The organism is Citrobacter sp. Cpo037 (genome assembly GCF_030332945.1).
GTDB classification, from domain to species: domain Bacteria; phylum Pseudomonadota; class Gammaproteobacteria; order Enterobacterales; family Enterobacteriaceae; genus Citrobacter; species Citrobacter portucalensis.
Genome location: NZ_JAOWGW010000046.1, coordinates 1 through 57,671, shown reverse-complemented (window position 1 = coordinate 57,671; position 57,671 = coordinate 1). Strand labels below are relative to the sequence as shown.

Here is a 57,671-nt window from a genome sequence, read left to right as displayed (position 1 = left end):
CAAACAATTTTGGTGTGAAATCCAGGTATTTCTCCGTTGACCACAACTGCTCTTCCGGCCATTGCCCTTTGGTGGCGGGTTCGTAGGCCAGTCCTTTGCCTTTAGACATACCGTAAGTGGTTTTCATACCCGGCACGCCGCACTGCACGCGAATAGCTTTAAAGCCCATTTCTTTATGACGCGCATAATCTTCGAGTACGTCATCAACGGTATGGCCTGTGGTGTGACAGTAGACCATAACCCCTTCACGAGAAGCACCGCCGAGCAACTGGTACAACGGCATATTCGCCGCTTTCGCTTTAATGTCCCAGAGAGCCATATCCACCGCAGAAATCGCCGACATGGTGACCGGACCACGACGCCAGTACGCACCTTTGTAGAAAAACTGCCAGATGTCCTCAATACGATGCGCATCGCGACCAATAAGCTGCGGACACACGTGATCTTTCAGATACGACGCCACGGACAACTCGCGTCCATTTAACGTGGCATCTCCCAGCCCGGTGATCCCATCTTCTGTCGTAATTTTCAACGTTACAAAATTACGCCCAGGACAGGTGACAAACACTTCAGCCCCAACAATCTTCATTTCTTATTCCCTACATCTGTTCTTGTGATGCAGTAAATTTACTCAGCTGAGCTACTACCATACAAGTATAAAGATCAAAAAAAAGCTGTTTGATCACAAAAAAGGCGCTATGCGCGCCCCCATCCAGCCACAATGATCAACATGCCGCACAATGCCACCAGCGCGCCAGACCAGTCATATAAACTGAGTTTTACACCATCGACAATGCGTAGCCATAGCAGCGCGGTCACCACGTAAACACCGCCATAGGCTGCGTATACACGCCCGCTGGCTGCCGGATGCAGCGTCAGCAACCAAACGAATACAGCCAGTGATACCCCGGCGGGTATCAGCAACCAGGCTGTAGCCCCTCGCTTAAGCCAGAGCCAGGGTAAAAAGCAGCCAATGATTTCGCATAACGCGGTGACGAAAAAAAGAAATGTGGTCTTAAGCATTGATGTTATTCAGTTACCTTCGGTTTAACCATGATACGACAGAATCTCGTTAACGTATCCATATCTACCGGGTGGGTATGCCCGCAAACTGGAATAGTGTAGAATTTAACCCTGTTTTATCGTTTTTACCCTTTCCCATAAAAGGAATTCACCATGAAAATTACACTGACCAAACGCCTGTGCCTGACGGCTATGCTGACGCTGGCTGCGGCTGTGTACACCTCTTCCGCATTTGCTGAAACCAGTAAACTGGTCATTGAATCCGGAGACAGTGCGCAAAGTCGTCAACAAGCCGCAATGGAAAAGGAACAATGGAACGATACGCGCCAGCTTCGCCAGAAAGTCAATAAACGTGCAGAGAAAGAATGGGACAAAGCCGATACGGCCTTTGATAGCCGTGATAAGTGCGAGCAGAGCGCTAATATTAATGCATACTGGGAACCTAACACCCTGCGCTGCCTCGACCGCCGTACTGGCCGCACCGTTGCCCCATAATCATTGCACTTTGAAGGATATTTAAAGGATACGATATGACTAGCGCCCTCAGTGTTAAGTTGCGCCCGCTGGAGCGTGAAGATTTACGATTCGTCCATCAGCTTGATAATAATGCCAGCGTAATGCGCTACTGGTTCGAAGAGCCTTACGAAGCGTTTGTTGAGCTGTCAGACCTGTATGACAAACACATCCACGACCAAAGCGAACGCCGCTTCGTGGTGGAGTGCGACGGTGAAAAAGCCGGGCTGGTGGAGTTGGTTGAAATTAACCACGTGCACCGCCGGGCCGAATTCCAGATTATTATTTCGCCGGAATATCAGGGGAAGGGTCTGGCCTCACGGGCGGCTAAGCTTGCGATGGATTACGGCTTTACCGTGCTCAACCTCTATAAGCTGTATCTGATCGTCGATAAAGAGAACGAAAAGGCTATCCACATTTACCGTAAACTCGGTTTTATGGTGGAAGGCGAGCTGATTCATGAATTCTTTATCAACGGCCAATACCGCAACACTATCCGCATGTGCATCTTCCAGCAGCAGTATCTGGCAGAACACAAAACGGCAGGCCCTAACCTGTTGCAACCTACCGCTCAGTAAAGGCGATTAGTAGTAATCGATAGTGTTTTCAATCGAGTAATGATGTTCAACTGCCGGCTTCACGCTCTCGTCAACGATAACGAGCTGGCAGTTGACCGGATTTGCGTATTCATCGTATTTGCACGTTTGTTTGACATTGCCTAACGGATGATTGTTGAGCAGGCTCACCGCGGTGTAATCCAGCTTCTTCAACGGGTCGACCGACGGTTTGGCATCAACCTGTAAGGTATTGTCCTTACTGACGGTTGTTTTACCCAGCGGGTAGCCTTCGGCATCATATCGATACTGCACCTTCATCTCTTTCCCCGTTGCAGAAACGACAAAACCGTTATCGTCGGTATCCCACACCACACCTGCAGCAGGCAGTTCCGCCAGTTGGCATTTGCCCTGTAAACGGATCCGTTTTTCCAGCGTTTCGGCATCCCGATAGTAGTTAGCATCCAGGACCAGCGCCATACCGGTATTGTTTTCGATATCGTGCAGTTCAAGTGTATCGAAACACCCTTCCTGTGACAGGGTACCAGCGACGCGCTTGGTGACCTCACCTTTGTCGTTGAGCAGCGTCTGACTGAAATCTTTCACCGGCCCGCGCAGCGGATCGAAATCAAATTCATTGGAAAAACTGGCCATTTCCGGCGTAAAGGAAACCAGCCCTTTGGCATTATCACACCCAACCAGCACGACACACAGGAAACCTAACAGGGTCTGTTTCTTCACATTTTTCACCGGGATAAGAAGATAATTCTCAATCATATTAGCAAATACAGTTATTTACACCAGAAATGCTAATCTTAGTCTATGTCGATCATAACAGGCGATACAACCGGCTGAAGAGAAAGTGGTTTGGGGTGCTTGTTCCGTGAACTGCGGAAGTCGTTGTGCCCTGCAACTCCACGTCAAAGATGACGAAGTCGTATGGGTGGAGTCTGATACGACCGGAGACGATATTTATGGTCAGCACCAGGTGCGCGCCTGTTTGCGTGGACGCTCAATCCGTCGACGGATCAATCATCCGGATCGCCTCAATTATCCTATGAAGCGCGTGGGCAAACGCGGTGAGGGTAAATTCGAACGCATAACCTGGCAGGAAGCACTGGATACCATCAGCACCAGTTTAAAAAATACCGTACAGAAATACGGTAATGAGGCCGTGTATATCAACTACACCTCTGGCATTGTCGGCGGCAATATTACTCGCTCCTCCCCTTATGCCTCGCTGGTCGCTCGATTGATGAACTGCTATGGCGGATTCCTGAGCCATTACGGCACATACAGTACCGCACAAATCGCGGCGGCAATGCCTTACACCTACGGCTCAAATGACGGCAACAGTACATCCGACATTGAAAACACGAAGCTGGTGGTGATGTTCGGCAATAACCCTGCCGAAACGCGCATGAGCGGCGGTGGCATAACATACTTCCTTGAGCAGGCCCGGGAGCGTTCTAACGCCCGCATGATCGTCATCGACCCGCGTTATACCGATACCGCTGCGGGTCGTGAAGATGAGTGGATCCCTATCCGTCCGGGAACCGATGCCGCACTGGTGGCGGGAATCGCCTGGGTCCTGATTAACGAAGATCTCGTCGACCAGGCGTTCCTCGACACATATTGCGTCGGTTATGACGAGAAAACCCTACCCGCTGACGCTCCCGCTAACGGACATTACAAGGCCTATATACTTGGCAATGGCGATGACGGTGTCGCTAAAACGCCCCAATGGGCCTCGCATGTCACAGGGATCCCGGCCGAGCGCATCATTAAACTGGCACGGGAAATCGGTAGTACAAAACCGGCGTATATTTGTCAGGGTTGGGGTCCACAACGTCAGGCTAACGGCGAACTGACTTCGCGCGCGATCGCAATGCTGCCAATCCTGACCGGCAACGTTGGCATCAACGGCGGCAATAGCGGTGCGCGAGAATCAACCTACACCATCACGATTGAACGCATGCCGCTGCCGGATAATCCCATCAAGACCCAGATATCCTGCTTTAGCTGGACCGACGCCATCGCCCGCGGTCCGGAAATGACCGCAACCCGCGATGGCGTGCGCGGTAAAGATAAGCTTGATGTACCGATTAAATTTATCTGGAACTACGCGGGCAACACCATTACTAATCAGCACTCAGATATCAATAAAACGCATGAGATCCTTCAGGATGATACGAAATGCGAAATGATAGTGGTCATCGAAAATTTCATGACATCTTCGGCGAAATATGCCGATATTCTGCTGCCGGACCTAATGACCGTCGAACAGGAAGACATCATTCCTAACGACTATGCAGGCAACATGGGATACCTCATTTTTATTCAACCCGCGACGTCACCGAAGTTCGAACGCAAACCGATCTACTGGATAATGAGCGAAGTCGCCAAACGCCTTGGCAATGATATCTATCAACGGTTTACGGAAGGCCGTACTCAGGAACAGTGGCTCCAGTATCTGTATGCAAAAATGCTGGCCAAGGACCCCGCGCTCCCTTCTTATGACGAGCTAAAAAAAATGGGGATCTATAAACGCAAAGATCCTAACGGGCATTTTGTCGCTTATAAAAAATTCCGCGACGATCCGCAGGCCAATCCGCTCAAAACACCCTCTGGAAAGATTGAAATTTACTCCAGCCGACTGGCGAAAATTGCCAACACCTGGGAGTTGCAGAAGGATGAAGTAATTAGCCCGCTTCCCGTCTACGCCTCCACGTTTGAAGGGTGGGACGATCCCAAACGCAGCGCATTTCCGCTGCAGTTGTTTGGCTTTCATTACAAATCCCGTACGCACTCCAGCTACGGCAATATCGATGTTCTGCAGGCGTCCTGTCGTCAGGAAGTGTGGATCAATCCCGTCGATGCCCAAAAGCGTGGTATTGCAAATGGCGATATGGTGCGGGTCTTTAACGATCGCGGGGAAGTACGTATTCCGGCCAAAGTGACGCCACGGATCCTGCCTGGCGTCAGCGCAATGGGCCAGGGTGCATGGCACGATGCAGATATGGCCGGCGACAAGATTGACCATGGCGCCTGCGTCAATACGCTGACAACACAGCGCCCTTCACCGCTGGCAAAAGGTAACCCACAGCATACTAATCTGGTCGAGATCGAGAAGGTTTAAGGACTAACCCATGACAACTCAGTATGGATTTTTTATTGATTCCAGTCGTTGCACCGGGTGCAAAACCTGCGAGCTGGCCTGCAAAGACTACAAAGACCTCACTCCTGACGTCAGTTTCCGGCGGATTTACGAATACGCAGGTGGTGACTGGCAGGAAGACAACGGCGTCTGGCACCAGAACGTTTTTGCCTACTATCTCTCCATCTCATGTAACCACTGCGAGGATCCGGCCTGCACCAAGGTTTGTCCAAGTGGTGCGATGCATAAGCGTGAGGATGGTTTTGTGGTGGTCGATGAAGACGTGTGCATTGGCTGTCGCTACTGTCATATGGCCTGCCCGTACGGTGCGCCACAGTACAATGCTGCGAAAGGACATATGACCAAGTGTGATGGCTGCCATGAACGCGCGGCAGACGGCAAAAAGCCCATCTGCGTCGAGTCCTGTCCGCTGCGTGCGCTGGATTTTGGCCCCATCGACGAACTGCGCAAAAAACATGGTGAACTGGCTGCCGTCGCCCCGCTGCCGGGTGCGCACTTCACCAAACCAAATATTGTGATCAAACCAAACGCCAATTGCCGCCCGACCGGGGATACCACGGGTTTTCTGGCTAATCCAAAGGAGGTGTAAAATGGGAAATGGATGGCATGAATGGCCGCTGGTACTGTTCACGGTGCTGGGCCAGTGCGTAGCCGGGGCGCTGATCGTAAGTGGTTACGGCTGGCTGACCGCTAAGGATGGGCTGGTAAAACGACGTATCGTTCGCAGTATGTTTTTTCTCTGGCTGGTGATGGGCATCGCCTTTCTCGCCTCGATCATGCATTTAGGTTCGCCGCTGCGCGCGTTTAACTCACTGAACAGAATTGGCGCATCGGCGCTGAGTAACGAAATCGCCGGTGGTTCACTGTTTTTCGCCGTCGGGGGCTTGTGGTGGCTGGTGGCGTTTCTCGGTAAAATGCCCGCAGCGTTAGGTAAAATCTGGCTGCTGTTGAGCATGCTGCTGGGCCTGGTATTTATCTTTGCGATGACCAACGTCTACCAGATAGACACCGTCCCAACCTGGTATAACGGCTATACTACACTGGCATTTTTCATGACGATGCTGCTCAGTGGACCGTTTTTTGCCGCTCTGCTGCTGCGTGCTGCAGGTGTTTCTTTTAACGCCGCCAGATTCGCCGGTATCAGCGTGCTGGCCCTGCTGGTGACCGTGGCGGTTATTGTGCTGCAGGGACTGTCACTCGGCGAGATCCACAGTTCGGTACAATCCGCCAGCGCGCTGGTTCCCGACTACGGCAGTTTACAGGTCTGGCGAGTCCTGCTGCTGGCTGCGGGTCTGGGTTGCTGGATATGTCCGTTGATCCGTTGCAAAGGACCGTCCGTTGGCGGGTTGGCACTCGGATTAATTCTGGTGCTTGTCGGTGAAATCATTGGCCGCGGATTGTTTTACGGTTTACATATGACAGTCGGAATGACTGTCGCAGGTTAACTTTCGGGTGCGGGGCAACCCGCACTGTTCAGGATTGTTTGCATGACCCATTTTTCACAACGAGACAACTTTTCTACTGCAGCGCGTGTGCTCGGCGCGCTGTTTTACTATGCCCCAGACAGTGCCGAAGCTTCGGCACTGGTCAGTGCGTTAAGAACCGATGGCTGGCAGGCGCAGTGGCCGCTTGAAAAGACAACGCTTTCGCCGTTAGCCGCTCAGTTTCAGGCTGAGGCCGATGAGTCTCTCCCGCAGGCCTGGCAACGTCTGTTTGTTGGTCCTTATGCGCTCCATTCTCCGCCATGGGGATCCGTCTGGCTGGATCGTGAAAACGTGTTGTTTGGCGACTCCACGCTGGCATTACGTCAGTGGATGCGGGACAACGGCATCCAGTTTGCGATGCAGCAAAATGAGCCAGAAGATCACTTTGGTTCGCTGCTGTTGCTGACGGCCTGGCTTGCCGAGAACGAACGCCACACCGAGTGCGAGCAACTGCTGGCCTGGCATCTCTTCCCATGGTCATCACGCTTTCTTAATGTGTTTATCGAAAAAGCCGACCACCCGTTCTACCAGGCGCTGGGTGAGCTGGCGCGTCTGACGCTGGCACAGTGGCAATCACAGTTACTGATCCCGGTAGCCGATAAGCCTTTGTTCCGTTAATTTCGTCACAGGCAGGAATTGTCCTGCCTGTGGTGCATCATCATGTTGCGCACGCTGAGCTTTTGCTTCTGTTGCCTAATAGCCGCAAAATAGAGCGTCTGAATTTTCCAGTCTGGCCACTCATGCATCATTTACATGCTTACCCTGACCTGCGTGCCATGTTCCGCCGCCTGCTGATCGCCGCGTTGATTGGCGTCCTTGCTGCGCTGGCCGTCGCAGGATTTCGTCATGCCATGCTGCTTCTCGAATGGTTGTTTCTGAGCAACAACACGGGAAGTCTGGTCAACGCAGCGACAAACCTTTCGCCTTTAAGGCGTATGCTGACACCTGCACTCGGCGGTCTGGCGGCTGGATTACTACTGTGGGGTTGGCAAAAATTTAACCGTTTACGTCCGCAGGCTCCCACTGATTATATGGAAGCCCTGCAAACCGACGGACAATTTGACGTCAGTGCAAGCCTGGTGAAATCGCTGGCCTCGTTACTGGTCGTCGCCAGCGGGAGTGCCATCGGACGTGAAGGTGCCATGATTTTACTGGCGGCCCTGGCGGCCTCCTGCTTTGCTCAACGCTTTACCCCGCGTACAGAATGGAAGTTATGGATTGCCTGCGGCGCCGCTGCAGGTATGGCTGGAGCCTATCATGCCCCGCTGGCGGGCAGTTTATTTATTGCCGAAGTATTGTTTGGCACGCTGATCCTCGCCTCACTGGGACCGGTAGTGGTATCCGCCGTAGTCGCATTACTCACCACCAATCTGCTTAGCGACAGCAATGCGCTGCTGTATACCGTGCACCTGTCGCGGGAATTACATGCTCTGGAATACGTTATGATTGTCAGCACTGGTCTGGCTGCTGGCATCTGCGGACCGCTCTTCATGTGGTTGATGACTGCCAGCCATAATGTATTTTTGCGCTTAAAACTCTCGCCGCCGTGGCAACTGGCGCTTGGCGGGCTGATCGTTGGCCTGCTTTCATTGCTCACGCCTGCGGTCTGGGGTAATGGCTACAGCGTGGTGCAGTCATATTTACTTTCACCACCGCTGCTGGCCGTGGTTAGCGGGATTTTTATCTGCAAATTACTGGCGGTGCTTGCCAGCAGTGGATCCGGTGCACCAGGTGGCGTGTTTACGCCAACGCTGTTTGTCGGCTTGTCGGTGGGCATGTTGCTGGGTCTGGTATGGGGATTATGGCTTCCAGGCTCGGATGAAATTGCCATTTTGCTGGGATTAACGGGGATGGCCACGCTGCTGGCGGCTACCACGCATGCACCAATAATGTCGACGTTGATGGTTTGTGAAATGACCGGGGAGTATCGCCTGCTCCCCGGATTACTGATCGCCTGTGTCCTGGCGTCGGTGCTGTCGCGTACGTTACGCCACGACTCTATCTACCGACAGAACGCTGCCGAGCATTGACAGGCGGATGTACTGCGACAGTTCACGCTGCTCTGCACGAGGCAGATAAGGCAGTTCACCGATCAGCGGTGCAGGTAATTTTTTACCCAGCACATCAATGATTTCCGCATAATGCGCCAGCCCAGGGTTAATGCGATTCGCAACCCAGCCAATCAACGGCAGTCCGTCGCTGGCTATCGCCTGCGCGGTGAGGATCGCATGATTAATACAGCCTTCCTGGATACCCACTACCATCAGCACCGGCAGTTGTTCCTGCACCACCCACTCCGATAACGGACGCAGATCGTTCATCAAGCTCCGCCAGCCTCCGGTGCCTTCTACGACAACGTGATCGACTTTTTCGCTGAGGCTTGCGAGACCGTTGGATAACAGGGTGTAATTGACCGGGCCACTATGCGCCACGCTACTTTCATCTTCGCTCAACGCAATTGGGTTAATTGCCTCATAGGGCAGCTCGATAGATGACACACTTTGCAGTACCAGTGCATCTTTGTTGCGCAGACCTTCAGGCGTCTCTTTGCTGCCTTTGGCCACAGGTTTGTAACCTGCAACGCTTTTACCCCCTGACGCTAACGCTTGTAGTAATGCGCGGGAAACCACGGTCTTCCCAACAGAAGTGTCTGTACCTGTAATAAAGAAACGCTTCAGCATCACTAACTCCACCGTTATGCTTTGAAAATATAAGTCAGGAAAATAAAACAGTGGAGAAAGTCTAAGGTATGACGACCAGGATCAGCTTGAGATAGCGCAATTTTTCGTACAACAGTTAAAAAATGTTAACCCTGTAATAGACGAATCAACAAAGAACCGTTATACATCGCGTCCTTCACGAGTGCCGCCCCTGCCATCGTCCCCTGATTGGTAAACTGGGTACTTTCAACGACTATATGCTGACTGTAAGCCGGAAGCGCCTGCTGACGAATGCTGTCAGCGATGGTTGAGAACAAGATATCTGCCGCTTTACTGAGCGGAGAGCCAATCAATATCTTTTGCGGGTTGAACAAATTCACCATGATGGCAAGAATTCGACCGACGTGGGTCCCGACGCCGCTAATGATATCTTTCGCCAATAAATCACCCTGCATGGCCGCCAGACACAGCGCGTCTACCGTTAACGGTTGTCCATGTAGAGAAGAACTCATTGACTGCTTCAGCCGCACCTGCGCCAATTCGAGTACGCTGTCGACGCTGGCGATTGTTTCCAGACAACCATGGTTGCCGCAGTAGCAGCGTTTACCGTAGGGATCGACCTGCGTATGGCCAATCTCCACCAGGCTACTGCTGCCTGCATGCAGCAAATGCCCGTCAGTGATCACCCCTGCACCCACGTTATGATCGATCACCACCTGAATGACGTCGCGTGCACCACGCGAAGCGCCAAAAAGCGCCTCGGCCATCGTCCAGGCGCTGATATCGTGCTGAATATACACCGGCACGCCGGTATGGTTCTCAAGCGCTTCGCCCAACGGCATCTCTTTGACATCTTCGTAAAATGGCATGCGATGAACGATACCGTTTTCAGTATCAATAATACCGGGTAAGGTGATGGCGATGGAGGTTAAGCGCTCCAGCTTTTGCTGGTGGCGGATGAAAAACTGATCGACCTGCGTAATCACGCGATCCAGCAACGGCGTTTCACTGACCAGTGGCATGTCCAGGCAATCTTCAACCACCAGCTTGCTGCTCAGGTCGCGTAGCGCCAGAAAAATCTCGCCGCGACTGATACGAATGGATAAGTAGTGCCAGGCCTCCGTTTCGACAACCAGCCCAACGGCCGGACGACCACGGCTACCCGCTTCCTTGATTTCCAGCTCTTGCACCAGATGCGCTTCGAGCATTTCGCGGACAATTTTGGTAATGCTGGCAGGCGCCAATTGTGCCAGGCGAGAGAGATCAATACGCGATACCGGACCCAGCTGATCAATCAGGCGATAAACCGCGCCCGCATTGGTCTGCTTAATTTGATCGATATGCCCAGGCTGACTATCAGCAACCACCACTTACTCCCTTTATTTTCGCGCTCCGAAATAATCTGCGGGCTATGGTGAAGCACTTCAATGGCTTCCGTCAACTTTTTACTTAGCCTTGTGATTTACTGCACATTTTCGCCCATTTTTAAACTAAATTAACCGCCCTGAACGGCCGCCAGCAACTGCTCACGAAAGCGTTGCGCGGCGTGACTTTGCTCATGATGCTTTGGCCACACTAACCACATTTCCGAGACAGCATCTTCTTCCGCTATCGGGATCCAACACATTTCATACAGCTGCACCCGTTTAAAAGAAGCAGGAAGTATAGAAACCCCTAATCCTGCGGCCACCAGCCCAATGATAGTCATCGCCTCGCCAACCTCCTGCGCAATCGTCGGTTTCAGTCCATAGCGACGCATCAGGCCCAGAATATCGTCATACAACCCTGTCCCCACATGGGGGTCAAAAAAGACAAATGGCTCATTCGCCAGTTCGGCCAACGTAACCACGGGTTTTTGCGCCAACGGATGCGCACGTGGGATCATTGCCATCAGTGGTTCATGCAGAATGATTTCACGCTCCAGTGTATCCGGTAGCTGCGTATTGCGCAGAAGTCCCAAATCCAGCGTTCCTTCATTGAGCGGGGCAATTTGCTCACGTGTGTTCATTTCACGGGTTTGCATATGCACTGCCGGGTAGCTTTGGCGAAACAGAGATAACGTATCTGAAACCGCTTTGATAAACGGCGCGGACGACGTAAAGCCAATACGCAATTCCCCTGCTTCTCCCAGATGCAAACGCTCAGCCCTAGCGGCGGCTTCATTAACCAGCCCGAGGATCTGCCGACTGTCCGCCAGAAACTGCTTTCCGGCAGAGGTCAGCGCCACGCTACGGTTAGTTCGGGCAAGTAACCGGGCGCCAACCTGCTGTTCAAGGATCTGGATCTGCTGGCTTAGCGGCGGTTGCGAAATGTTTAACCGCGCCGCCGCCCGACCAAAATGCAGCTCTTCGGCAACGGCCACAAAGTAACGTAAATGACGCAGTTCGATATTCATATTTTTAAAATATTATTTGAGATTATTAATATATTAGACAGAATATTATGATTTTCATACTCTTATGGCTGGTCCTGTAGACGTAATTGAATGAGCAAGGATTTCAAGTGAGCCGTACAACAACTGTCGATACCGCGCCAACAAGCGATGTTGATGAACAGATAGTTACCCCGCCGGATGGTTTTATCAAACGCGGAACATCCCCATTTATGCGCGTCACGCTGGCGCTGTTTTCCGCCGGGCTGGCGACTTTTGCCCTCCTCTATTGCGTACAACCCATACTGCCAGTGCTTTCGCACGAGTTTGGGGTATCTCCCGCCAGCAGCAGTATTTCGCTTTCCATATCAACGGCGATGCTGGCGATAGGGTTGCTGTTTACCGGCCCACTTTCAGATGCTATTGGCCGCAAGCCGGTGATGGTTACCGCGCTGCTGCTCGCCTCTTGTTGTACGCTGCTTTCAACGATGATGACCAGCTGGCACGGTATTTTAATCATGCGTGCTCTGATAGGACTTTCACTGAGCGGCGTCGCGGCGGTAGGGATGACCTATCTGAGTGAAGAAATTCATCCCAGTTTCGTCGCCTTCTCAATGGGCCTGTATATCAGCGGTAACTCAATTGGCGGAATGAGTGGTCGCTTAATTAGCGGCGTGTTTACCGACTTTTTTAACTGGCGTATCGCGCTGGCGGCGATCGGCTGTTTTGCCCTTGCCTCTGCACTGATGTTCTGGAGAATCTTACCGGAATCCCGTCATTTCAGACCTACGTCGCTGCGCCCGAAAACGTTGTTTATCAACTTCCGCTTGCACTGGCGCGACAAAGGTTTGCCGCTGCTGTTTGCGGAAGGTTTTTTGTTGATGGGGTCGTTTGTCACGCTGTTTAATTACATCGGCTACCGCCTGATGCTCTCCCCGTGGGAGCTCAGCCAGGCGGTTGTAGGTTTGTTATCTGTGGCGTATCTGACTGGGACCTGGAGTTCGCCAAAGGCGGGTTCTATGACCACTCGTTATGGCCGTGGCCCGGTAATGCTCTTTTCAACAGGCGTGATGCTGGTTGGACTGTTAATGACCCTGTTCACATCGCTATGGCTGATCTTCGCCGGGATGCTGCTCTTTTCAGCCGGGTTCTTTGCCGCGCACTCCGTAGCAAGCAGTTGGATTGGACCACGAGCAAAACGCGCTAAAGGCCAGGCTTCTTCCCTGTATCTGTTCAGCTATTATCTGGGATCCAGTATTGCCGGTACGCTGGGCGGTGTGTTCTGGCACAGCTATGGCTGGAACGGTGTGGGCGGATTTATCGCCCTGATGCTGGTGTTGGCGTTGCTGGTCGGTGCGCGTTTGCACCATCGTCTGCACGTATAATCCACGATGCCCGGGTTCCGGGCATCACCTTCATCACCCTGGCTGTAACGTCTGAGCCGCCATCTGCAGAGCAACAACCGTCCCGTTCATCACTATATGCAGCAAAATTGGCATCAACAGACCGTTGCTTTTCAGTCTGGCCAGGATCAACACCTGCGACACAAGAAACAACATCAGCAACGTGCGTAGATCCACATACTGCGTATGCATGATGGCAAAAATGACCGATACCACCACTGACGACAGCCAGGTTTTATTATTGAACCAGTACTGGAACGCGTTGAATAAACAGCCTCTGAAAACAATTTCTTCATAAACTGGCGCGATAAATATCAGGGTCAACGTAGATAACCACAACGCATAACTACTTAAGGATATTTGGCTGGTCACCCACGCTTCAGTTTGTCTGAGACCCAAAATCAATGGCAGGATAAGCTGAATAAACAGCAGCGCCGCGAACAAAATGGCAAACCACCTGGCGTTGAAAATGCCTTTGCCCAGTCCCTCTCTTTTTCTAAAGAAGAAATAATACAGCGGAACCAGCACAACAAATTCCAGCGCAAACAGCAGCGGAAAAAGTAACCCTTTGGCAAGCAGGTCCTGACTCGCGGGGAAAAACAACGGGGTAAACGTGAGGCCAAACATCAGTAAAAACATTGAAAAGCAGCCAGCAACTGCTTTGGTCCTGGCGATATACAGGTTGTCGGCATCCTGTGACATACGATCTCCTTGCGCTCATCGAAGATAAGTTGATGAATTATCTATGCATGATAAAAATTCTCATTATCACTGACAACCTACCAACTTTTACGCAATGCCCATGGGTACAACGCCAAAACCCTCTTTACTCCGGAATTTCACCGTCAGCTACTCAGAGGGGAATCCGCCAGCGGCAACGAGAAACGGAAGCAAGCCCCTGCCGTTGAGCTAACCAGATGGATATCCCCTCCATGCAGCTCGAGCATTCTACGCACGATCAGTAAGCCCAGACCGCCGCGCTCAGCCCGCTGCTCACGGGGAATTAACGCGGTCGGGCGCTGAAACAATACTTCTCGCACAGCTTCTTCTACCCCTGGCCCACTGTCCTGCACTTCGGCTAATAAACGGTCTTCATCACGCCAGACTTTTAGCCGTACTTCGCCTCCGTCAGGCGTATGACGGATAGCATTATCCAGCAAATTCGTCACGACTCTTTCTATCATCGATAAATCGGCATTCACCAGCGGTAACGGCCCCGTTACGTCAAGGTGCAACTGCAAATGACGCGTGGCAACAGGGAGATCAAATTTCTGTGCCACGTCCTGGATCAATTCACCAATAGCAAAACGTTCACGCTGCGGTTTTATACCGCCATGCTCCAGCCTTGCCAGCTCAAACAGCTGTTGTGACAGATGGCGAACTTTATGCCCCTGGCGCAGCGCGATGCTAAGATAATGCCGATTTTCCTCAGGCGTCATCGTATCGGCTTTCAGCGACAGCATTTCCAGATACCCCAACAGTGAAGTCAACGGCGTGCGTAAATCGTGCGAAATATTGGCAATAAACTCTCTGCGCTGACGATCGCTGTCTGCTAATAAATCCCACTGCTGGGCAATTTTCTGCGCTAACTCGATAAACGCATTGTTCAGCAGCGCTATTTCATTCTCCGGTACCGGTTCGGGATTTTTTTGCGCCAGCTGTTTGATGACGCTAATGCTGTCCTGTTCCAGTTTGACCACCTGCCCAGTCAGCCTTTTCACTGGATTCGTCACCCATCGCCACACCAGGAATCCAGCGATTGCACCAGCTAATAAAACCAGTATTAACGTCCAGGCCACGGTATTCCAGAGCGTTTTTTGCCAGGCGGTATTCGCCAGCATATTCAGGTCTTCACCCTGCAGAATAATGTACAAATAGCCATGTAGCTCACCGTTATATAAAACCGGCGCTGCGCTGAATACCTTTTGCTGGCTGCTACGCGGATCGTTGCCATAGACGGGCAACGCATCTGAGTTAAGGAAATCCTGGATCGGCTGCACGCTAATTTTCTGCCGCTGGATATGCCCGGGCGGTGCAGCATCAGCAAGTATTTCACCTGATGGTGAAATCAGATACAGCTCCACGCTGGGGTTGAGCGTCATCAGGTGATTAAACAATCCTTTTAAGGTCTGGCGATTAATCTGCCCGCTGGTATCAATAAGCGACTCACTTTTGACAATCTTGCTCGCCAGCTCCATCGAGAGCCTTTGCACCATGGCGTCACCATACTGTTTACTGCTGCGGATCTGGACAACACTGACGGTAACCGCACAAATCAGCATAATGGAGGTAAAGACGAGGGTCAGACGCTGGCTCAGCGACAGGCGATAAATCATGGCTGATGCTCCGCGTTAACCGCAGCAAGCTTATAGCCTCGTCCCCAAACCGTGAGAATAATTTCCGGCTCCGCAGCATCCTTTTCAATTTTGGTCCGCAGGCGATTAATATGACTGTTCACCGTATGCTCATACCCTTCATGCTGGTAGCCCCACACCTGATCTAACAGCGCCTGACGCGAAAAGACCTCGCCTGGATGACGGGCGAAAAAATAGAGCAGATCGAATTCGCGCGGCGTTAAATCGAGCGATTTACCATGCAGCCGGACTTCCCGCGCTAATGGGTCAATTTCTACGCCATGAACGGTGATAATCCCCGCCTCCATACGTAAGTTCTGACTCATCGCTTCCTGACGGCGAAACAACGCCTTTACCCGGGCCATCAACTCCAGCACCGAGAAAGGTTTGGCCAGATAATCATCGGCACCCATTTCCAGCCCCAATACACGGTGCGTTTCGCTGGTGCGGGCGCTGATGATAATGACGGGCAAATAAAAACTCATTTGGCGAATGCGACGACAAATCTCCAGCCCGTCGACACCCGGCAGCATCAGATCGAGGATAACGGCATCCCAGACGTGTTTCTCCAGTTGTTCAAGCGCACGAGCTCCGTCTGCTTCATGAACAATTTCGTAACCCTCATCCTTCAGGCTAAGCTGCAAAAGTGAGGCAATATCGCTGTCATCTTCCACCAAAAATATCTTTTTCGCGCCTGCCATCAGTGTCATCCCCCTCTCGTCGTGCTGAAAGCTTACCTCAGGCAAGGGGCGGAAGTTATCACAAAATTTTTAACTTTTCGTGAGGATCCAGGGATACGCATACGCGCAGTATGTCGTTATAGACACGTCAGACATCAACAGGGAAACGTCGCTTGTTTTCCTTAACATGAAAATAAGAAGGATAAGTCATGCTAAAAAAACGTCCACTTCGGGAAGCAGATGTTACAGCCGAGTCAGTATTTTTTATGCAACGACGACAGATCCTCAAAGCACTTGGGATAGGTGCTGCTGCGGCCACGCTGTCCTCCCCTACACAGGCTAATTTGCTGGATTGGTTTAAAGGCAACGATCGTCCACCGGCCCCCGCAGGCAAAGCGCTTGAGTTCACAAAGCCCGAGCGCTGGCAAAACAGCCTGTCACTGACGCCAGAAGACAAGGTGACGGGCTACAACAATTTCTACGAATTTGGTCTGGATAAAGCCGATCCTGCCGCCAATGCCGGTAGCCTGAAAACCGATCCCTGGACGTTAACCATCAGCGGTGAGGTCAACAAACCTTTAACCTTGGATCATGATGCGCTGACCACACGCTTTCCATTAGAAGAGCGTATTTATCGGATGCGTTGCGTTGAGGCCTGGTCGATGGTTGTGCCGTGGGTGGGTTTTCCGTTGCATAAATTACTGGCGCTGGTTGAGCCAACCAGTCACGCCAAATACGTCGCTTTTGAAACACGCTACGCCCCTGATGAAATGCCGGGTCAGAAAGACCGCTTTATTGGCGGTGGGTTGAAATATCCCTATGTCGAAGGTCTGCGGTTGGATGAGGCTATGCACCCACTCACACTTCTCACCGTAGGCGTATATGGCAAAGCATTGCCGCCGCAAAACGGGGCGCCGATACGCCTGACCGTGCCCTGGAAATACGGCTTCAAGGGCATTAAATCGATAGTCAGTATTAAGCTGACGCGTGAGCAGCCACCGACGACCTGGAATATGTCAGCACCGAATGAATACGGATTTTACGCCAACGTAAATCCGCAGGTCGATCATCCTCGCTGGTCTCAGGCTACTGAGCGTTTTATCGGTTCCGGTGGCATTCTTGATGTACAGAGACAGCCCACGTTACCTTTTAATGGTTATGCCGATGAGGTGGCATCGTTATATCAGGGCATGGATCTTCAGGAGTATTTTTAAGTGAGGTTGACTGCAAAACAGATAACCGGCCTGAAAGTGCTGCTGCATCTCGCCGGTTTTTTACCCCTGCTATGGCTCTTCTGGGCCGCGCAGCATGGCGGGTTGGGTGCCGACCCGGGAAAAGATATCCAGCACTTTACGGGCATTGCCGCGCTGAAGTTTTTGCTGGCTACCCTGCTGGTATCGCCGCTTGCTCGCTATGCAAAGCAGCCTTTGTTGTTTCGTACCCGGCGGTTGTTAGGTTTATGGTGCTTTGCATGGGCCACACTGCATATTACCAGCTATGCTCTGCTGGAACTGGGTATACAAAACCTGGGATTGTTGGGTCGTGAACTGGTTTCACGCCCATGGCTAATGCTGGGTATGTCCGGTTGGATTATCTTATTCCTGTTGACGTTGACCTCGACACAAGCCGCTCAGCGTAAAATGGGCAAACGCTGGCAAACATTGCACAACTACGTCTACCTGGCCGCCATTTTGCTACCGCTGCATTATCTGTGGTCGGTAAAAGTGTTATCACCGCTCCCTATTATCTACGCCATCTGTTTTGTGGTTCTGCTGGCTTTTCGCTATAAAAAGCTGTTACGGAAAACCGGGTACAAAGGTGTGTTTATGAAAAGTGAGTGAATCACGGTAAACTTCTTAACCACACCTAAACAGAACGAGAACAAAAAATGAGTAACAATGATAATTACCATCAGCTCACCCGCACGTTCCAGCGGCTCTCTCGCTTCTCCCATCTCTCGGCAATCGCCAGTTGGGACATGTTTACCATGATGCCGCCAGGAGGCAGTAAAGCCCGAGGCGAAGCGTTGGCCGAGCTGAGCGTGCTTGAACACCAACTGTTAACTGACCCGAAAGTGGCAACGTGGATCGCCGCAGCGCAACGGGAAGATCTCAACGATGTAGAACAGGCGAACCTGCGCGAAATGTCGCGATTGCATCACCAAGCATCCTTGTTGCCCGAATCGTTGGTAGAAGCAAAATCTCTTGCGGGAAGTCGCTGTGAACATGCCTGGCGTAGCCAGCGACCAGCTAATGACTGGGAAGGATTTTCCGATAACCTGAAAGAGGTTGTGAAGTACAGCCGCGAAGAAGCCCGACTGCGCGCAGAAGCTAAAGGTTGTTCGCCGTATGACGCGCTACTGGACATCTTTGAACCAGGAATGACCAGCGCTCAGTTGGATGTCCTTTTCGCAGACGTTAAAAGCTGGCTGCCCGATCTGCTAAACAAGGTGGTGGCAAAGCAGTCTCAGCAGTCGCTCATTGCCCCGGTGGGTCCTTTCCCAACCGCAATCCAGCGGAAGCTGGGCCTTGAAACGATGGCACAACTCGGTTTCGACTTTACCGCTGGTCGGCTGGATATCAGTGCACATCCTTTCTGTGGCGGCGTACCAGAAGATGTTCGCATTACCACCCGCTATGATGAAAACGAATTACTCAGCGCGCTGTTTGGCGTGATCCATGAAACCGGTCACGCGCGCTACGAGCAAAACCTGCCACGCAGCTGGTCTGGGCAACCTATTGCTCTGGCACGCTCAACCGCCATTCATGAGTCCCAGAGTCTGTTCTTTGAGATGCAGCTGGGACGCAGTAAAGCCTTTCTGATGCGGTTGATTCCGACTGTAACGCGCCACTTTGGCGATCAGGCAGCGTTTGAAGAAAGCAATTTCATCGCCTGGAACCAGCAGGTCAAGCCCGGGTTTATCCGTGTTGATGCCGACGAGGTAAGCTATCCCGCTCACGTGATCCTGCGTTATGAAATCGAACGTGCGCTTATTAATGGCGATATTGAAGTGGATGATATCCCGGCATTGTGGAACGAAAAAATGCAGTCCTGGTTGGGGCTGTCAACGATCGGAAACTATCGTAACGGCTGTATGCAGGATATTCACTGGACCGATGGCGGCTTTGGCTACTTCCCTTCCTACACCCTGGGCGCCATGTATGCGGCGCAGTTGTTCAGTGCCGCTAACCGCGCATTGCCTGATTTGAATCAGTCTATTGCACAAGGTGAGTTTGGTCCCCTGTTTGACTGGCTACGTCAGAATATCTGGCAGCATGGCAGCCGTTTTACCACTGAACAGCTTATTACCCAGGCCACCGGCGAACCGCTCAGCAGCCGTTATTTCCGCGCTCATCTGGAAACCCGCTATTTGTAATCTCATACCGTGAGTCATTGTACATATCGTTACACGCCGAAACCAATGACTCACGGAAGCCCTCTGATTACAGCGATATAGTTATTTCAACGGCCCCGCAGTGGGGTTGAATGAAAAACCAAATCGAGGGTATGAGAATGAAAAAAGTATTAGCTCTGGTTGTTGCCGCTGCTATGGGTCTGTCTTCTGCCGCGTTTGCTGCTGAGACAACTGCTACTACCGCTCCGACTGCTGCTGCAACCACCAAAGCAGCGCCGGCAAAAACCACGCATCATAAAAAACAGCACAAAGCAGCGCCGCAGAAAGCGCAGGCTGCCAAGAAACACGCTAAAAAATCCACCACTAAACCGGCTGTAGAACAAAAAGCGCCAGAGCAAAAAGCTCAGGCTGCTAAAAAACACACCAAAAAAGCGGCAACCAAGCCAGCAGCAGAACAAAAAGCACCAGAGCAGAAAGCTCAGGCCGCTAAAAAACACACCAAAAAAGCCGTAAAACACGACACCGCTAAACCAGCAGCTCAACCTGCAGCATAACGCATTTGTAGTCACTATGGCGTCCCCCACGCCATAGCATACGGCGCTAGATCGACCTGATGTAGCGCCGCCTTTCGGAGGGTAAAATGGTGTCACATTACCGCTTTGAGTTCATTCTTATTACTCTGATAATTTGCGCCCTCATCGCCATGCATTTTTATCTTTCCTGAGTGTAGTTATCTGATTTTACTCCCACTTTCTCGCCGTCCCGTCTATAGTATTAACTGAGGGTTTGCTGTTTATAATCATAATTCCCCACCAGAGTGTGATATGCATAAAACCATTGCTGTATTACTGGGCTCAATTTGTTTTTTTCCCGTTGTTGCGCATGCGGATCAGCCAGCAACGACCACCGCTGAAGCAGAAAACATAAAAACGCTGTTTTTTGGTCATGACGATCGCACAAAAGTGACTGATCCAACGCAATCACCATGGGACGCTATTGGGCAACTGGAAACCGCCAGCGGTAATCTGTGTACCGCCACGCTCATTTCACCGCATCTGGCCCTGACTGCAGGACACTGCTTGCTCGCTCCACCGAAAGGCAAACCGGATAAAGCCGTCGCGTTACGCTTTGTGTCGAAAAAGGGTGTCTGGCGCTATGAAATCCATGGAATCGAAGGACGGGTTGATCCCTCACTTGGTAAACGTTTAAAAGCCGATGGAGATGGATGGATTGTGCCGCCATCAGCAGCCCCGTGGGATTTTGGTCTGGTGGTGCTGCGTTACCCGCCTTCCGGAATCACGCCCCTACCATTATTTGAAGGTGATAAAGCGGCGTTAACCGCGGCGTTGAAAACCGCCGATCGCAAAGTCACACAGTCGGGCTATCCGGAAGATCATCTGGACGATTTGTACACCCATCAGGATTGTGTAGTGACCGGCTGGGCGCAGAATACCGTCTTGTCACACCAGTGCGACACGCTCCCGGGCGACAGCGGTTCACCGTTGATGCTGAAGACAGATTCAGGCTGGCAGTTGATTGGCGTACAAAGCTCCGCTCCAGCGGCGAAAGATCGCTGGCGAGCCGATAATCGCGCCATATCCGTGACCGGCTTTCGCGATAAGCTGGAAGCGTTGGCGAAGGAGTAACACATGCTGCCCGCATTAACGGGCAGCACGGATATCAGGCAAGTTTAATCATCACCATTCCGGCCAGCAACAGCGCCACGCCAATCCAGCCTTTGTTATTCAGGCGCTGACCAAACAACACCCAACCAGCCGCTAACGTCGCAGCAATCCCAAACCCGCCCCACAAGGCGTAGGCAACAGAAAGGTCAATACCTTTTACCGCCTGCGACAGCGCGCTAAAGGCCGCTAACACGGCAGCCAGCGACAGCACGCCATAAATCTTGCGGCGAAATCCATCTGAAAACTTCAAAAAGACGTTAGCGACTATTTCCAGCACGATGGCCATGCCAAGCCAAGCACCATGAACCCACTCAAACTGCTGCATGGGTCACCTCTTTGCTCGTTTTGGCAGGTTTTCGAGTACCAGACTTGATCAGCACAATGCCTAATACCAGCGAGACCAGTCCAGCCACTTTCATCGTGGACAAGGTTTCGTCAAATAACAACACACTAAACAGCGTAATAAATAAAATACCGATACCTTCCCACAAGGCATAGGCCACACCAAGGGCAATTTTTTTAACGGCGAAACTGAGAAAAATATACGATAAGGCGATCATTACCAGCATTAAAATAAAGCCCGAATTACCATGACCGACGCTTGCCCATTTCATTGACAGCGTGCCAGTAATTTCAGCCGCGATGGCCAGACCTAATAATATCCAGTAAAACATGATGCTTCTCCTGCTTGAGAATATAGTCCTTTAGGCCTACTGCATGCAGTAAACCAAAAAATAAAATTAGTTAGCTAAGCGCACAGCGCCAGCTCAGGCAGAAGAAGGGACTAAAGCGCGTTGCGCCAGTGTTGCTCACCCGCAAGCAAGAAAGTGGAGGAGGTACGAAGAAGTGTAGGTAAACGCAAAAACATCCTGAACATATTGTCCATAATATTACAATTATCCGCAGTGTTGCTTCTCATCATCGCGGATGATAATTGTCCTCGGTAGTTAAACACAGATGATTTGTATCATAGCTTCAAGACGAACTCAAAGTCTTTTCACTTCTTTACCTGCCCCGTTTGATTTTTGTTATAACGGCTCGACGCAAATCACATTATTATGCAGATTCAAAAATGAAAAATGCGGGAATACACATGGCGAAACCGATCATCACGCTTAACGGTCTAAAAATAGTCATTATGCTGGGCATGCTGGTTATCATCCTGAGCGGTATTCGCTTTGCCGCAGATATCATCGTCCCCTTTATTCTGGCGTTATTTATAGCCGTTGTGCTCAATCCCGTTGTGCAGCGGATGGTCAAGCTTCGCATACCGCGCGTAATTGCGGTGTCATTGCTTATCGTTATTATTGTAATGTTAATGGTGCTGCTGTTGGCGTATTTAGGTACATCCTTAAATGAACTTGCGCGAACGCTACCGCAATATCGCTCTTCACTGGTTATCCCACTGAAAAATCTTGAACCATGGTTACAACGCGCAGGGATCGGCGTTTCCGTGGACGAACTCGTCAAATATATCGATCCGAACGCGGCAATGACGCTGGTGACCAATTTACTGGCGCAGCTTTCAAATGCTATGTCATCGATATTTTTACTGCTACTGACGGTAGTTTTTATGCTGCTGGAAGTACCGCAACTGCCCAACAAACTCAAACAAATGATGAGTCGCCCCATTGAAGGTATGGCGGCGATTCAACGCGCCATCGACAGCGTCTCCCACTATCTGGTGCTTAAAACGGCAATCAGCATTGTGACCGGGTTGGTCGCCTGGGGCATGCTTGCTGCATTGGATGTGCGCTTTGCCTTTGTCTGGGGATTACTGGCCTTCGCCCTGAACTACATCCCTAATATCGGTTCGGTATTGGCGGCCATTCCCCCTATTGCTCAGGTGCTGGCATTCAGCGGCCTTTACGATGCGCTGGTGGTTCTGGCAGGCTATCTGGTCATCAACCTGGTATTCGGAAATATCCTCGAGCCGCGGATCATGGGCCGCGGGCTGGGGCTGTCTACGCTAGTGGTATTTTTGTCGTTGATCTTCTGGGGCTGGTTGCTCGGTCCTGTGGGGATGCTACTTTCTGTGCCGCTGACCATCATCGTGAAAATCGCGCTTGAACAAACCAATGGCGGTCAAAGCATTGCCGTGCTGCTTAGCGATCTGAACAAAGAATGAGTTTTCGCCCCGCCATCGCGGGGCATTTCCTTTATCGTTTCGCGCGAAAAGCCAAAACGGCGCTTAACAGCGTAAATAACGCTATTATCCACGCCATGGTCCAGGGCGTGCCATCACTGAAGGCGGCCAGCAGCAACGATGAGATAATACCGCTGCCATATTGCAACGCGCCAATCAGCGCCGAAGCTGAACCCGCAATGTTCGGTACCGCATCCAACGCCGCAGCAGTCGACGTTGCAGCAATAATGCCATTCATCGAGAAAAACAGAAAAACAGTGATGATAATGGCAACGACGCCACCTGATTCCAGCTTAACCAGCAGCGCAAGCACAACCGCAGCCAGCGCCGCCAGCAGCGTCGCATATTTCAGCAGCTGTTCCAGAGCGTGCCGTTGCACCAGACGGCGGTTAACCACGCTCATCGCCATAACACCGATAATGTTTAGCGCAAACAACCAGCCGTAATGCTGTGGATCAACATGGTAATAGCTAATATAAACAAACGGTGACCCGGTAATAAACGCGTACGCACCGACGTAATAAAACGTCAGGCTCAGGGTATAGCGCATAAAACGCCCATTCGTTAACAACGAACGGTAATTACGAAATGCGCCAGCCAAAGATGCTTTCACCCGTTTATCTTCCGGCAATGTTTCGGGCAGCCAGTTTAGGGAGATAAACATCAGCGCACCAATCACCACCAGCAGCCAAAAAATAGAGTGCCAGGTGCTCAGGCGAATAATTTGCCCGCCAATCAACGGTCCGGCGATTGGCGCAATCGCCATAACCAACACCAGGGTTGAGAGCATTTGCGCCGCACGAGTACGTGCAAAGAGATCGCGGATCATCGCTCGCGCCAGCATAGGCCCGGTACAGGCTCCAAGCGCCTGAAATACCCGCCAGAAAACAATTTGCGTGATGCTTGTAGACAGCGCACACCCTGCGGAACCAATGATAAATAGCACCATGCCGATAAACAGCGGCTTACGCCGCCCCATATGATCGCTAATCGGCCCCCAAATCAACTGTGCGATAGTAAAACCAATTAAGAAACCAGTAATCGTCAGCTCAACATTGCCATGTAAATCCTCGGCCATCGTCGGCATTGCTGGAAGATAAATATCGGTAGAAAGCGATGTAAAGGCCATCAGGCCACTGAGGATCAGAATAAAAGTAAGACCGGTCTGGCTTGCGGTAGTTACCGGTGAGGCATGTTCACGTGTATGCATAGTGCCCTGTCATGTTCTAAAAAGTCAGGTCGCAGTATATAGACAACGTATTGCCGTGATTAGACGGTTAAAACCGCATGAGTTTATGAACTGAAATCATGAATGGTGAAATCATAGGCGTCATATTTGGTGACTGACTTCCAACAATTACCTTTCAGAAATGAATTCTACTCATAGGTCCATGCAAATTTCACAGACTAATCGTATCAACACAGATTTGCTAATCTGCAGCCAATGCAACGATGATGCTCAGGAGAACCCAATGAATACAACAGTTTTGAATAACGGTGTTGAGATGCCCCTGCTCGGATTTGGCGTTTATCAAATGACCGATGCCAGCGAATGTGAGCAAGCCGTACGGGATGCCATTGATACAGGATATCGCCTGATTGATACCGCTGCCTCCTACCAGAATGAAACTCAGGTCGGCAACGCACTTAAGCAAAGCGGAGTCCCCCGCGAGGCGCTTTTTGTGACTACCAAACTGTGGTTACAGGATACCAACTATGCAGGCGCAAAGGCGCAATTCGCACGTTCTCTGCAACGGCTTCAACTGGATTATATTGACCTTTATTTGATTCATCAGCCCTATGGTGATGTGCACGGTGCCTGGCGTGCGATGGAAGAATTATATGAAGAAGGGAAAATCCGCGCGATTGGCGTGAGTAACTTTCATCCGGATCGTCTGGCGGATTTAATCGCTTTCAATCGCATTATCCCAGCCGTTAACCAAATTGAGGTGAATCCTTTTCATCAGCAGCCGCATGCAGTAGCCTGGATGCAGAGCCGGAATATTCAACCGCAAGCCTGGGCACCGTTCGCTGAAGGACGCAATGACCTGTTTCAGAACCCAGTCTTATCGGCTATTGGTGAAAAATATGGCAAAAGCGTTGGTCAAGTCGTGCTGCGCTGGATTTATCAACGTGGGATTATTTCGCTGGCGAAAACCGTGCGTAAAGCGCGGATGGCCGAGAATATTCAGGTGCTGGACTTTGCCCTAACGGCGGAAGAGATGACGCAAATTGCCGCGATGGACAGCGGAACCAGCGCGTTCTTCTCGCATCGCGATCCGGCTCGTGTGGAATGGATCACCCAGCGTAAACTGGATGTTTAAAAAAACGGCCTCCGCAGAGGCCGTCTTACTTTTACTGGCAATTACAGCGCTTTCAGGATCGCATCCACGCTAGCTTTGGCATCACCAAACAGCATATGGGTGTTATCTTTAAAGAACAGCGGGTTCTGCACACCTGCATAGCCGGTGTTCATCGAACGTTTGAACACGATGACGTTCTGCGCTTTCCACACTTCCAGTACCGGCATGCCGGCGATTGGGCTGCGCGGGTCATCCTGCGCCGCCGGGTTTACCGTGTCGTTGGCACCAATGACCAGCACTGTATCGGTATCGGCGAAATCATCGTTGATCTCATCCATTTCCAGCACGATGTCATAAGGTACTTTGGCTTCCGCCAGCAGCACGTTCATATGACCTGGTAAGCGCCCTGCTACCGGGTGAATACCAAAACGCACTTTGATGCCGCGCGCGCGCAGTTTCTCAGTGATTTCCGCGACCGGATACTGTGCCTGAGCCACTGCCATGCCGTAACCCGGGGTGATGATCACGGAGTGCGAGTTCTTCAGCATTTCTGCTGTGTCTTCCGCAGTAATCTCACGATGTTCACCCACTTCTTCATCAGACCCGGTAGAAGAACCGTCAGAACCAAAGCCACCCGCAATAACGCTGAAGAATGAACGGTTCATCGCCTTACACATAATGTAAGACAGGATCGCACCAGAAGAACCGACCAGCGCACCGGTAACGATCAGCAGATCGTTGCTCAGCATGAAGCCCGCTGCCGCCGCCGCCCATCCTGAATAGGAGTTAAGCATTGACACGACAACCGGCATATCCGCACCGCCGATGGAGGCCACCAGATGCCAGCCAAAGGCCAGTGCAATAATGGTCATCACCAACAGTGCCAGAACCTGCAGGCCCACGCTTTCGGTACGAACAAACACCACCAGCAGCAGGAAAGAAACAACCAGCGCCGCCAGGTTCATTTTGTGACGATTCGGCAGCATCAGCGGTTTAGAGGAGATCTTGCCGCGCAGTTTGCCAAACGCCACCACAGAACCGGTAAAGGTCACCGCACCGATGAAGATACCCAGGAACACTTCCGTCAGGTGAATGTTCACCAGAATTGGCTCCAGGCCCGTATCGTGATACAGGTAGCTGTTGAAACCCACCAGTACCGCAGCCAGACCGACGAAGCTGTGCAGAATTGCCACCAGCTCCGGCATCTCGGTCATTTCGACTTTCTTCGCCAGACGAATACCAATCGCGCCGCCAATGATCATCGCCACCAGGATCCACGCAACGTTGCCGGTATCCGGACCAAAAATCGTGGCAATCAGCGCAATCGCCATCCCGGCGATGCCGTAGTTGTTACCCTGCTGAGAGGTTTCGTGTTTCGAAAGCCCCGCCAGACTAAAAATAAACAGGATCGCGGCAACAATGTATGCAGCTGTAACTAATCCTCCAGACATATGTTACCCCTTAGTTTTTCCGGAACATTTTCAGCATGCGCTGAGTCACGGTGAAGCCACCGAAAATATTAATGCTGGCAATAAGCACCGCGATAAAGCTCAGGAAACTCACCCAGCCACCCTGGCCAATTTGCAATAACGCCCCAACCACGATAATCCCCGAGATGGCGTTAGTCACAGACATCAGCGGAGTATGCAACGCATGTGACACATTCCAGACCACGTAGTAACCCACCACGCAGGAAAGCGCGAACACCGTAAAGTGACCAAGGAACTCTTTCGGCGCGACGTCGGCGAGCCAGCCAAACAAAATCACTACCAGCGCCATCAGCGCATATTTGCGCCACGGAGAGACAGGTTTTTTCTCTTCTTTCGGCGCAGGTGCGGCTTTTGGCGCTGCCTGCGGCTGAGCAGAAACCTGGATCGGCGGCGCAGGCCAGGTGATTTCACCCTCGCGAACCACCGTGACACCACGCACAACCACGTCGTCAAAATCGACAGTGATATTGCCGTCTTTCTCTTTGCACAACAGTTTGAGCAGGTTGACGAGGTTCGTGCCGTACAACTGGGAAGATTGCGTTGGCAAACGGCCAGGCAGATCGGTATAGCCGATAACCTTCACCCCGTTCTCGGTGGTGGTCACCTGATTAGGTACGGTATATTCGCAGTTACCGCCGTTTTGCGCGGCAAGATCGACAATTACGCTGCCCGCTTTCATCGAATCGACCATTTCACGGGTGATCAGTTTCGGGGCCGGTTTGCCCGGGATCAGCGCAGTGGTAACGATAATGTCGACGTCTTTCGCCTGCGCGGCGAAGAGTTCCATTTCGGCTTTGATGAACGCTTCGGACATCACTTTGGCATAGCCATCGCCGCTGCCCGCTTCTTCTTTAAAGTCCAGTTCAAGGAACTCTGCGCCCATACTCTGCACTTGTTCCTTCACTTCCGGACGGGTATCAAAAGCACGCACGATAGCGCCCAGGCTGTTTGCCGCACCGATCGCCGCAAGACCTGCCACACCCGCACCAATCACCATGACCTTGGCAGGTGGAACCTTGCCTGCGGCGGTGATCTGGCCGGTGAAGAAGCGACCGAATTCATGCGCAGCTTCAACAATAGCGCGATACCCGGCGATGTTCGCCATCGAGCTTAAGGCATCCAGCGACTGTGCGCGTGAAATACGCGGCACGGAGTCCATCGCCATAACTGTCACGTTGCGCTCTGCAAGTTTTTGCAGCAGCTCAGGGTTTTGCGCGGGCCAAAGAAAACTCACCAACGTCGTGCCCGGATTGAGTAACGGAATTTCCGCCTCCTCCGGCGCATTGACCTTCAGGATAATCTCTGACTTCCAGACTGCATTTTCATCAACAATTTCTGCGCCTGCTTGAACAAACGCCTTATCGTCAAAACTCGCCAGTTGACCTGCGCCGCTTTCAACCGCGACGCTGAAACCTAACTTAAGCAGCTGCTCAACCGTCTTCGGCGTGGCTGCAACGCGGGTTTCATTGGTTAACCGTTCTCTTGGTATGCCAATTCGCATAATGTTCCCTTCCATCTGTAATTATGATGATGGTTTATCAATGTTCGCACGAGGCATGCGCGCACTCTCGAGAGAGGTCAGTGTTACCTCAATAAAATAAAACAGTAACAAACTCTGTATAACCTACTGAAAATGACGCCTGTGATCTAGCGCCAAAAAACAGTATTTATTATGAAATTCGCGAAATAGAGATGAATCGAACCTCAGACAGATAAAATGCCCTAAAAATAGCCCACAAAGGCTGATAATTCGCTCAAGCGAAGCGGCAAAACATGATTACCTACCTGTCAAAAACAATTGATTAACATTAAATTAACTTATGAAATTCAACTGCTTTATCAGTTTTGGTCACCAAACGCCGAAATTTTCGGCATATCACAAAATGTTATCCCTGTTGTTACCTAACGTGACACGATGAGTGAAAAATGACGCAGACACTGACACAATTTAAATGCAATAATCAGCGACGTTTCTAGTCAATAACAATACCAGTACCTGGTTTGCGCAAGGCGAAGGATTATTTTTATGAAGCTTAAGAACACTCTCCTGGCGTCCGCACTAATTTCTGCGACTGCTTTTTCTGTAAATGCAGCGACAGAATTGACGCCGGAGCAAGCGGCTGCCCTGAAACCCTATGACCGCATTGTGGTCACCGGTCGTTTTAATGCTATCGGTGATGCGGTTGCTGCCGTTTCGCGCCGTGCAGATAAAGACGGTGCAGCCTCCTTTTATGTTGTTGATACCTCAGATTTTGGCAGCGGCGGTAACTGGCGCGTTGTTGCCGACGTCTATAAAGCCGACGCTGAAAAAGCGGAAGCGTCAAAAAACCGTGTCATTAACGGCGTTATGGAATTGCCAAAAGATCAAGCCGTTCTGATAGAACCTTACGACACCGTTACAGTGCAAGGTTTCTACCGTAGCCAGCCTGAAGTAAACGATGCCATCACCAAAGCAGCGAAAGAGAAAGGTGCTTACTCCTTCTATATCGTGCGTCAGGTCGATGCCAACCAGGGCGGCAACCAGCGTATTACTGCATTCATCTATAAAGCTGATGCGAAAAAACGCATTGTACAAAGCCCTGATGCGATCCCAGCAGATTCAGATGCTGGTCGTGCCGCATTAGCAGCAGGTGGCGAAGCCGCGAAGAAAGTTGAGATCCCGGGCGTAGCAACTACCGCTTCTCCGAGTGCTGAAGTCGGCCGCTTCTTCGAAACGCAATCCACCAAAGGCGGACGTTACACTGTCACGCTACCGGATGGAACCAAAGTTGAAGAGCTGAACAAAGCGACCGCCGCCATGATGGTACCGTTCGACAGCATCAAGTTCACCGGTAACTACGGCAACATGACGGAAGTCTCTTATCAGGTAGCAAAACGCGCAGCGAAGAAAGGCGCGAAGTACTATCACATTACCCGCCAGTGGTCAGAACGTGGTAACAACGTGACGATCAGCGCCGATCTGTATAAGTAATACCCAATGCCTTATCAGGTCTACAGTCCTTGTAGACCTGATAATTTCGCGCAGTTCTGTTTCCAGACAAAACAAAAACAGCAGTATTAAGACAACTTTTCACACTATTAGTCACAAATCTCTCTATCCCCATTGCATGCGTTCTCTTCTCTCCGTAAAATCCCGCGCCTTAGTGGCTTTCACCATTTTTATGCGGTTTGCCAAAATAATTATTCTCTCACTCTCGTTTTTGTAACTGGATACAAATGGAAAAGAAATTGGGTCTGAGCGCACTGACCGCGCTGGTTTTAAGCTCAATGCTCGGCGCTGGCGTTTTCAGCCTGCCACAAAATATGGCGGCAGTAGCCAGCCCGGCTGCGTTACTGATTGGTTGGGCGATTACCGGTGCGGGTATTCTTTTGCTCGCCTTTGCTATGCTGATCCTGACGCGTATCCGTCCTGAACTGGACGGCGGCATCTTCACCTATGCACGTGAAGGTTTCGGCGAGTTGATTGGCTTCTGCTCTGCGTGGGGATACTGGCTGTGCGCTGTTATCGCTAACGTTTCGTATCTGGTCATCGTCTTCTCTGCGCTCAGTTTCTTTACCGACACACCGGAATCACGTCTGTTCGGCGACGGTAATACCTGGCAGTCGATTGTCGGCGCATCGGTACTGTTATGGATAGTCCATTTTCTAGTGTTGCGGGGAGTACAAACCGCGGCCAGCATTAACCTGGTTGCTACTCTGGCAAAACTACTACCGCTAGGCCTGTTTATCGTGCTGGCGTTCATGCTGTTCAAGCTCGACACCTTTACTCTCGATTTTACCGGCGTCGCGTTGGGCGTGCCTGTCTGGGAGCAGGTCAAAAATACCATGCTCATCACCCTGTGGGTTTTCATCGGTGTGGAAGGCGCGGTGGTGGTATCTGCCCGCGCCAGAAATAAACGCGATGTAGGTCGCGCCACGCTGTTGGCTGTACTCGCCGCACTGGGCGTTTACCTGTTAGTCACCCTGCTATCTCTCGGCGTTGTCGCGCGGCCAGAACTGGCGGAGATCCGCAATCCATCAATGGCCGGTCTGATGGTTAAAATGATGGGGCCATGGGGCGAAATTATTATTGCTGCGGGTCTGATTGTTTCCGTGTGCGGGGCCTATTTAAGCTGGACGATTATGGCGGCGGAAGTGCCGTTCCTCGCCTCCACGCACAAAGCGTTTCCGCGTATTTTTGCGCGACAGAATGCACAGGGTGCGCCATCGGCATCGCTGTGGCTAACCAACATCTGTGTACAAATCTGCCTTGTGCTAATCTGGCTCACAGGCTCAGACTACAATACGTTACTGACTATCGCCTCAGAGATGATTCTGGTGCCCTATTTGCTGGTCGGCGCATTTCTGTTAAAAATTGCCACCCGTCCAATTCATAAGGCTGTCGGTATCGGCGCGAGTATTTATGGCATATGGTTATTGTATGCGTCAGGTCCGATGCATCTGTTGCTGTCTGTGGTGTTGTATGCGCCAGGGCTGTTGGTTTTCCTTTATGCCCGTAAAACGCACACGCATGAAAACGTATTAAAACGCCAGGAGATGGCGCTGATCGGCCTGCTGCTTGTTGCTGCTGTGCCGGCTACCTGGATGCTGATGGGGTAACGTTATACCCGTCGCTGGCATCGGAAAATATCGGACTATGAATATCCTGATAAAGGATTATCGGGATATCATGGTTAACGCTTATTAATCGAAAATAATAGTTCTCACTCTCCCTTCTTACCCCCACATTATTTGTTGCTGCGTGCGAAACGCTTTGCGCGGTTCCTCAAATGATGAATCATCACATGCCGATGATCACCTCTATTGTGTCCGAGTCATTCTTTCTACACTTCACAATCGCAGACTGCTTTACGACATAACGATCAGTCACGATCATCTGTCTTATCTTATTATGAATCACAACATAACACACTGAAACACATCATTACTTTCTCAATTTTTTGTTCACTTTTCATATTTATAAAAGATAAAGGCGAAACACTTAGCGAACACATACAAAGCATAATACATGCATAAGATACGCATAAGGAAAAGAACAATTAATCATCATACAATTAACTATTTGTGCTTTATCTTGTGTTGCATTGATCTTAGCGTTGTGTTGATATTTATGTTTGATGATAATGCAACCCGTGCGCTGGTCCCACCAGCTCCCCCTCCTCGTCAATTATGTCGGAAATTAAATAGGTTTATTAATAGCTGTTACTGCATCGATTAATTATGTAATCGGCAGCATTCAGTCATTGAGGGGCAAACAAAATGATAAATAAAGAATTAATGATGACACCTCCCTATTAATCCTAAACGGAGTATTAAAATGTTTAAGAAATCAGTGGTTGCAGTATTAATGGTTCTTCCAATATCTGCTTTTGCTCATGGTCACGGTGGCCATGGCGGTATGGGCGGTCACAATTTTGGTGGTCATGGTCATGCTGGTAACATTGGTCATGCTTTTAGTGGTCATTCGTTTGGTGGTCACTTTGCGGAGCGCATGAATGCAGGTGGTGGGTTCACAGGATTCTCTAAAGGCTCCATCAATATGAGCGATCACCCCATCGCTGACAACACGACACGTTCCATCAGTGTGAAAGATGGTGTCGTCACTAAAAACATTGCCTATAACGGTGTTAATGAACAATATTCCGCGACAACGACAATCAGCAAGGATGGTGCAATGCGTACCTCCACAGTGAATCGTGATGGAGTGACAAAAGAAGCATCAACTGTTGTGTCTGCTGATATGCGTTCTCATAGCGTAGCTGTAACCAATGGCACCGAAACAGCAATGTCGATTCATAGCTATGATGAAGGTGTTGGTGGTCTGAATGTTCATGCTTACAATGATGGTGTAAACACCTATGGCAGCGTTCATGCTTACAATGACGTAGCTAATGCAGCCTACTCCGCCCACGTCATTCATAATGACGAGCTTACGCGTATTGGCTACAACGTTGTTTCTCCAACCCAACGCTCTCACACTGTAGCTGTGAAAGATGGCGATTATACTCACGTTCACACTGCGGGTTATATTGGTAACGAAGATGTTGGATTTGGTTGGAACAAAGGCATCACTCGAGATGGCCAATACGGTTTTGAGCATTCAGTTAATAGTCTTGGGATTGCAACAATCGGTAACTTTGGACCCACTTATTACGGAGAAAAAGCGGCTAACCTGAAAACAGGTGAAGTGAAAACGATCACCAACTATCAACCAGCACCACAACCCACTCCAGTGGTAATTCATGTTACCCCTGCGGTAGTTGTTCATGTAACCCCAGAAACGCCAATCACACCGGCAACTCCAGTAAATCCACCTGTCGTTGTTCATGTTGTCCCGGCATCAATCGTAACCCCTGTTACACCATCTTCTGATGTAACACCAACGACCACTGTGTACCGCGATGGACACGGCGATAGCGTCATCTTGTATTGGAATGCCTAAGAAAGAGTACAGTTTTGTACCTTTAAAAATAATAAGGCTGGACTAATCCAGCCTTTTTTAGAGGAAATAATTATGTCAGATTTAACAGCAGCAGATTTTTTAGAACTTATTGATCTTGAACCATTTAAGAAGCCTAACAATGAAACAGGTGTTTCGGTTCAACGAAGTATTGAGTTAGAAAAACTACGTTATGCTGTAAAAGAAGGTCATGTAAACCTCCGTTTTTTCCTCAAATGGTTAAATGCTGCAGCTGGTTGCCGCTTACAAGAACGATGGTTAAACAAGTTTTTTACCGATGACCTCAGAGAATTTCCCGTACGATCACAGCAACACACTAGTAAGAGCACAGAGGAAAAGCTAAAGGAAGAAGTTGCTCGTCTTACAGAGCAACTAAGAGCATCACAAGAACAGAATCAGGTTATTGCGTCTATCGCTTCAGAAGACAATCAGAAAGCCATTTTTGCGGGTATCGTCGAACGTATCGAAGAAGAATCACAAGCTGAACTAAAAGCCTTTGCAGAGAAAGCAGCAACACAGGCAAAACAGAAAGCAATAGATATGATGATAGCTATCTTTCCTAATTGGAAGCCATCAGATTGAACACAATAGGCTGTGTGTATTATCATGCTTCCTTAATCATTTAAGGGTAGACAATGAAGAACGTAAATCTGATCTTACTCGGAGACAGCACACAGCCACAAGAACGCCGAATGAAAGAAGCGTTAAAGATAAGCAAGGACGTAAAACCTGCCGCTGTGTTAGATGCTGTGAAAGAGGCGTATGAAGGTACAGGCAAGAAACCTAAGCTGAACTATGCACAACTATCACGATGGAGAAAAGGTTTAACCTTCTATCGTTCACCCCCGCCAGAAGACGCTGTAGATCAGTATTCAGATTTATTTTCCCCACTCTACCAACTATTAGAGAATCCGGTGATTGTTGCTTCCATCGACATAACAGAATTTGAACAGAGATTGAAGATTCAGATCAAAGAACGAGAACAGAGATTGATTGAAGCAAGAAGGATTGAAGCAGAGCGTATTCTGCAAGAAGCAGAAGAAAGAGATCACAGAAAGTTTACAGAAGAATTTAATAAAATAATGGATAAGCTGAGAGAGCTTAGGAAGACCTAGTTAAAATGGGGAGCCTGTTTTCTGGTTCCCTTTTTTATTGACTAATCATTGTTAATCCCTCTCTCTCTATTACTCCTGCGACTAAAGCCCGACTATAAAAGCGGGATTTAACAAGCTCTGCGCTCGCCGCTAAATCAGGATGCTGTAACAAACCCCCAACAACTTTTTTCCTGTGTGCTACTGTGTACAAATGAGTTTGCACCACTCATCAATGTTTCATACACCACTTACACCCTTTATCTTGTAAGATGCTGTTTTTAATGGAGCCTGAGTATAACAATGGGTAAAAAACCTCCTTTGCCAATTCTTATCACCGGAGGTGGTCGTCGTATCGGCCTCGCCGTCGCATGGCACTTTCTGAACCAAAAACAGCCAGTTATCGTCAGCTACCGTACACACTATCCTGCCATTGACGGCCTGCGAGAAGCTGGCGCGATTTGTATCCCTGCTGACTTTTCCACGGATGAAGGCGTGCTGGCCTTTGCTGATGAGGTCAAAGCACAAACCGATGGCTTGCGCGCCATTGTGCATAATGCCAGCGCCTGGCTTGCAGAAAAGCCCGGTACGCCGCTGACTGACGTGCTGTCAGCAATGATGCAGATTCATGTCAATACGCCCTACCTGCTCAACCACGCGCTGGAAGGATTGCTACGCGGTCATGGGCACGCAGCCAGCGACATCATCCATTTTACGGATTATGTTGTGGAGCGCGGCAGCGACAAGCACATTGCTTATGCTGCCAGCAAAGCGGCACTGGACAATATGACCCGCTCGTTCTCGCGCAAACTGGCACCGGAAGTGAAAGTGAACGCGATTGCCCCCTCACTTATCCTGTTTAACGAGGGTGACGATGCAGAGTATCGCCAGCAGGCACTGAACAAATCACTGATGAAAACTGCGCCTGGTGAAAAAGAGGTCATAGATTTAATTGACTACCTACTAACCAGTTGTTTTGTCACCGGACGTAGTTTTGCCCTTGATGGCGGGCGTCATCTGCGTTAGTGCAGTTTGATCCAACAAAAGATCAGCAACCACGCGCTCAGGCTCCAGCACACTACTGCACCGCCGAGCGCGACGGGTAAGCGCATAAACCCGGTGAAATACCACAGTGAAACAAGGTAGACAAAATAGGGAATAATCGACCACATACTGAATACAATGGTTGTACGTAACGCCTCGATCCCACGCTCACTGGCCACGATGTAGTGGGCAATCAACGCAAACGTCGGGAACAGTGGAATTAATCCAGCAATATAGTAATTCTTTGTTTTCGCCAGCAAACCAATCAACACCACCACCAGCGCACCAAGCGCCGCTTTTATAACGAGTCCCATCACTCTGCCTTAACACATCAATAACATCAGCCTCTAGCATAACGGAAGCGTTCTTGTTTAGAAAAGATTAATGGAAGGAATAACCGGGGCGGTGTATGTTGGCGTTTTATATTCAAAATGAATGATATGAACACCATCGTATTTGTTGAAGATGATCCCGAAGTTGGCTCACTGATTGCAGCCTATCTGGCCCGGCATGATATTGAGGTTATCCTTGAACCTCGTGGTGATTTGGCCGAGGAGAAAATCCTGCACGTTCAACCCGATCTGGTGTTATTAGATATCATGCTGCCGGGCAAAGACGGGATGACTATCTGCCGCGATTTACGCGGGCGCTGGCAAGGCCCGATTGTCCTGCTCACCTCGCTGGACAGCGACATGAACCATATCCTTGCGCTGGAAATGGGCGCCTGTGACTACATCCTGAAGACAACGCCGCCAGCTGTGCTGCTGGCTCGCCTGCGCCTGCACCTGCGCCAGAATGAACACTCAGCACAGTCTAAAGGCATTCAGGCGGCAACCATCACACCGCACACAACGCTGCGCTTTGGCACACTCACTATCGATCCCACCAACCGCTCCGTGCTGCTCGGCGGCGAGCAAATCTCTCTTTCCACCGCTGATTTTGAATTACTGTGGGAGTTGGCAACCCATGCCGGGCAGATTATGGACCGTGATGCGTTGCTAAAGAACCTGCGTGGCGTAAGTTATGACGGTATGGATCGCAGCGTCGATGTCGCGATTTCCCGCTTACGCAAAAAACTTCTCGATAACGCGACTGAACCCTATCGAATCAAAACGGTACGCAACAAAGGTTATCTGTTCGCACCGCACGCCTGGGACGACGAGCCGCAGAAGTAATGCCACCGGGCCGATCTCATTGGTCGGCTGGATTATTCGCAATACGTTACACTGTCACGTGCAATCGTCTACAGAACAGGCATATAAACGCCATCCGAAGCCGTTCCACACTTTTTGTGTGGCTGTAGCCCACCCCCCTCCCTATAATCCGTCGCGGTCCTGAACCCTTATGGTTCATAGGTTTTTTCGCACTAACAAAACTCTTTCCGGCATTTCAGGTGCTGAATGAGGCAAGAGGCTACAATATGTTCGTAACGCTTGCGTATATCGCGTTCTTTTTGGTTTGTTCATGGGCAATTTTTAGAATCAACCAAAAAAGTCACTCTCTTTCAAAAAGCGTCTTCATCGCTATTTTTATGGGTGCCGTTATCGGCTTATCCCTGCATCTCATTGCTGCTGACGAAAGTAAAACAGTTATCGACTGGTATAATGTTATCGGCAACGGTTATGTTAATTTACTGAAACTGGTTGCGGTTCCGCTGATTTTCATCTCTATTCTCTCAGCCATTAATAAGCTCGAAAACAGCGCTGGCATTGGGAAAATGTCGTTAACCATTGTCGGATGCATGCTCTGTCTGGTAATGATTGCCGGTTTTATTGGGCTGTTGACTGCGCATGTATTAGGTCTGGACGCCAGTGCGTTTGTTCATATGCAGTCCACACTGACTGCAGACGATGTGAGTAAAACTGCCGCCATTTCACTACCTAAACTGGTTATATCTCTGATCCCCACGAATATCTTCCTCGACCTAACAGGAGCCAGAAGCGTTTCCGTCATTGGCATTGTTATCTTCACCCTGCTTGCCGGCGTGGCATTATTAAAGGTCAAACAAGACGCCCCGCAAGAAGGTGAAAAATTAAGTGCTGGTATTAACGCTATCCAGATTTGGGTGATGAAAATGGTGCGCATCGTTATTGCCCTCACCCCTTATGGTGTGATGGCATTAATGGCAGGCGTATTTTCCGCATATCGATTTGAACAATTTGCCAGTTTGTTAGGCTTTATTGCTGCCTGTTACCTTGCGATTCTGATGATGTTTATCGTCCACGCACTGATACTGGTTCTGAGCGGAAATAATCCCGTTCACTATTTTAAAACTGTCTGGCCAGTATTAACTTTTGCATTTGTTTCACGCAGCAGTGTAGCATCTATTCCACTGGCTATTTCCGCACAGGAAAAATTTGGCGTGCAAAACACCATTGCTAATATTGCGGCTTCATTCGGCTCCAGCATGGGGCAAAACGGCTGCGCCGGGATCTACCCGGCTATTATGGTGGCGATGATTGCTCCAACAATTGGGATTGATCCGCTATCAGTACATTTTTTGCTCGCCATGCTTCCTGCGATTGCGCTGGGTTCTATTGGGGTGGCGGGTGTAGGCGGTGGCGGAACATTTGCTGCACTGATCGTCCTTTCAACGCTGAACTTCCCGGTCGCGCTGGTGGGGATTTTCATTGCTATCGAGCCTGTCGTCGATATGGCCAGAACGGCATTAAACGTGAACGGTTCGATGATGTCTGGCGTGCTGGCTAACCGGATCCTGAAAAAGAGTACTGAAAAACCACAACCCGTGAACGCGAATTAGTCAGTCTTAAAAAGATCAAAGCCTTCCTGTTCCTGGAAGGCTTGCTTTTGTGTCAGCTAAACGTCAGTCCGTCGTATTTTTTCCAACGGTAGTTTACGGCGGAGATAATCCAGCAGCCGATAAAGACGCCAATAATCGCAAAACCGACATTCCCCATATGGTCACTCAAATTGCTGACGGTATCCCACAAACCACCCTGGAGCGAAAACGCGTCAGAGAGAAGTCCCAGCGCCTCCAGCCCGCCAATAAATAGCGCAACAATCACGGAAGTCCCGGTAATGGTCATATTGTAATAGAGCTTACGTTGCGGCTTATTGAACGCCCATCCGTAGGCCTCAACCATCAGAATACTGTCGAGACAATCAATTAACGCCATACCGCAGGTAAACAGTGCCGGGAATACGAGAATTGACCAAACTGACATGCCGCTGGACGCGCTTGAAGCAGAAATTCCCAGCAGAGAAATTTCAGTGGCGGTATCAAAACCCAGACCAAACAGAAAGCCGACAAAATACATATGCCAGTCTTTACCTACCAGCCGAAACGCTGAGCGGAAAAGCCAGTTTAGGGGGCCTGAAACTGTAATGTCTTCCGTGGTGCCATCGTAAGTACCGGTGCGTTTAAGATGGCGGAATGCCTTCCAGACCTGGCAGAAAATAATGAGATTAATGGTAGCCAGAATCAGCAAAAATACGGCAGAAACCGTAGTTCCTATCAGACCGCCGACATTCTGAAACCATGCCATATGTTGCTTAAACACGCTGGTGGTCAGTGCAATGCCAATGCTTGCCAGTACCACAATGGTGGAGTGCCCCAAAGAAAACCAGGCTCCCGTCGTCAAGGCACGTTTTTTCTGCTGCATGAGTTTACGCGTCGCGCTGTCTATCGCGGCGATATGATCGGCATCAACGGCATGGCGCAAACCATAGCACCACGCAATCAGACTCAGTGCCAGTAATGACGTGTTGTTGCTAAACGCGGTGAAAGCCCACAGCCACGCTACGATGTTTGCCCCGATGAGTAAGACCATCAACAAAACAATATTCGGGCGTTTTTTTAATAATGAAAACAATGCGTTCATTGTTTCCGGCCTGTCAAATTTTCGCTCAACAACACACCACACCGCCGTTCATTGATTGATTAATACAACGTTTACCAGGCTAATGATAACTCTTAAGAATTACTAACCCAGTGTCGTAGATCAAAGTTGATTACCACCTGAAGCAAGTTCTGCCATCGCTAGCTCCGCAATACGCAGAGGTACCGTTGCGCTGTCACCCTCTTGCAGAAACCAGACGGACGACAACCCACACCAGGCAACAATCCACATCAGTAAACGCTGCCGTTCAATTCTGGCGATTTCAGACACAATGTTGACTCGTTGCGTGAATCTTTCCGGCTCAATGGCGACAGGTCTGGTAGGTTCGGCAAGATCGGGGTTAGTAAAGATATTGGCGTAATCAAAGCCACGCTCGCCCACCAGCCCTTTGGGATCGATAGCCAGCCATCCCCTCGTTCCGAAATCAAGAATATTGCCGTGGTGTAGATCGCCATGTAATACGACTTCATCATGGGGTGAAGATAGCAGTACGTTTGCCACCGCAGCACAACGCGTCAGGATACCGCCATGCTTTTTCGCGGCAGGAGCCAGATCGCGAAACCAATGGTGCAGAGGTGTTAACGCAGGCGTAGACGCATTTCGGGAGAGATGGAGTCTACTGGCAGCATGGCAAATAATGCGACAGGCCTGCGCATCGTTGCCAGTCCAGGACATGTCCGCTAAAGACTCTGTCCCTGTCGCACGTTCCAGCAGAATCGCCCCTGCTGCATGAGCAAGTACTTTCGCTGCGCCATTTCCGTTCCACCAGACCATGAGTTCACAGCCGATCCGTTCACTGTCATCGTCGGTAATCTTTAGTATGGCTTTCTGCCCGTCCTTGACCACCACCACAGGCAAAAGCTGCGATGTGTGCGTTTCAAACGGTTCACCATCTGGAGTGAGCCCCCAACGGTTGAGCCAGGTGTTGAACAGACGATTTTCCAAACAATATCCTCATTTTTCTCTGGAAGATGGTAATCAACAAGATCCGTGTCGGCATTATTCCTGTTTTCTTTTGGTTGAGCCACAACCCCACTTCGATCATCACTGGCTTATCGGGTAGAGCACTAACAGGCACATCCTTGTGTATCTGTGTGCCATGCTGACTGTGTTCGGTATATGAGGAGGACACGATGATCACGTTATGCAAAACCTGTGGAACATCCTATGAGGTAACTGGCGCCCATCCGGAACATTGCGATATCTGCCTGGATGGACGTCAATATGTCCCCACAAGCGGGCAGAAATGGATCGATTTTGACACCCTGTGTGCATCGCATACAAATAAGTGGAAGCAACACGACAGTACTCTCCTCAGCATCCGCACCGTTCCTGATTTTGCAATTGATCAGCGCGCGTTTCTTGTGCGCACCCCAGAAGGAAATATTCTGTGGGACTGCATTGCCACGCTCGACGATGCCACAAAAACGCTAATAACGTCCCTTGGCGGCCTTAAGGCTATCGCGATTTCGCATCCTCATTACTACACCACCATGCAGGACTGGGCTGCGGAATTTAACGCGCCGATTTACCTTCATGCCAGCGACAGAAGGTGGGTAATGCGCGACAGCCCGTGGATTAAATTCTGGGATGGCGACACCATTGAGTTAACCCGTGACGTCAAGGTGATACGTCTCGGCGGGCACTTTGCTGGCGGCTGCGTCCTGCACTGGGCGCGTGACGAAGGCGTCGTGCTTTCTGGCGACATCGTTCAAGTTACACCAGGTGCCCATGCAGTCTCATTTATGTGGAGCTACCCCAATATGCTACCGTTGCCAGCCGCCACCGTCAGCGACATCATCCAACGCCTGAGAACAGTGAAATTTAAGCAACTTTACGGCGCATTTGAAGGAAAAAATATTACGCAAAATGCCGATGAAATTGTGCGCCGTTCAGGTGAAAAATATATTTCCTGCCTCAAATAAACCGGCAGTTTATTCACCAACCATGCTCAGGAAGGTAAAAATGGATAGAACTTGTAAATCACGCCCATCACAGAAATACTCACTATCACACTGATAATGAAGTAGGTTTTGAAAGGCTGCTTTTGTGTTTTATGGCGAAAGATTTGTTGACCCGCTATCGCGCCGCCCCACCCGCCCACAACGCCAAACACCAGCAATGTGGATTCCGGCACTCTGCGCCAGTCCTTACGTGCCGCCATTTTGTCCACGCCGTATAACAGCAGCGTCAAAACGTTGGCGAGTAGAAACCATATAACAAGAGGATAAGCGGTGAAAATGCAGCCGACCGCTGCGAAAATGAGTAGCGAATAACAACAGCGATTGAGATTCATATTTTCAGTCACAGCACTTTTCAGGAAGTATCGACACGCATTATACGCAAGGTCAGTCATCCCTGCCACGGGTGAGAATATCCCTTTTATTATTATGCCTATATCCCCAAAGATAGCGCAAATTCTCTGGTCTGCGGCGTACCTAACAATTCAAACAAGAGAGCCGTTTTCATTATTCAAAACAAATGGTAATTTATTAAACCCAAATGGAGAAATTGTTCTGGAGTCACAAGGATGAGAAAATACTCATATCCATATTTGTTTTTTGTTACCGTCTCATCTCTCGGCGCAATTTTTCTCTTTTACTGGTGGAGGGTAACGATATACAGAGCGACATTTCTCTACCCGCTCACATCCAAATACCTCATGCTTATTTCTCTGGCAGTGTCATTGTTAATTACCTTATTTCTGGTAGGTAATGGGATAATGAAAAAAAGTCCCTTCCAAACTTATCTAAAATTATTTGGTGGTATCAGCATTGCCATGGTGCTGTTTTCAGTGATCATGGTTATGGCGATAACCTGGTTCATTCCGGGTGTCCCCTCGTCCTATACCACCACATACGTCTATGCTACAGGAAGTTCGAAAAGCTGTTCGGGGGCTGATGTTGACGATCCAGACCTTGGGACTAATATCAGAATTTGCTATCCCGAAGGTAACTACGAATATAACAACACCATCTACGTTGAGAAACGAAGTAACCTTTTAGGTGCGGTCGTGACGTACGCCAGAACAACCCCATCCCGATTTTGATTTACTTACAGCATAGAAAGCAATGCGTGATCCAGCGAAAGGTCATTCTGCGCCCGTAGGGGCCATAAGAATGCAGAAAAGAGATATACAGTGTACTCTGCGTGGACAAGCACGCCGGATGGTGATCGGAGAACCTTTCTGAACCCACGCATCGGCGGATACTGCTGTGCCCACTTTTCCCCTGAGGGACACGTGCACTCGCTAACTTATTGAGCGTTCGGTGATTTTTTATGAAGAAACTGTTTGTGCAGTTTTACCTCCTGCTGTTTGTCTGCTTTTTGGTGATGACCCTGTTGGTCGGTCTGGTATACAAATTCACCGCAGAACGCGCAGGCAGACAGTCGCTCGACGATTTGATGAAAAGCTCGTTGTACCTGATGCGCAGTGAACTACGCGAAATCCCGCCACGCGACTGGGGTAAGACGCTGAAGGAGATGGATTTAAACCTCTCATTTGACCTTCGCGTTGAACCGCTGAATAAGTACACACTGGATGCCCCAACCATGCAGCGTTTGCGCGAAGGCGATATTGTTGCACTTGACGATCAATACACCTTTATTCAACGCATTCCTCGCAGCCATTACGTGCTAGCCGTCGGCCCGGTTCCTTATCTCTATTTTCTTCATCAAATGCGCTTGCTGGACATCGCGCTGATGGCGTTTATTGCTATCTCACTGGCCTTCCCGGTACTGATCTGGATGCGCCCGCACTGGCAGGAAATGCTCAGACTCGAATCCGCCGCACAGCGTTTTGGTGAAGGACATCTGAGTGAACGCCTTCATTTTGACAGTGGTTCCAGCTTTGAGCGCCTGGGCGTAGCGTTTAATCAAATGGCCGACAATATCAATGCGCTGATCGCCAGTAAAAAACAGCTTATCGATGGTATTGCCCATGAGCTTCGTACCCCGCTGGTACGTTTACGTTACCGGCTGGAAATGAGTGATAACCTCACCGAGCAGGAATCTCAGGCTCTGAATCGTGATATCGGCCAACTGGAAGCGTTGATCGAAGAGTTACTGACCTACGCCCGCTTGGATCGCCCGCAAAATGAACTGAAACTCAGCGTACCGGACCTACCTGCTTGGTTAACCACCCATCTGAAGGATGTGCAAAGCGTGAATCCTGACCGTGTGGTGAAATTACGTCATCTCGAAACTGGCGACTACGGCGCGTTGGATATGCGCCTGATGGAGCGGGTCCTGGATAATTTGCTGAACAATGCCCTACGCTATTGCCAGTCTACAGTGCAAGCCAGTCTGCTGCTGAGTGGCAATCAAGCCACGCTGGTAGTGGAAGACGACGGTCCCGGTATTGCACCAGACGCACGTGAACAGGTTTTTGAACCGTTTGTACGCCTTGATCCCAGCCGCGATCGGGCGACCGGGGGTTGTGGGCTTGGGTTAGCCATCGTCCACTCAATAGCGTTGGCTATGGGAGGGACGGTCGTCTGTGGTGAAAGTGAACTTGGCGGTGCCCGTTTTACTTTCCGTTGGCCCGTCTGGCATAACATTCCTGAAATTTCAGCTGCCTGACCTATTCTGCTCGGTGGTCAGGCGATGGATGTTGTGTTATAAAAAAGTATGTTGTAACTAAAATGGTAAACCTATGGCCCGTTACGATCTCGTTGACCGCCTGAACGGCACCTTTCGCCAGATGGAACAAGAACTGGCGCTTCTGAACGAAAACCTGTTGCAGCAGACGTTGCTTATTGCCCGCGTATTCTCGTTACCGGAAGTGGTCAAAGAGGCAGAGCATGCCCCTCTGCAAAACATTGATGTTAAGCAGCACTTAGGCAAAGAGGCTGAAGCGCTGGCATTGCGTCATTACCGTCACCTGTTTATTCAGCAGCAGTCCGAAAACCGCAGCAGCAAAGCGGCCGTCCGCCTACCGGGTGTATTGTGCTACCAGGTTGATAATGCGGCGCAATGTGCTCTGGAAGAACAAATCCAGCGTATAAACCAGTTGAAAACCACCTTCGAGCGCATTGTTACAGTAGAATCAGGGCTGGCGCCGGCAGCACGTTTCGAATGGGTGCATCGCCACCTGCCGGGGCTGATTACACTGAATGCCTATCGCACGCTCACCGTTGTCAGAGATCCTGCCACCCTCCGGTTCGGCTGGGCTAACAAGCACATTATTAAAAACCTGAAACGCGATGAAGTACTGCAGCAACTGGAAAAAAGCCTGACCTCACCGCGCAGCGTACATCCCTGGACTCGTGAAGAATGGCAGCAGAAGCTTGAACGCGAATATCAGGATATCGCCGCCTTACCGCAGCAGGCCCGCCTGAAGATCAAAAGGCCGGTAAAAGTGCAGCCTATTGCCCGCGTCTGGTACAAAGGAGAGCAAAAACAGGTGCAATATGCCTGCCCGACACCACTGATTGCTTTGCTTAATAACGACAACGGTATGACCGTACCGGATATCGGCGAGTTACTGAATTACGATGCCGAAAACGTTCAGCATCGCTTTAAACCTCAGGCTCAGCCGTTGAGATTGATTATTCCCCGGCTGCACCTGTACGTTGCGGATTAACTGCCTGGCCGCATGCTGCCGACCATCAGCTCCGGACGTACCCAGCTGTCGAACTCCGCTTCGGTTAGATATCCCAGCGCCAGTGCGGAGGCTTTTAACGTCAGCCCTTCTTTATGCGCTTTTTTGGCAATTTCAGCCGCTTTATCGTAACCGATATGGGTGTTGAGCGCGGTCACCAACATCAGCGACTCATTGAGCAGTTGATCTATTCGTTCACGGTTGGGCTCGATTCCCGTCGCACAATGTTCATTGAAGCTTTCCATACCGTCCGCCAGCAGGCGTACCGACTGCAGGAAGTTGTAGATGACCATCGGTCGATAGACGTTGAGCTCAAAGTTACCTGACGCCCCGCCCATATTGATGGCGACATCGTTGCCCATCACCTGGCAGCAAAGCATAGTCAGCGCTTCACACTGGGTAGGATTGACTTTACCCGGCATGATCGAGCTGCCCGGTTCGTTTTCCGGAATTGAAATTTCGCCAATACCACAGCGCGGGCCAGATGCCAGCCAGCGTACATCGTTGGCGATTTTCATCAGCGATGCTGCCAGCCCTTTTAGCGCTCCGTGGGCATGAACCAGCGCATCGCAGGTGGCCAGCGCTTCAAATTTATTCGGAGCGGTAACGAACGGCGCGCAGGTAATGACCCGCAGTTCATCCGCGACCCGGCGGGCGTATTCGGGATGAGTGTTCAGTCCTGTACCTACCGCGGTTCCCCCCAACGCCAGTTCTGCCACATGCGGTAAACTGTTTTCAATGTGTCTGAGGTTATGTTCAAGCATTGCTACCCAGCCGGAAATCTCCTGGCCAAGCGTAAGTGGAGTTGCATCTTGCAGATGTGTACGACCAATTTTAACGATATCGGCGAAAGCGTGGGACTTATCACTGAGCGTTTTGGTCAACACATTTAATTGTGGGATCAAAGATTTACGCAGCGCCAGCAGTGCGGCAACGTGCATTGCCGTCGGGAAGACATCGTTCGAGCTTTGGCTTTTATTGACATCATCGTTGGGGTGTACTTTCCGCTCCATTCCCCGCTCACCGCCCAGCAACTCGCTGGCCCGGTTTGCCAGCACCTCGTTCATGTTCATATTGCTTTGCGTGCCGGACCCAGTTTGCCAGATGGCCAGCGGAAACTCATCGCGGTGTTTATCTGCCAACACTTCATCTGCAGCCTGCATAATAGCCCTGGCTTTATCCTCCGCCAGCAGCCCCAGATCCTGGTTAACCTTTGCCGCAGCGCGTTTCGTCAGCGCCAGCGCATGGATCAACGAGACCGGCATTTTCTCCGTTGAGATACGAAAATGCTCCAGTGAACGTTGGGTTTGCGCGCCCCAAAGCTTATCGGCAGGAACATCAATCGCCCCCATTGAATCATTCTCGCGGCGTACCGTTACCATTACCTGCTCCTTACATTAACAGTTGATTAGGTTATGTTTCGACATTGCCCATTTGCATTGGTCTTATGAGTATTAACGAGGTTAAAGCTGTCGTTTGGTGGTTCGTGCGGTAAAAAAAACCGCCCCGAAGGGCGGCTGACGTTACTTAACGCAGCGTGCGCACTGCGACGTCTGAATTTGCTTGAAGAAATCGTTGCCTTTGTCATCCACCAGGATAAACGCCGGGAAATCTTCCACTTCAATTTTCCAGATGGCTTCCATCCCGAGTTCCGGGTATTCCACGCACTCCAGACTCTTGATACTGCCCTGGGCCAGCACCGCGGCGGGGCCGCCAATACTGCCTAAATAGAAGCCGCCATGCTTATGGCAGGCATCGGTCACCTGCTGGCTGCGGTTGCCTTTCGCCAGCATGATCATGCTTCCACCAGCAGCCTGAAGCTGGTCAACATACGAGTCCATACGCCCGGCCGTGGTTGGCCCCAGCGAACCCGAAGCATAGCCTTCCGGCGTTTTTGCCGGACCTGCGTAATAGATCGGGTGATCTTTAACATACTGCGGCAAACTTTCGCCGTTATCCAGACGTTCTTTCAGTTTCGCATGCGCAATATCACGGCCAACGATAATTGTACCGTTGAGCGACAGTCGCGTGGAAACCGGATACTGGGAAAGCTGAGCCAGGATCTCTTTCATCGGACGATTGAGGTCAACGCGTACCGCTTCGCCCTCTCCCGCCTGGCGCAGCTCTTCCGGTATAAATTTGCCAGGATTATGTTCCAGTTTTTCGATCCAGATACCTTCACGGTTGATCTTGGCTTTGATATTTCGATCGGCTGAGCAAGAAACACCCATACCAACCGGACATGACGCGCCGTGACGCGGCAGGCGGATCACGCGGATATCATGCGCGAAATACTTCCCGCCAAACTGCGCGCCCAGTCCCAAATTCTGCGCCTCAATCAGCAGCTCTTTTTCCAGCTCTACATCGCGGAATGCCTGACCATGTTCGTTACCTTCTGTCGGCAGTTCGTCGTAGTATTTTGCAGAAGCCAGTTTGACCGTTTTCAGCGTGGCTTCTGCCGATGTTCCGCCGATTACGAACGCGATGTGATACGGCGGACAAGCCGCAGTGCCCAACGTACGCATCTTCTCAACCAGGTAATTTTTTAATTTGCCCGGCGTGAGCAGCGCTTTGGTTTCCTGGTACAGATAGGTTTTGTTCGCCGAACCACCGCCTTTGGCAATGCACAGGAATTTGTATTCATCGCCGTCGACGGTATACAAATCGATTTGTGCTGGCAGGTTGGTGCCGGTGTTCACCTCTTTATACATATCCAGCGCGGCGTTTTGTGAATAGCGCAGGTTGTCTTCGATATAGGTGTTATACACACCACGAGCCAGCGCCTCCTCATCGCCCCCTCCGGTCCAGACACGCTGACCTTTTTTACCCACAATAATCGCGGTTCCGGTGTCCTGACAGGTCGGCAAAATGCCTTTTGCCGCGATGTCAGAGTTACGCAGAAATTGCAGAGCCACATACTTGTCGTTTTCGCTGGCTTCCGGGTCGCGCAGAATATCGGCTACCTGCTGTTGATGTGCGGGACGCAGCATAAACGACGCATCATGAAAGGCCTGACGAGCCAACAGGGTTAAGGCTTGCGGTGCAACTTTAACAATCTCCTGCCCTTCAAATTCGGCAACAGAGACATAGTCGCTGGTCAGCAGATAGTATTCGGTATCATCCTTTTTGAGGGGGAAAGGATGCTGATAATGAAAGGGTTTGTTTGACATTGTGCTCTCACTTACTGCTCGGTCTGGTTATTCTCTGGGCAGATGTTCCATTGCCCTGCTTCCCTGCCGCAGATCCGGTTGTAGAAGGAAGAGCTTTCTGCAACCGGAATTACTCAGGGTATTAAAAGCGAGTCACCATATCCTACACATTTTTTTAACAAAAACTGAGACAAGTACGACTTTTTACATGTGCAGGTTACTTCGCTCAGGGTTTCTTGGTTTAATAGCCGTAGAAAATTCAACATTGAAACAGGGCTTGATAATGCAAAAACTCATCAATTCAGTGCAGAACTACGCCTGGGGAAGTAAAACGGCGTTAACGGAACTCTATGGCATTGCCAACCCCACTCAGCAACCGATGGCTGAGCTGTGGATGGGGGCGCATCCGAAAAGCAGTTCGCAGGTTCTCGGCGCTGACGGTCAGACGGTTGCTCTGCGCGACGTTATCGAGCACGATAAATCCGCACTGCTGGGCGATGCCGTTGCCCAACGTTTTGGTGAACTGCCCTTCCTGTTTAAAGTGCTCTGCGCTGCTCAACCGCTTTCGATTCAGGTTCATCCTAACAAGCACAACTCTGAAATTGGATTTGCCAAAGAAAACGCCGCAGGGATCCCGATGGATGCGGCCGAGCGCAACTACAAAGATCCTAATCACAAACCAGAACTGGTATTTGCTTTGACGCCTTTCCTGGCGATGAACGCATTCCGCGAGTTCTCTGAAATTGTTGCATTGTTACAACCCGTTTCCGCCGCACATCCGGCTATTGCGCATTTCCTGGAAGAGCCGAGTGCGGAACGTCTGAGCTATCTTTTCGCCAGCTTGCTGAATATGCAGGATGAGGAGAAATCCCATGCGTTGGCGATCCTGAAATCGGCGCTGAACAGCCAGCAGGGTGAACCCTGGCAAACCATCCGTCTGATCGCTGACGTCTACCCGAACGACAGTGGGCTCTTCTCCCCGCTGCTGCTCAATGTGGTGAAACTCAATCCAGGCGAGGCTATGTTCTTATTTGCCGAAACCCCGCACGCTTACCTGCAAGGAGTGGCACTTGAGGTGATGGCTAACTCGGACAACGTGCTGCGTGCCGGACTGACGCCAAAATATATTGATATCCCGGAACTGGTCGCCAACGTGAAGTTTGTCGCCAAGCCAGCAAACCAGTTACTGACCACGCCGGTTGAATCTGATGGTGAACTGGACTTCCCAATCCCGGTTGACGATTTTGCGTTCTCGCTGCATGAGCTTACTACCAGTGGCGCAGATATCAGCCAGCAAAGTGCAGCCATTTTGTTCTGCATAGAGGGTGAAGCTGTATTGAGCAAAGGCGAGCAACGTCTGGTTCTGCGACCGGGTGAATCGGCCTTTATTGGCGCGAATGAATCGCCGGTTAACATCAGTGGCGCAGGTCGTTTAGCCCGGGTTTATAACAAGCTATAGCAAGATACTGATATTTTTAACAACTCTTGCTAAGCTGTAGTGAGTTAAAGACATGTCACTCCTCCAGGCGTCTTCAAACGCCTGGTTTTATTTTATGGATATCGAAATGAAAAAATCGCTGGTAGCTGCGGGTGTGGTGGTTGCGCTGGGTATCGTCTGGACGGGCGGTGCCTGGTACACAGGTAAGAAACTTGAAACGCATCTCGCCGAGATGGTGACGCAGGCAAACGATCAGTTAAAACGTTTCTCCCCTGAGGCGGGTATTGAACTGAGTTATCAAAACTACCAGCGCGGGGTGTTCAATAGCCAACTGCAAATGGTGGTGAAACCCATCGCCGGGCAGGCAGATTCCTGGCTAAAACCGGGGCAAAGTATCGTCCTGAATGAAACCGTCGATCACGGTCCATTCCCGCTGGCTCAACTGAAATCACTGAATCTGATCCCGGCTATGGCCTCCGTGAAAACGACGCTGGTCAATAACGACGTTACCAAACCGCTGTTTGATATTGCCAAAGGTGAGTCGCCATTTGTCATTAACTCCCGTATCGGCTACAGCGGCGATACCCGTTCCGATCTCTCCCTCAAACCACTGAACTATGAGAAAGGCGACGAAAAAGTAGCCTTCAGCGGCGGGGAATTCCAGTTTACAGCAGACAAAGAAGGTAACGCTGTCTCGCTGACAGGCAATGCGCAAAGTGGCGTGGTCAATGCGGTCAACGAGTATGACCAGAAAGTACAGATGACTTTCAATAACCTGAAAACTGAGGGTTCCAGCAGTATTGCCAGCTTTGGTGAGCGCATCGGCGACCAGAAATTGTCACTCGATAAACTGTCGATTTCCGTCGAAGGTAAAGAGTTGGCGGTACTGGAAGGCATGGGTATTGATGGCAAATCCGATCTGATCAACGAGGGTAAAACAGTCAACAGCCAGCTGGATTACACGCTGAACAGCCTGAAATTACAGGGGCAGGACATGGGTAGCGGTAAACTGACGCTGAAAGTTGGCCAGATTGACGGTGAAGCACTACACCAGTTCAGTCAGCAGTATAGCGCCCAAACCAAGGCGCTGATGGCGCAGATTGATGTGGTACAAAATCCTGAGCTTTATCAGCAAAAAGTCACTGAAGCCTTCTTCAATGCACTGCCGATTCTGATGAAAGGCGAGCCGGTTATCACCATTGCCCCGCTGAGCTGGAAAAATGCAAAAGGTGAAACCGCATTTAATTTGTCACTGCTGCTAAAAGATCCGACAGCAAATACTGAGGAACCACAAACGCTGGCTCAGGAAGTGGATCGTTCGGTCAAATCACTGGATGCTAAGCTGACGATTCCGGTTGATATGGCGACTGAGTTCATGACGCAGATTGCCAAAATTGAAGGGTATCAGCAGGAACAAGCGGCCGATCTGGCGAAACAACAGGTGAATGGCCTGGCGGCAATGGGTCAGATGTTCCGTATTACAACGATGCAGGACAACGTCATCGGCTCCAGCCTGCAATACGCAAACGGCCAGGTTACGTTAAACGGACAAAAAATGTCGCTGGATGAGTTTGTTGGCATGTTCGGTATGCCTTCTCTCGGCGAACCGGATGCCCCGGCTATTCCGCAACAGTAAATACGCGTGATAACAGGCCCGATAACCGTGTGTTTATCGGGCCTTTTTTATTTTGCCACCACCAGACGGGCGGAAAGCGTTAAGTTACGCGAGTGACCATCATCGTGCCCAATGCGCTGTAGCATGCGCTCAGCAAGGGTATATCCCATTTCACGCGCGGGCGTGCAGGCCCAAATAATGGGGATATCGTCCAGTGCATTTTCCGCTACATCGGCAAATCCTGCTAACGAGACCTGCTGTTCAAAGTAGCGATCTACGCCAATTTCACCACTCTGACGCCCTGCTCTCATCAGGCCAAACCAGGCGCCAACGGCTATCGTTTCGTTGTAGCACACCACTGCGCTGATCGTTGGGTTACGACGTAACAGCGCGGTCACCTCCTCGGCGGCCTGCTTTTGGCTGGATGAGCACTCCAGCACCCAGTCGCTATGAAACGGTAAACGATACTTTAGCAACGTCGTACAATAGCCGCCGACACGCTCTGCGCGGGTCAATGAAGAACTCTGCCCCCCCAACCACGCGATGCGCTGATGCCCATGGCGTATCAGATGTTCAACCAGCAATTGCGCTGCCTGCATGTTGTCAGGCCTAACGGTGTCAACGTCATCCAGGTAGCTGGCCCGAGACGCAAACACTACCGGAATCCCCTTATCGGCGGCCAGTTGTTGTAGGTCGTCGCTACTGCCGGCAGCCCCGGCGATCACCACACCATCAACCCCTTGATTAAGCAGCATAGCGAAACGCTGCGCCAGCTGTTCGCCATCTCTGCCACCATGTAATAAAAAAACCATGCGCCCCTGCGCTTCTAATGCTTCCGTCAGACCCGCCGTCAATTCGGCGTAAAACGAGGTGGAGAGGTCGCGCACGATCAAACCAATTACCCCGCTCTGCCCGCCACGCAGCGCTGATGCCTGGCGATTACGCACAAACCCCAGTTGCTCAATAGCGGCATTCACCCGTTCGCCGGTCGCGGATGAAATACGGCCTTTTCCACTAAGCACCAATGAGACGGTACTAACCGAAACGCCCGCGGCCAGCGCAACATCATGGATAGTTATTTTTTTGGCTATAGCCATAAAAACGGAAAACTCCCTGATAACGTGACGGATAAAACGTTTTATCAATCACTTATATTTATACGCTCTATTATCGTTCGATAATGTGATTTGTACCGCACTAAAATTAGGTAAAACGTTTTATCTTCTCGCCATCATTAGTCAGCTAGCTTTTACGAGGAGTCGTTTGATGACGACGAGAACCACACCAAAAATTACGTTATGGGAATTTTTCCAGCAGTTGGGCAAAACCTTTATGCTGCCCGTGGCTCTGCTCTCATTCTGCGGGATCATGTTAGGGATCGGCAGCTCGTTAAGTAGTCATGATGTCTTAACGCTGATCCCGGCATTGGGTAATCCGGTACTGCAGGCTATTTTTACCTGGATGAGCAAAGTAGGCTCATTTGCGTTTAGCTTCTTACCGGTGATGTTCTGTATTGCCATACCTCTCGGCCTGGCCCGCGAGAACAAAGGCGTAGCGGCATTTTCCGGTTTTGTTGGTTATGCGGTGATGAACCTTGCCGTCAACTTCTGGTTAACCGCGAAAGGTATCTTGCCTACCACGGATGCCACGATCCTGAAGGCTAACAACGTGCAGAATATCCTGGGGATCCAGTCGATCGACACCGGGATCCTCGGCGCTGTTATTGCCGGGATCATCGTCTGGATGCTGCATGAACGTTTCCACAATATTCGCCTGCCGGATGCACTGGCCTTCTTCGGCGGTACCCGCTTTGTACCAATTATCTCTTCGGTGGTGATGGGACTCGTCGGCCTGGTCATTCCCCTGGTTTGGCCGGTTTTCGCCATGGGCATTAACGGGCTCGGCCACATCATCAACAGCGCGGGTGAATTTGGTCCAATGCTGTTTGGTACCGGTGAACGTCTGCTGCTGCCGTTTGGTCTGCATCATATTCTGGTGGCGCTCATTCGCTTCACCGAAGCTGGCGGCACGCAGGAAGTCTGCGGTCACAGCGTAAGCGGCGCACTGACTATTTTCCAGGCTCAACTGAGCTGCCCGACAACACAAGGTTTCTCTGAAAGCGCAACCCGCTTCCTGTCGCAGGGTAAAATGCCAGCGTTCCTCGGTGGTTTGCCGGGGGCAGCGCTCGCGATGTACCACTGTGCTCGCCCTGAAAATCGTCATAAAATTAAAGGGTTATTAATTTCTGGCCTCATTGCCTGCGTGATCGGCGGTACAACAGAACCCCTTGAGTTCTTATTCCTGTTCGTTGCCCCAGTTCTGTATGTGATCCACGCCCTGCTGACCGGTCTTGGTTTCACCGTGATGGCGGTGCTTGGCGTCACCATCGGTAACACGGACGGTAACCTGATTGACTTTGTGGTGTTCGGCATCCTGCACGGGCTCTCAACCAAGTGGTATCTGGTCCCTGTTGTGGCGGCGATCTGGTTCGCGGTGTACTACGTGATCTTCCGTTTCGCCATCACACGTTTCAATCTGAAGACCCCGGGTCGTGACGTCGAAATTGCCAGCAATATCGAAAAAGTCATGGCGGGTGCACCGGGTAAATCCGGTTACAACGTCCCTGCCATTCTGGCGGCGCTGGGCGGTGCGGAAAACATTGTCAGCCTGGATAACTGCATTACCCGTCTGCGCTTGTCAGTGAAAGATATGTCGCTTGTTAACGTACAAGCGCTGAAGGACAATCGCGCCATTGGCGTAGTACAACTCAATCAGCATAACCTTCAGGTCGTTATTGGTCCGCAGGTCCAGTCAGTGAAAGACGAGATCGCCGTTCTGATGAACACCGTACAGGCATAAGGACAACAGTATGTTTGATTTTTCAAAGGTGGTGGACAGGCACGGTACCTGGTGTACCCAGTGGGATTACGTTGCCGACCGTTTTGGTTCAGCCGACCTGCTGCCGTTCACCATCTCCGATATGGATTTTGCCACCGCACCTTGCATTCTGGAGGCGCTGACTCAGCGCCTGTCACATGGCGTGCTGGGTTACAGCCGCTGGAAAAATGATGAATTTCTGGCGGCAATTAGTCATTGGTTTCTTACGCGTCATAATACCCAAATCGACCCTCAGTCGCTGGTTTATGGCCCCTCGGTCATCTATATGGTGTCGGAGCTGATCCGCCAGTGGTCTTCTGCGGGTGATGCGGTGGTAATTCATACACCGGCGTACGACGCGTTTTACAAAGCGATTGAAGGTAATCAGCGCCAGGTATGCGCTGTCGGACTTGAAAAGCGCGCTGACGGCTGGGTTTGCGACATGGTTGCGCTGGAAAAAGCGCTCTCCCGGCCTGAAAGTAAAATTCTTCTGCTTTGCAGTCCGCACAACCCAACCGGTAAGGTGTGGACGCGCGATGAACTGGAAACCATGGCGGAACTGTGTCAGCGCCACGGTGTAAAAGTCATCTCTGATGAGATCCATATGGATATGGTATGGGCAGACCAGCCGCACATCCCGTGGAGTAACGTCGCGCGCGACAGTTGGGCGCTGTTCACCTCCGGTTCAAAGAGCTTCAATATTCCGGCGTTAACCGGGGCTTACGGGATTATTGAGGATGAGCAGAGTCGCAACGATTACCTCAGTGCGTTAAAGGGTCGGGATGGTCTTTCCTCACCTGCAGTGCTCGCGCTTAGCGCACATATCGCAGCCTACCAACAGGGCGCTAGCTGGCTTGATGCGCTGCGGGATTACCTTGTCAGTAACCTGCATTACATCGCGCATGAGCTGAATAACGCATTCCCCGAACTGAACTGGCAGGTTCCGCAATCCACCTATCTGGCATGGATTGACTTGCGTCCACTCAACCTTGATGACCATGCACTGCAGGAAGCACTCATCCATCAGCAGAAAGTCGCCATCATGCCCGGATACACATACGGAGAAGAAGGACGAGGTTTTGTGCGCCTCAATGCCGGATGTCCACGTTCCAAACTTGAAAAAGGCGTTCAGGGGTTGATTAACGCCATCCGCACAATACGTTAAATAGTCTTGCGCAATGAAGAACTCATTGCGCAACTCCTAATATAAAAAAACAAATCTGTTTTCTATCGTTTTTTTAGTACCAATTCCTCCCTGACTTTTCCTGCCAGTAAAAATCAACAGCAATAAAAATCAAAAAGACAAAATACAAAGCTGAGATGATAGCCGAAATATAGCGCTGTTTTATATACATAAAAATCATGAATACAACACAAATAAACATTCACAAAAAGAATTTAACTTTTTTTTTACTCCTGTCCCTAACGACATCCATTTTTCTTTGGTATATCCCTTTTAGTAATCAGCGTTATAGCCTCTCTTTTTATCCGGTTATTGCAACCTTTGCTGGTGTATTGCACATTCAGACGGGGTGCTTTATGACGATGAATTACATGAGTTATCGGCACAAAAAATATCTTTTACCCCTGGCTTGCGCGTTTTATTTCTCGGGGGTTTTCTTATTTCTTGCGCTCTATATTTATTTTTATAAAAACGGCCTTCCTGGTGTCATCTACAATGACATTGCTGTTTTATACTTTATGAGGAACATGTTAATTACGGGGCTGTTTTTTGCAACATACTATTTATATACGTTTAAGAATAAAAAAGAAAAGCATGGTAAAACAGTTATTTACGCCACTTATTTATGGTGCATGTTGCATCTGGTAATGGCTATCCTCTACTCCATCCGTATTACGCCAATATCGTTTCAGTTGGTTGATACAGAAACGTTTGAATGGCTTAGACCCTGGCGTGGTAGCTTTATTTATGTCCTCATTATCTTGTGGACCTGTATCGTTTTATTAGGGGCAAAATTAACCCAGCTAAAAACACAGTTTTGGGTAAGTATGTCACTGGTTGCCCTGAGCAATCTGTTAAGTGTCATCATTATGCTGAAGTACACGCATATAGACTCCGCTGGATGGTATCTCGCCAGAGGCCTGGAGTGCCTTAGCGCAATGGCCGTGATGATCGTGCTCATGTCTGATATTTTCAAGCGCTACAAAGCCTCACGTCAGGCCTATGAATTATCCTATGAAAATTCAGTCCGCGACCCGATGACCCGACTTTTCAACCGTGGCTATTTTTATAACGCACTCAGCAATGAGATTAAAATGACAGCAACCCATAAACCCCTGAGCATTGTCTTTTGCGACATTGATTTCTTTAAGTCGGTCAATGACACCTGGGGACATTTGCAGGGTGACAGAGTGATAATTAAACTGTCAGAAATTATGCAGCGACTGAGTCGGCGTAACGACATCGTGGCGCGTATTGGCGGAGAAGAGTTTGCTATTTTGCTACCTGAAACTAACGCTGATGCAGCATTTAACATCGCAGAGCGAATCAGAAAACACGTAGAACAACAAACTCAGACCACGACTAAAGGTGATTTTCCACGCATCATCACCATCAGCCTGGGTATCGTAACCTCAGTTGATAACCGTTCAGCCCCTGAACAACTTGCTGATTGCGCAGACCGCGCCCTGTATATGGCAAAAAACCGAGGCCGTAATTGCGTTGTGGCCTATTCTGGTGAAGAAGTTTAATAGCAAAGGAAAAGATCACCACCAGGGCGATCTTTTCCTCATGATCAGTTGGTAATTTTCATGTGCAGCTGGAATGCGTTGGTTTTTCCCTCATCCTTAGCCGCGCCTTTTTGATATATTCTGATGGTATACTTACCGCTGGCAGGCAGTATATTTTTATAAGTGTCACCACTCATCATGCCATCAAAAATGAATTGTTCGCCCGGCGCAATAATACTCATGAAAGGATGAGGCCAGGCGCTTTTCAAAACTGCTTGCATGGTCTGCCCTTTTTTGGCGACAAACGTATAATCTTTTGTTTTATCGCCCGTAATTGTCCCCTTGATATCTGCGCCACTGGTACCTTTCTTAAACTGGATTACATGCGTTTCATCCGCTTTATACGCCGCATGCGTAGGCACAGTTGCCAGCAGCAAACTTCCACAGAACATTGTACTGACAATTAGCTTTACACTTTTCACTTTATTAATACCCTCAGTCGTTATTGTATTTTTATAACATACCTCGCTGCACATTCATAAACTGGAAAGTGTCCATTTTTCGCTATTAGGGAAGGTGCGAATAAGCAGGTCATTTCTTCCCAAGCTGACTCGCTGATTAAAATTTCGCGGATCTGGGCCGATT

General features: G+C 50.3%; 55 protein-coding genes and 1 pseudogene (1 of these 56 running past the window's edge). 33 read left to right on the top strand and 23 right to left on the bottom strand.

The window, feature by feature from the left end; all coding sequences use genetic code 11:
- On the bottom strand, window positions 1-589 hold the 5' end (the start) of the coding sequence (rspA, locus tag OGX94_RS06300; RefSeq protein ID WP_003832907.1) for a starvation-sensing protein RspA. It extends 626 nt beyond the left edge of the window; 589 of the gene's 1,215 nt are visible here — the first part of the coding sequence; the start codon lies at window positions 587-589; the stop codon falls past the left edge of the window.
- A gap of 107 nt (window positions 590-696) precedes the next feature.
- Window positions 697-1,023, bottom strand: a complete 327-nt coding sequence (locus OGX94_RS06295) for a YnfA family protein (RefSeq protein WP_003832904.1) — start codon at window positions 1,021-1,023, stop codon at window positions 697-699.
- Window positions 1,024-1,176: 153 nt separating this feature from the next.
- On the opposite strand from OGX94_RS06295, the gene OGX94_RS06290 reads away from it, so the two are divergent.
- Entirely contained in the window at window positions 1,177-1,518 is a 342-nt protein-coding gene (locus tag OGX94_RS06290; RefSeq protein WP_003032382.1) for a DUF1283 family protein, read from the top strand.
- A 35-nt stretch (window positions 1,519-1,553) separates the two neighbouring features.
- On the top strand, window positions 1,554-2,114 hold the full coding sequence (gene speG / locus OGX94_RS06285) for a spermidine N1-acetyltransferase (protein ID WP_003832900.1): 561 nt from the start codon (window positions 1,554-1,556) through the stop codon (window positions 2,112-2,114).
- Between the two features lie 6 nt (window positions 2,115-2,120).
- Here the strand turns inward: speG and OGX94_RS06280 are convergent, their stop codons facing one another.
- Window positions 2,121-2,831, bottom strand: coding sequence for a YnfC family lipoprotein (locus OGX94_RS06280; protein ID WP_080470568.1), 711 nt, complete (start codon window positions 2,829-2,831; stop codon window positions 2,121-2,123).
- A gap of 97 nt (window positions 2,832-2,928) precedes the next feature.
- Between OGX94_RS06280 and ynfE the strand changes: the two are divergent.
- The 5 genes and pseudogenes from ynfE to clcB all read left to right on the top strand — a co-directional run.
- A pseudogene (gene ynfE, locus OGX94_RS06275) lies at window positions 2,929-5,229 on the top strand (selenate/tellurate reductase subunit YnfE); the annotation flags it as partial.
- A 10-nt stretch (window positions 5,230-5,239) separates the two neighbouring features.
- Window positions 5,240-5,857 carry a DMSO/selenate family reductase complex B subunit gene (locus OGX94_RS06270; protein ID WP_126957146.1) on the top strand — a complete coding sequence of 206 codons (618 nt, stop codon included), beginning with the start codon at window positions 5,240-5,242 and terminating at the stop codon, window positions 5,855-5,857.
- A gap of 1 nt (window position 5,858) precedes the next feature.
- On the top strand, window positions 5,859-6,713 hold the full coding sequence (locus tag OGX94_RS06265) for a dimethyl sulfoxide reductase anchor subunit family protein (protein WP_257661721.1): 855 nt from the start codon (window positions 5,859-5,861) through the stop codon (window positions 6,711-6,713).
- A gap of 42 nt (window positions 6,714-6,755) precedes the next feature.
- On the top strand, window positions 6,756-7,370 hold the full coding sequence (dmsD, locus tag OGX94_RS06260; protein WP_257661720.1) for a Tat proofreading chaperone DmsD: 615 nt from the start codon (window positions 6,756-6,758) through the stop codon (window positions 7,368-7,370).
- A gap of 122 nt (window positions 7,371-7,492) precedes the next feature.
- The gene (clcB, locus tag OGX94_RS06255; protein WP_257661719.1) at window positions 7,493-8,782 is read left to right on the top strand and encodes a voltage-gated ClC-type chloride channel ClcB; all 1,290 of its coding nucleotides are present in this window, start codon (window positions 7,493-7,495) and stop codon (window positions 8,780-8,782) included.
- Here clcB and bioD read toward each other — a convergent pair.
- The 3 genes from bioD to ynfL form a co-directional block, all read right to left on the bottom strand.
- Window positions 8,738-9,433: a dethiobiotin synthase gene (bioD, locus tag OGX94_RS06250; protein WP_020996409.1), complete on the bottom strand. Its 696-nt coding sequence runs from the start codon at window positions 9,431-9,433 to the stop codon at window positions 8,738-8,740. The two genes, clcB and bioD, sit on opposite strands and share 45 nt — an antisense overlap.
- A gap of 125 nt (window positions 9,434-9,558) precedes the next feature.
- The gene (mlc, locus tag OGX94_RS06245) at window positions 9,559-10,779 is read right to left on the bottom strand and encodes a sugar metabolism global transcriptional regulator Mlc (RefSeq protein WP_257661718.1); all 1,221 of its coding nucleotides are present in this window, start codon (window positions 10,777-10,779) and stop codon (window positions 9,559-9,561) included.
- A gap of 128 nt (window positions 10,780-10,907) precedes the next feature.
- The gene (gene ynfL, locus OGX94_RS06240; RefSeq protein WP_003832887.1) at window positions 10,908-11,807 is read right to left on the bottom strand and encodes a multidrug efflux transcriptional activator YnfL/SxtR(Kp); all 900 of its coding nucleotides are present in this window, start codon (window positions 11,805-11,807) and stop codon (window positions 10,908-10,910) included.
- 107 nt (window positions 11,808-11,914) lie between these two features.
- On the opposite strand from ynfL, the gene ynfM reads away from it, so the two are divergent.
- On the top strand, window positions 11,915-13,168 hold the full coding sequence (gene ynfM / locus OGX94_RS06235) for a multidrug efflux MFS transporter YnfM/SxtP(Kp) (protein WP_197385000.1): 1,254 nt from the start codon (window positions 11,915-11,917) through the stop codon (window positions 13,166-13,168).
- A 33-nt stretch (window positions 13,169-13,201) separates the two neighbouring features.
- Here the strand turns inward: ynfM and OGX94_RS06230 are convergent, their stop codons facing one another.
- The 3 genes from OGX94_RS06230 to OGX94_RS06220 form a co-directional block, all read right to left on the bottom strand.
- Complete coding sequence (locus OGX94_RS06230) at window positions 13,202-13,888, bottom strand: CPBP family intramembrane glutamic endopeptidase (protein ID WP_003832885.1); 687 nt, start codon at window positions 13,886-13,888, stop codon at window positions 13,202-13,204.
- Window positions 13,889-14,031: 143 nt separating this feature from the next.
- A complete protein-coding gene (locus tag OGX94_RS06225) occupies window positions 14,032-15,522 on the bottom strand; it encodes a sensor histidine kinase (RefSeq protein ID WP_191221507.1) in 1,491 nt (496 codons plus the stop codon).
- Window positions 15,519-16,241, bottom strand: coding sequence for a winged helix-turn-helix domain-containing protein (locus OGX94_RS06220; RefSeq protein WP_008784719.1), 723 nt, complete (start codon window positions 16,239-16,241; stop codon window positions 15,519-15,521). The genes OGX94_RS06225 and OGX94_RS06220 overlap by 4 nt, the downstream gene beginning before the upstream one ends.
- Window positions 16,242-16,429: 188 nt before the next feature.
- On the opposite strand from OGX94_RS06220, the gene msrP reads away from it, so the two are divergent.
- The 6 genes from msrP (at window position 16,430) to OGX94_RS06195 (ending at window position 21,221) form a co-directional block, all read left to right on the top strand.
- The gene (msrP, locus tag OGX94_RS06215; protein ID WP_164562800.1) at window positions 16,430-17,434 is read left to right on the top strand and encodes a protein-methionine-sulfoxide reductase catalytic subunit MsrP; all 1,005 of its coding nucleotides are present in this window, start codon (window positions 16,430-16,432) and stop codon (window positions 17,432-17,434) included.
- A complete protein-coding gene (gene msrQ / locus OGX94_RS06210) occupies window positions 17,435-18,061 on the top strand; it encodes a protein-methionine-sulfoxide reductase heme-binding subunit MsrQ (RefSeq protein WP_286568911.1) in 627 nt (208 codons plus the stop codon).
- Between the two features lie 47 nt (window positions 18,062-18,108).
- A complete protein-coding gene (locus tag OGX94_RS06205; protein ID WP_003832875.1) occupies window positions 18,109-19,596 on the top strand; it encodes a carboxypeptidase M32 in 1,488 nt (495 codons plus the stop codon).
- A 137-nt stretch (window positions 19,597-19,733) separates the two neighbouring features.
- On the top strand, window positions 19,734-20,129 hold the full coding sequence (asr, locus tag OGX94_RS06200) for an acid resistance repetitive basic protein Asr (RefSeq protein WP_048214236.1): 396 nt from the start codon (window positions 19,734-19,736) through the stop codon (window positions 20,127-20,129).
- Window positions 20,130-20,215: 86 nt separating this feature from the next.
- Window positions 20,216-20,299 carry a small membrane protein YdgU gene (gene ydgU, locus OGX94_RS24945; protein WP_049259791.1) on the top strand — a complete coding sequence of 28 codons (84 nt, stop codon included), beginning with the start codon at window positions 20,216-20,218 and terminating at the stop codon, window positions 20,297-20,299.
- Between the two features lie 100 nt (window positions 20,300-20,399).
- Window positions 20,400-21,221, top strand: a complete 822-nt coding sequence (locus OGX94_RS06195; RefSeq protein ID WP_126318161.1) for a trypsin-like serine peptidase — start codon at window positions 20,400-20,402, stop codon at window positions 21,219-21,221.
- Between the two features lie 34 nt (window positions 21,222-21,255).
- On the opposite strand, the gene mdtI is transcribed toward OGX94_RS06195, so the two are convergent.
- The 3 genes from mdtI to OGX94_RS24940 form a co-directional block, all read right to left on the bottom strand.
- Window positions 21,256-21,585: a multidrug/spermidine efflux SMR transporter subunit MdtI gene (gene mdtI, locus OGX94_RS06190; protein ID WP_003832870.1), complete on the bottom strand. Its 330-nt coding sequence runs from the start codon at window positions 21,583-21,585 to the stop codon at window positions 21,256-21,258.
- On the bottom strand, window positions 21,572-21,937 hold the full coding sequence (mdtJ, locus tag OGX94_RS06185; RefSeq protein ID WP_162623449.1) for a multidrug/spermidine efflux SMR transporter subunit MdtJ: 366 nt from the start codon (window positions 21,935-21,937) through the stop codon (window positions 21,572-21,574). The genes mdtI and mdtJ overlap by 14 nt, the downstream gene beginning before the upstream one ends.
- Before the next feature lie 107 nt (window positions 21,938-22,044).
- A complete protein-coding gene (locus OGX94_RS24940; RefSeq protein WP_087050578.1) occupies window positions 22,045-22,215 on the bottom strand; it encodes a protein YdgV in 171 nt (56 codons plus the stop codon).
- Between the two features lie 138 nt (window positions 22,216-22,353).
- On the opposite strand from OGX94_RS24940, the gene OGX94_RS06180 reads away from it, so the two are divergent.
- Entirely contained in the window at window positions 22,354-23,388 is a 1,035-nt protein-coding gene (locus OGX94_RS06180) for an AI-2E family transporter (RefSeq protein ID WP_003832866.1), read from the top strand.
- A 31-nt stretch (window positions 23,389-23,419) separates the two neighbouring features.
- Here OGX94_RS06180 and OGX94_RS06175 read toward each other — a convergent pair whose 3' ends face one another.
- Complete coding sequence (locus tag OGX94_RS06175; protein ID WP_257661715.1) at window positions 23,420-24,616, bottom strand: multidrug effflux MFS transporter; 1,197 nt, start codon at window positions 24,614-24,616, stop codon at window positions 23,420-23,422.
- A gap of 262 nt (window positions 24,617-24,878) precedes the next feature.
- On the opposite strand from OGX94_RS06175, the gene OGX94_RS06170 reads away from it, so the two are divergent.
- Window positions 24,879-25,730 carry an aldo/keto reductase gene (locus OGX94_RS06170; RefSeq protein ID WP_063941566.1) on the top strand — a complete coding sequence of 284 codons (852 nt, stop codon included), beginning with the start codon at window positions 24,879-24,881 and terminating at the stop codon, window positions 25,728-25,730.
- Window positions 25,731-25,771: 41 nt separating this feature from the next.
- Here OGX94_RS06170 and pntB read toward each other — a convergent pair whose 3' ends face one another.
- Both pntB and pntA read right to left on the bottom strand, forming a co-directional pair.
- On the bottom strand, window positions 25,772-27,160 hold the full coding sequence (gene pntB, locus OGX94_RS06165; protein ID WP_003832859.1) for a Re/Si-specific NAD(P)(+) transhydrogenase subunit beta: 1,389 nt from the start codon (window positions 27,158-27,160) through the stop codon (window positions 25,772-25,774).
- A gap of 10 nt (window positions 27,161-27,170) precedes the next feature.
- Window positions 27,171-28,700 carry a Re/Si-specific NAD(P)(+) transhydrogenase subunit alpha gene (gene pntA, locus OGX94_RS06160; protein WP_257661714.1) on the bottom strand — a complete coding sequence of 510 codons (1,530 nt, stop codon included), beginning with the start codon at window positions 28,698-28,700 and terminating at the stop codon, window positions 27,171-27,173.
- Between the two features lie 525 nt (window positions 28,701-29,225).
- Here pntA and ydgH point away from each other — a divergent pair.
- The 6 genes from ydgH (at window position 29,226) to folM (ending at window position 35,776) form a co-directional block, all read left to right on the top strand.
- Window positions 29,226-30,170, top strand: coding sequence for a DUF1471 family protein YdgH (gene ydgH, locus OGX94_RS06155; RefSeq protein ID WP_003832856.1), 945 nt, complete (start codon window positions 29,226-29,228; stop codon window positions 30,168-30,170).
- 245 nt (window positions 30,171-30,415) lie between these two features.
- On the top strand, window positions 30,416-31,798 hold the full coding sequence (locus OGX94_RS06150; RefSeq protein WP_257661713.1) for an amino acid permease: 1,383 nt from the start codon (window positions 30,416-30,418) through the stop codon (window positions 31,796-31,798).
- 718 nt (window positions 31,799-32,516) lie between these two features.
- Window positions 32,517-33,641: a hypothetical protein gene (locus OGX94_RS06145; protein WP_193133981.1), complete on the top strand. Its 1,125-nt coding sequence runs from the start codon at window positions 32,517-32,519 to the stop codon at window positions 33,639-33,641.
- Window positions 33,642-33,713: 72 nt separating this feature from the next.
- The gene (locus tag OGX94_RS06140; RefSeq protein WP_257661712.1) at window positions 33,714-34,241 is read left to right on the top strand and encodes a hypothetical protein; all 528 of its coding nucleotides are present in this window, start codon (window positions 33,714-33,716) and stop codon (window positions 34,239-34,241) included.
- A 53-nt stretch (window positions 34,242-34,294) separates the two neighbouring features.
- Window positions 34,295-34,774: a hypothetical protein gene (locus OGX94_RS06135; protein WP_003832848.1), complete on the top strand. Its 480-nt coding sequence runs from the start codon at window positions 34,295-34,297 to the stop codon at window positions 34,772-34,774.
- A gap of 279 nt (window positions 34,775-35,053) precedes the next feature.
- Window positions 35,054-35,776 (top strand): dihydromonapterin reductase, encoded by a 723-nt coding sequence (folM, locus tag OGX94_RS06130; RefSeq protein WP_003832846.1) that lies wholly within the window; start codon window positions 35,054-35,056, stop codon window positions 35,774-35,776.
- On the opposite strand, the gene OGX94_RS06125 is transcribed toward folM, so the two are convergent.
- Window positions 35,773-36,108 (bottom strand): GlpM family protein, encoded by a 336-nt coding sequence (locus OGX94_RS06125; RefSeq protein ID WP_003832844.1) that lies wholly within the window; start codon window positions 36,106-36,108, stop codon window positions 35,773-35,775. The genes folM and OGX94_RS06125 overlap by 4 nt on opposite strands.
- 117 nt (window positions 36,109-36,225) lie before the next feature.
- Between OGX94_RS06125 and rstA the strand changes: the two genes are divergently transcribed.
- On the top strand, window positions 36,226-36,969 hold the full coding sequence (gene rstA, locus OGX94_RS06120) for a two-component system response regulator RstA (protein ID WP_003832842.1): 744 nt from the start codon (window positions 36,226-36,228) through the stop codon (window positions 36,967-36,969).
- Between the two features lie 245 nt (window positions 36,970-37,214).
- Complete coding sequence (locus tag OGX94_RS06115; protein ID WP_286568905.1) at window positions 37,215-38,555, top strand: L-cystine transporter; 1,341 nt, start codon at window positions 37,215-37,217, stop codon at window positions 38,553-38,555.
- A gap of 52 nt (window positions 38,556-38,607) precedes the next feature.
- Here OGX94_RS06115 and OGX94_RS06110 read toward each other — a convergent pair whose 3' ends face one another.
- Together OGX94_RS06110 and OGX94_RS06105 are read right to left on the bottom strand one after the other, a co-directional pair.
- Window positions 38,608-39,636: a HoxN/HupN/NixA family nickel/cobalt transporter gene (locus OGX94_RS06110; RefSeq protein ID WP_257661709.1), complete on the bottom strand. Its 1,029-nt coding sequence runs from the start codon at window positions 39,634-39,636 to the stop codon at window positions 38,608-38,610.
- 120 nt (window positions 39,637-39,756) lie between these two features.
- Complete coding sequence (locus OGX94_RS06105) at window positions 39,757-40,599, bottom strand: aminoglycoside phosphotransferase family protein (protein WP_003832836.1); 843 nt, start codon at window positions 40,597-40,599, stop codon at window positions 39,757-39,759.
- Window positions 40,600-40,787: 188 nt separating this feature from the next.
- On the opposite strand from OGX94_RS06105, the gene OGX94_RS06100 reads away from it, so the two are divergent.
- The gene (locus OGX94_RS06100) at window positions 40,788-41,579 is read left to right on the top strand and encodes an MBL fold metallo-hydrolase (RefSeq protein WP_257661708.1); all 792 of its coding nucleotides are present in this window, start codon (window positions 40,788-40,790) and stop codon (window positions 41,577-41,579) included.
- A gap of 26 nt (window positions 41,580-41,605) precedes the next feature.
- Here the strand turns inward: OGX94_RS06100 and OGX94_RS06095 are convergent, their stop codons facing one another.
- Complete coding sequence (locus OGX94_RS06095) at window positions 41,606-41,950, bottom strand: DUF1294 domain-containing protein (RefSeq protein ID WP_032934568.1); 345 nt, start codon at window positions 41,948-41,950, stop codon at window positions 41,606-41,608.
- 234 nt (window positions 41,951-42,184) lie between these two features.
- On the opposite strand from OGX94_RS06095, the gene OGX94_RS24805 reads away from it, so the two are divergent.
- The 3 genes from OGX94_RS24805 (at window position 42,185) to tus (ending at window position 45,238) form a co-directional block, all read left to right on the top strand.
- On the top strand, window positions 42,185-42,703 hold the full coding sequence (locus OGX94_RS24805; RefSeq protein WP_126318184.1) for a hypothetical protein: 519 nt from the start codon (window positions 42,185-42,187) through the stop codon (window positions 42,701-42,703).
- A 230-nt stretch (window positions 42,704-42,933) separates the two neighbouring features.
- Window positions 42,934-44,235: a two-component system sensor histidine kinase RstB gene (rstB, locus tag OGX94_RS06090; protein ID WP_257661707.1), complete on the top strand. Its 1,302-nt coding sequence runs from the start codon at window positions 42,934-42,936 to the stop codon at window positions 44,233-44,235.
- 73 nt (window positions 44,236-44,308) lie between these two features.
- Window positions 44,309-45,238 carry a DNA replication terminus site-binding protein gene (gene tus, locus OGX94_RS06085; RefSeq protein ID WP_003832827.1) on the top strand — a complete coding sequence of 310 codons (930 nt, stop codon included), beginning with the start codon at window positions 44,309-44,311 and terminating at the stop codon, window positions 45,236-45,238.
- Here the strand turns inward: tus and fumC are convergent.
- Both fumC and fumB read right to left on the bottom strand, forming a co-directional pair.
- Complete coding sequence (gene fumC, locus OGX94_RS06080) at window positions 45,235-46,638, bottom strand: class II fumarate hydratase (protein ID WP_257661706.1); 1,404 nt, start codon at window positions 46,636-46,638, stop codon at window positions 45,235-45,237. The genes tus and fumC overlap by 4 nt on opposite strands.
- Window positions 46,639-46,779: 141 nt before the next feature.
- Window positions 46,780-48,426, bottom strand: a complete 1,647-nt coding sequence (gene fumB / locus OGX94_RS06075) for a class I fumarate hydratase (RefSeq protein WP_003832822.1) — start codon at window positions 48,424-48,426, stop codon at window positions 46,780-46,782.
- A gap of 262 nt (window positions 48,427-48,688) precedes the next feature.
- Here fumB and manA point away from each other — a divergent pair, with 262 nt between their 5' ends.
- A complete protein-coding gene (gene manA / locus OGX94_RS06070) occupies window positions 48,689-49,864 on the top strand; it encodes a mannose-6-phosphate isomerase (protein WP_193133976.1) in 1,176 nt (391 codons plus the stop codon).
- A 106-nt stretch (window positions 49,865-49,970) separates the two neighbouring features.
- Window positions 49,971-51,479 carry a YdgA family protein gene (locus OGX94_RS06065; protein ID WP_191221520.1) on the top strand — a complete coding sequence of 503 codons (1,509 nt, stop codon included), beginning with the start codon at window positions 49,971-49,973 and terminating at the stop codon, window positions 51,477-51,479.
- Between the two features lie 47 nt (window positions 51,480-51,526).
- On the opposite strand, the gene OGX94_RS06060 is transcribed toward OGX94_RS06065, so the two are convergent.
- Window positions 51,527-52,555 carry a Mal regulon transcriptional regulator MalI gene (locus tag OGX94_RS06060; protein WP_257661705.1) on the bottom strand — a complete coding sequence of 343 codons (1,029 nt, stop codon included), beginning with the start codon at window positions 52,553-52,555 and terminating at the stop codon, window positions 51,527-51,529.
- Window positions 52,556-52,724: 169 nt separating this feature from the next.
- Here OGX94_RS06060 and malX point away from each other — a divergent pair, with 169 nt between their 5' ends.
- The 3 genes from malX to OGX94_RS06045 all read left to right on the top strand — a co-directional run bounded on the left by malX (window position 52,725) and on the right by OGX94_RS06045 (window position 57,047).
- On the top strand, window positions 52,725-54,317 hold the full coding sequence (gene malX / locus OGX94_RS06055) for a maltose/glucose-specific PTS transporter subunit IIBC (protein WP_257661704.1): 1,593 nt from the start codon (window positions 52,725-52,727) through the stop codon (window positions 54,315-54,317).
- A gap of 10 nt (window positions 54,318-54,327) precedes the next feature.
- A complete protein-coding gene (locus OGX94_RS06050) occupies window positions 54,328-55,500 on the top strand; it encodes a MalY/PatB family protein (protein WP_003832814.1) in 1,173 nt (390 codons plus the stop codon).
- 197 nt (window positions 55,501-55,697) lie between these two features.
- The gene (locus OGX94_RS06045) at window positions 55,698-57,047 is read left to right on the top strand and encodes a sensor domain-containing diguanylate cyclase (protein WP_257661703.1); all 1,350 of its coding nucleotides are present in this window, start codon (window positions 55,698-55,700) and stop codon (window positions 57,045-57,047) included.
- Window positions 57,048-57,091: 44 nt separating this feature from the next.
- Here OGX94_RS06045 and OGX94_RS06040 read toward each other — a convergent pair whose 3' ends face one another.
- On the bottom strand, window positions 57,092-57,508 hold the full coding sequence (locus OGX94_RS06040; RefSeq protein ID WP_257661702.1) for a DNA breaking-rejoining protein: 417 nt from the start codon (window positions 57,506-57,508) through the stop codon (window positions 57,092-57,094).
- Window positions 57,509-57,671: the final 163 nt, after the last annotated feature.

Bases quoted from the DNA above. Each gene is read 5' to 3' on its own strand.
- pntA (WP_257661714.1), bottom strand. From the start codon at position 28,700: ATGCGAATTGGCATACCAAGAGAACGGTTAACCAATGAAACCCGCGTT.
- mdtI (WP_003832870.1), bottom strand. From the start codon at position 21,585: ATGCAGCAGTTTGAGTGGGTTCATGGTGCTTGGCTTGGCATGGCCATC.
- OGX94_RS06195 (WP_126318161.1), top strand. From the start codon at position 20,400: ATGCATAAAACCATTGCTGTATTACTGGGCTCAATTTGTTTTTTTCCC.
- OGX94_RS06295 (WP_003832904.1), bottom strand. From the start codon at position 1,023: ATGCTTAAGACCACATTTCTTTTTTTCGTCACCGCGTTATGCGAAATC.
- OGX94_RS06150 (WP_257661713.1), top strand. From the start codon at position 30,416: ATGGAAAAGAAATTGGGTCTGAGCGCACTGACCGCGCTGGTTTTAAGC.
- OGX94_RS06225 (WP_191221507.1), bottom strand. From the start codon at position 15,522: ATGATTTATCGCCTGTCGCTGAGCCAGCGTCTGACCCTCGTCTTTACC.
- OGX94_RS06125 (WP_003832844.1), bottom strand. From the start codon at position 36,108: ATGGGACTCGTTATAAAAGCGGCGCTTGGTGCGCTGGTGGTGGTGTTG.
- OGX94_RS06140 (WP_257661712.1), top strand. From the start codon at position 33,714: ATGTCAGATTTAACAGCAGCAGATTTTTTAGAACTTATTGATCTTGAA.
- OGX94_RS06220 (WP_008784719.1), bottom strand. From the start codon at position 16,241: ATGGCAGGCGCGAAAAAGATATTTTTGGTGGAAGATGACAGCGATATT.
- OGX94_RS06050 (WP_003832814.1), top strand. From the start codon at position 54,328: ATGTTTGATTTTTCAAAGGTGGTGGACAGGCACGGTACCTGGTGTACC.
- fumC (WP_257661706.1), bottom strand. From the start codon at position 46,638: ATGGTAACGGTACGCCGCGAGAATGATTCAATGGGGGCGATTGATGTT.
- ynfL (WP_003832887.1), bottom strand. From the start codon at position 11,807: ATGAATATCGAACTGCGTCATTTACGTTACTTTGTGGCCGTTGCCGAA.
- tus (WP_003832827.1), top strand. From the start codon at position 44,309: ATGGCCCGTTACGATCTCGTTGACCGCCTGAACGGCACCTTTCGCCAG.
- speG (WP_003832900.1), top strand. From the start codon at position 1,554: ATGACTAGCGCCCTCAGTGTTAAGTTGCGCCCGCTGGAGCGTGAAGAT.
- fumB (WP_003832822.1), bottom strand. From the start codon at position 48,426: ATGTCAAACAAACCCTTTCATTATCAGCATCCTTTCCCCCTCAAAAAG.
- rstA (WP_003832842.1), top strand. From the start codon at position 36,226: ATGAATGATATGAACACCATCGTATTTGTTGAAGATGATCCCGAAGTT.
- OGX94_RS06060 (WP_257661705.1), bottom strand. From the start codon at position 52,555: ATGGCTATAGCCAAAAAAATAACTATCCATGATGTTGCGCTGGCCGCG.
- OGX94_RS06135 (WP_003832848.1), top strand. From the start codon at position 34,295: ATGAAGAACGTAAATCTGATCTTACTCGGAGACAGCACACAGCCACAA.
- rstB (WP_257661707.1), top strand. From the start codon at position 42,934: ATGAAGAAACTGTTTGTGCAGTTTTACCTCCTGCTGTTTGTCTGCTTT.
- ydgU (WP_049259791.1), top strand. From the start codon at position 20,216: ATGGTGTCACATTACCGCTTTGAGTTCATTCTTATTACTCTGATAATT.
- pntB (WP_003832859.1), bottom strand. From the start codon at position 27,160: ATGTCTGGAGGATTAGTTACAGCTGCATACATTGTTGCCGCGATCCTG.
- OGX94_RS06100 (WP_257661708.1), top strand. From the start codon at position 40,788: ATGATCACGTTATGCAAAACCTGTGGAACATCCTATGAGGTAACTGGC.
- OGX94_RS24805 (WP_126318184.1), top strand. From the start codon at position 42,185: ATGAGAAAATACTCATATCCATATTTGTTTTTTGTTACCGTCTCATCT.
- OGX94_RS06115 (WP_286568905.1), top strand. From the start codon at position 37,215: ATGTTCGTAACGCTTGCGTATATCGCGTTCTTTTTGGTTTGTTCATGG.
- OGX94_RS06045 (WP_257661703.1), top strand. From the start codon at position 55,698: ATGAATACAACACAAATAAACATTCACAAAAAGAATTTAACTTTTTTT.
- OGX94_RS06270 (WP_126957146.1), top strand. From the start codon at position 5,240: ATGACAACTCAGTATGGATTTTTTATTGATTCCAGTCGTTGCACCGGG.
- OGX94_RS06265 (WP_257661721.1), top strand. From the start codon at position 5,859: ATGGGAAATGGATGGCATGAATGGCCGCTGGTACTGTTCACGGTGCTG.
- OGX94_RS06175 (WP_257661715.1), bottom strand. From the start codon at position 24,616: ATGCATACACGTGAACATGCCTCACCGGTAACTACCGCAAGCCAGACC.
- dmsD (WP_257661720.1), top strand. From the start codon at position 6,756: ATGACCCATTTTTCACAACGAGACAACTTTTCTACTGCAGCGCGTGTG.
- OGX94_RS06230 (WP_003832885.1), bottom strand. From the start codon at position 13,888: ATGTCACAGGATGCCGACAACCTGTATATCGCCAGGACCAAAGCAGTT.
- folM (WP_003832846.1), top strand. From the start codon at position 35,054: ATGGGTAAAAAACCTCCTTTGCCAATTCTTATCACCGGAGGTGGTCGT.
- OGX94_RS06170 (WP_063941566.1), top strand. From the start codon at position 24,879: ATGAATACAACAGTTTTGAATAACGGTGTTGAGATGCCCCTGCTCGGA.
- OGX94_RS06180 (WP_003832866.1), top strand. From the start codon at position 22,354: ATGGCGAAACCGATCATCACGCTTAACGGTCTAAAAATAGTCATTATG.
- msrP (WP_164562800.1), top strand. From the start codon at position 16,430: ATGCTAAAAAAACGTCCACTTCGGGAAGCAGATGTTACAGCCGAGTCA.
- OGX94_RS06065 (WP_191221520.1), top strand. From the start codon at position 49,971: ATGAAAAAATCGCTGGTAGCTGCGGGTGTGGTGGTTGCGCTGGGTATC.
- asr (WP_048214236.1), top strand. From the start codon at position 19,734: ATGAAAAAAGTATTAGCTCTGGTTGTTGCCGCTGCTATGGGTCTGTCT.
- bioD (WP_020996409.1), bottom strand. From the start codon at position 9,433: ATGCTGAAGCGTTTCTTTATTACAGGTACAGACACTTCTGTTGGGAAG.
- malX (WP_257661704.1), top strand. From the start codon at position 52,725: ATGACGACGAGAACCACACCAAAAATTACGTTATGGGAATTTTTCCAG.
- ydgH (WP_003832856.1), top strand. From the start codon at position 29,226: ATGAAGCTTAAGAACACTCTCCTGGCGTCCGCACTAATTTCTGCGACT.
- clcB (WP_257661719.1), top strand. From the start codon at position 7,493: ATGCATCATTTACATGCTTACCCTGACCTGCGTGCCATGTTCCGCCGC.
- OGX94_RS06095 (WP_032934568.1), bottom strand. From the start codon at position 41,950: ATGAATCTCAATCGCTGTTGTTATTCGCTACTCATTTTCGCAGCGGTC.
- OGX94_RS06290 (WP_003032382.1), top strand. From the start codon at position 1,177: ATGAAAATTACACTGACCAAACGCCTGTGCCTGACGGCTATGCTGACG.
- OGX94_RS06145 (WP_193133981.1), top strand. From the start codon at position 32,517: ATGTTTAAGAAATCAGTGGTTGCAGTATTAATGGTTCTTCCAATATCT.
- OGX94_RS06205 (WP_003832875.1), top strand. From the start codon at position 18,109: ATGAGTAACAATGATAATTACCATCAGCTCACCCGCACGTTCCAGCGG.
- manA (WP_193133976.1), top strand. From the start codon at position 48,689: ATGCAAAAACTCATCAATTCAGTGCAGAACTACGCCTGGGGAAGTAAA.
- OGX94_RS06110 (WP_257661709.1), bottom strand. From the start codon at position 39,636: ATGAACGCATTGTTTTCATTATTAAAAAAACGCCCGAATATTGTTTTG.